Here is a 57,671-nt window from a genome sequence, read left to right on the forward strand (position 1 = left end):
TGACACCAAGCCCCGCAGCTTCAGTGATAAAGACGTCAACAATCTGAGCGACTTTGCCAAGCTGGTCGAGCAGTATTTCCACAGCCTGCAGGAAAGCACCTACACCAAAACCGTAGAGGATACGCTCAGCACGACGGAATCAATGTTCGAGCAAACCTTCAATCAGGCGGCCGTCGGCATGGCGAGCGTCGCGCTAAACGGAGAATGGCTGCGGGTCAATCCCAAGCTCTGCGCCCTGCTCGGATATCGCGAGAATGAGCTGTTGCATAAAACCTTCCAGGAAATCACCCATCCCGACGACCTGGAGTCCGACCTGCACATGATGCAAGAAATACTGGCCGGTAAAGTAGAAACCTATTCCATTGAAAAACGCTATATAAACAGTCAAGAGAGCGCATTCTGGATTTTGTTGACCGTCTCTTTGGTAAAAAACCGTCAGGGCGAACCCCACCACTTTATCGCCGTCATCGTTGATATCGACGAAAGGGTCGCGGCCCAAACCGAGCTTCGCAAGCTGACCAACGAATTAGAGGCCCGCGTTAAGCAACGCACCGTACAGTTGGAAAACACGCTGCACCTGATTCACGAAGAGGTGGAACAGCGCATTGAGGCAGAAACCCTGCTCAATATCGAAAAAGAACGACTGAAAGAAATTACCGACAACGTACCGGCGCTCATCAGCTGCGTCAGCCACAATCTTCACTACACTTTCAGCAACAAAACTTACGAAGATTGGTTCGGCTTTTCCGCCGTCGGTAAATACATGCCGGAGGTTATCGGTGAGGAGAGCTTTAAACGCTCCAAAGCCTATTTAAGTCGGGTGATTGACGGCCAGCGCGTCGCGTTTGAAAACAAGCTGATGACGCGCCAGGGGATCAAGCACGTCCAGACAACGCTCATACCTCATAACGATAGAGAACAGAGCGAGTTTTACATTCTTTCGCTAGACATCACCGAACTCAAACAGCTGCAGGAGACGCTGATTTTCGAAGCCTCCCACGATATTCTCACCGGCCTGCCCAACCGCCGCTCGTTTCTCAATACGCTCAACGCCTACCTCCAGGATGGCGATATGCATCCCTGGATTGGGCTGTTTTTCCTCGATCTGGACGGATTTAAGCAGTTTAACGACGTCTACGGCCACGACTTTGGCGATAGGGTATTAAAAAACGTCGCCACCATCGTCAGCGGCGCTGTGAGGCTGGAAGACATCCCCGCGCGGCTGGCGGGGGACGAATTTACTATCCTGCTAACACATCCGGACAATCCTATTGAGGTAGCAAAAACCATCAGCCAAAGGTTGCTTAAGAAGCTGGCCGAACAGAGGGAAATTAACGGCATCCCCGTCAGACTGAGCCTTAGCATCGGCATCGTTATCGCCCGCAATACGCAAAACCTTACGCCGGAAGCCTTGCTTTCCAGCGCAGATAAGGCCATGTACCGAGCTAAGCAGGAAGGTAAAGGCACCTACCACATCGAACTCGTTGACGATTAAACAGTCGTCTCGATAGGCATAGCGCGACGATTAATCAGCCTTATCTGCTTAAGCAGCAGGAAAAAGACCGGTACAGCCAGCACGACTGCCGATATCGGCATCGCAAGCCAGATGCCGTTAACGCCCCAAAAGTGCGGCAAAATGAACAGAAACGGCAGCTGAATCACCATATTACAGATAGTGATGACCAGCGCCTTATGCCCTTCGCCGATAGACTGGAAAAACGCTTCGGTGATAACGAAGAACCCCTGTGTAAACAGCATGAACAGAGACAGGCGGATAGCAACCGCCGTCACCTCAGACAACGCGCGATCGTCGCCTGCGAAGAAGTCGGAGAACGCCGTTGGAAACAGCAGCATGGCCAGCGTATAGACAATCCCTCCGCCCACGCTGTACATCAAAGCCAGCCTCAAAATCTTGCCGGTCGAGGCGACGTCCCGAGCGCCAAAAAAGCGGCTCACCAGCGGCTGCATGCCGTGCGCCAACCCTTCTGACAGCAGGTAGTAGAACGTCAGTAAATAGCCAACGATTGCATATGCAGCCACCTCTATCGCTCCACCGTGCTTAAGCAGCATAAAGTTATAGGCAACAATGATGACGCTGATATATACGTACATAAACAGGCTCGATGAGCCGTTTTTACAGATTTTCCAGCACAGATCGCCGCGAGTCGTGAAATCGCTCTTCGCGATGCGAACCGGGCTGCGTCGGCTAAAAACGTAGCACAGTGCCAGCACCATCGCGGTGGACTCGGCAATCAGCGTCGCCAGCGCCACGCCGAACAGCCCCATTTTTAAAATGACGATAAACAGGTAGTCCAGCGCAATGTTCATTAGCGCGCCGATGACCATAAACGTCGTCGCCAGACGCGGCGCGTTCAGGTTACGCATCAGGTAAGGCACGGCAATGCTGCCGAGCACCAGCGGCGCGCCAAAGGCAATAACGTTCAGAAAGTCATGGCCATAGTCAAGCACCCGCCCTTCTGCTCCCTGAAGCGCCAGCATCGCCCTTCCGCCGTAGAACAGCGCCGCGCTTAGCAGCAGGCCAGGGATAATAATCAACAAAGGAAGCTGGCCAATATAGGCGGCCGCCAGTTTCCCCTTGCCTGCGCCCCGGGAAAGGGACACGTGACTGCCGATGCCGATGCCTACCATCAGGCCCACGGCCAGCAGAACGCCAACCATCGGCCAGGCGAGGTTAATCGCCGCCAGCCCGTCGCTGCCGATATAGCGGCCAACGAAAAAGCCAGCAATGATTTGATAAGTGCCGCTCACAAGCATCGCGATCAGCGCCGGAACGGCATAACGGGCGAAAAGCGCCCCTATGCGCGTATCTGATAACATATTTCACCTACAGTGATATCTTGTTTGAGCCTTAAAACGACGCAGGATCGGCGCCAAGCTCGTTGATAATGCCGTTTTTCAGCAGGCTCGCTGCCGTCGCCGGCAGCAGGATGTCTGCACTGATGTCAAACATGGAAATAACGCCAAAACCTATGGCCATCAGGCGCCACGCTCTGGCCGAAACGTCGTCGATGCTCAGAGCGGGGCAGAACGCGCCGCTGCGGCATCCTTCTTCGATGATGCGAACCGTCTCTTCATGCAGCGCCTGCAGCGACTGCGCGTAGGCCTGCCCAAACGCCTTATCGCGTACCGCTTCCGTCCAGGCGTCGTTCCAGAGCCGGGAGTCGGGGTCGTCCGCCGAACTTCCCGAATAGTCCAACAGCGAAAGGAGCTGTCCTGCGGGCGTCAGGCCCTGAATTCGTTCGCAGGCGCGCCGGTGTTCCCGTTGGCAAAAGTGCTGAAACACCTCTCTTCTCAGCTCGGCCGTCGACGAAAAGTGGTGATGAATAATCCCCGTTGCGGCGCCCATTTCAGCGCTCACCTTTCGGGTGGTGATATTCATGAGTCCATCTCGAAGCGCCACGGTGGTCGCCGCTTCAACGATCGCCGCGCGACGTTCGTCTTTTGCCATATAGGACATCGGTACGCTCTCCCCTACCCCTTCAGTGTTGATCAATCGTTCAATTTGAACGGATGTTCATATTACTTGCGCATGAATGAAAGATCCAACGCTTTTTTCTAAGATTTAAACTATCACTCACGCCGAAAAACGTTGGGCATAAAAAACCCCGCGAGAGCGGGGTTTTATTTTTTGTCACAGAAAACCTAGAGTTTAATCCGTCAGGCCTCAGCCTCTACGCGGCCTTTGCCCAGCATCTCCTGCTCGTATTCGCGAGACTTCTTCTCATCGAACTGGCGCTCCCACTTGGCGATAACCAGCACCGCCAGCGCGTTGCCGACCACGTTCAGCGCCGTACGGGCCATGTCCATGATGCGGTCAACGCCGGCAATGAACATCAGGCCATCGAGAGGAATACCCACGCTGCCCAGCGTCGCCAGCAGCACCACGAAGGATACGCCCGGAACGCCGGCAATGCCCTTGGAGGTCACCATCAGCGTCAGCACCAGCGTGATTTCCTGCATTAGCGACAGCTCAATGCCGTACAGCTGGGCGATAAAGATTGCCGCAATGCTCTGATAAAGCGTAGAGCCGTCCAGATTAAACGAATAGCCGGTAGGCACCACGAAGCCGGTAATCGCCTTCGGCGCGCCGTAGGCTTCCATTTTTTCGATAATGCGCGGCAGCACCGTTTCGGAGCTGGCGGTAGAGTAGGCTAGGATCAGTTCGTCCTTCAGGATGCGGATAAGCGTCCAGATGCGCAGGCCGCAGAGGCGCGCAACGGCACCGAGCACCACTAGCCCAAAGAACACGATGGCCGCATAAACCAGCACGACCAGCTTTAGCAGCGGTATAAGCGATGAGAAACCGAAGGTAGCGACGGTCACGGAGATCAGCGCAAAAACGCCGACGGGCGCGTAGCGCATGATCATATGCGTCACGCGGAACATCGTCTCAGACATCGCTTTAAACACGTTCAGCAGCGGCGCGCGCGTCTCCTTGGGTAGCGAGGACAGCCCCAAACCAAACAGCACCGAGAAGAAGATGATAGGCAGCATCTCGCCAGACGCCAGAGCCTTAAAGATGTTGGTGGGAATGAGCGACATGATGGTGATCACCAGGCTATGGGCGCCGCTCTGCACCTCTTGGGTCGTCGCTTTATATTGAGAAATGTCCACCGCGCTCAGCTGAGACATATCAATACCGTGACCGGGTTGAAAAACATTAGCCGCCGTCAGGCCGATAATAATGGCGACGGTGGTGATAATTTCAAAGTAGATAATGGTTTTCAATCCGATGCGGCCAAGCTTTTTCGCGTCGCCTACGCCCGCAATGCCGACTACCAGCGTGGAGACCACGATAGGCACAACGATCATTTTAATAAGGCGGATAAAGATATCGCCCGCAGGCTTAAAGAAGTTGATGACCAGCCAGTCGACAGAGTCCGATCCATGCATAACGGAGCCAACAATAACTCCAAGAATCAGCGCAATGAGGATCTGCCAGGCTAGGGTAATTTTAAAACCATTCATATGACTTGATTTCCTTCACTTTCATTTAACGCCCACGACCGGGCGCCGCCTGTCAATCAGGCATTCTCTTTTTCGAGCGTCATGCTCTTTGAATATGTATTCCTCTTCCTAATTTCTTAATGGATAAAAATCTGCAGATAAAAAACCGCAGACGCTCTTTTTAGCATTTTATGAAGCAAAATTACATTTTTCTTTACGTAATGGATGCAATTCAGATGAAAACACTACTAAATAGGGAGGTTATCGGCCATCTTGCCTGTAAAAACAATAGATTAATATTTAATCAAATTGCCGTTTATGTTTTTTATGTTTCTTAGCGAAATTACGTTGGAATATATAGATTAACTATTTAATTTTTAAAATGAATATAAGATTTTTTCTGCCAAAATATTGATATACCTATTAAGTGTAGAATAGGGCTAAAAATGTCCCTTAATTAATAAATTCTATCTTAGATAAAGATTTTTGCCCCAACGGCCGAAAACCGGATATAAAAATTACGATATGGCGAAATTTTTCCCTATTCAACGTTTCGACTGCCTAATTTGCATACATCAAGGTCATTCTCTATACATTCAGACTAAACGCTTTTTTATTCATAATGTTAGGGCTCACCCTGACCTGCTGGACGCGTTGAAGCCTAAAATATCGATTCAGCATAAAAGTCCACCATTATTGGTGATACCAGTCCTTTAGTTCGAATAATCTGCGGCTTATCGCCCCTTTTGCCATTATCCTCTAAGACGAAGCGTGATCCTCCGCTCAAAAAAGAGATATAAAAAGTGCGCAATTTTTCCTCAACAACTACATTACATAATGTTAACAATTTTGAGGGGTCAATAATGAGCACTGTTCATAAACATCCCGTTCCTGCATCCATTGCGGACAATGCGCTGATAAACAGGCAGCAGTATGAGACGATGTATCGGCAGTCGGTAGAGACTCCCGATGAGTTCTGGCGCCAGCAGGGAAAAATAGTTGACTGGGTGAAGCCTTACCAGAAGGTAAAAAATACCTCCTTCGCGCCGGGAAACGTCTCCATCCGCTGGTTTGAAGACGGTACGCTAAACCTGTCCGCTAACTGTCTGGACAGGCATCTGGCCGAACGCGGCGAACAGACGGCGATTATATGGGAAAGCGATAGCGGTGAACAAACTCAAACTATCACTTACCGCCAGCTGCACCAGCGCGTATGCCGCTTCGCCAACGTGCTTAAGTCACTCGGCCTCAAACAGGGCGACGTTGTCGCTATCTATATGCCGATGGTGCCGGAAACCGCCGTCGCCATGCTGGCCTGCGCCAGATTGGGGCTTATCCATTCGGTTATCTTCGCGGGCTTCTCCCCTGAAGCCATCGCCGGGCGCATCATAGACTCAAGCGCCAGGCTGGTTATCACCGCAGATGAAGGCCTGCGCGCGGGTAAAACCATTGCGCTGAAAAAGAACGTAGACGACGCGCTGGCTAACCCAAGCGTAAAAAGCGTCGAACACACTATTGTATTCCAAAGAACCGGGGGCGCAATTGCCTGGCATCCGCATCGCGACCTGTGGTGGCACGAGCTGCTTGAGCGGGAAGAGGACGACTGCCCGCCGATCGAACTCCCAGCGGAAACGCCGCTGTTTATTCTCTACACCTCCGGCTCTACGGGGAAGCCCAAAGGCGTGCTGCACACCACCGGCGGCTATCTGGTTTACGCTGCCCTGACGTTCAAATACGTCTTCGACTACCACGACGGCGAGATCTACTGGTGTACCGCCGATATGGGCTGGGTAACCGGCCACAGCTATGCGCTCTATGGCCCGCTGTGCAACGGAGCGACCACCCTGCTGTTTGAAGGGCTGCTGACGTCGCCTGGCCCTAACCGCATGTCGCAAATCGTCGACAAGCACCGGGTCAACATTCTCTACACCGCACCGACCGCCATTCGCTCTCTGATGGCTCAGGGTGACCTTGCCATTGAGGGCACCCGCCGCGACTCCCTGCGTATTATGGGCTCCGTCGGCGAACCAATTAACCCCGAAGCCTGGGAGTGGTACTACTACACTATCGGCGACGGTAGATGTCCGATCGTCGACACCTGGTGGCAAACGGAGACCGGCGGATTCATGCTTACGCCGATGCCCGGCGTCACCGAGCTGAAGGCGGGCTCGGCCACCAAGCCGTTCTTCGGCGTTAAGCCGGCGCTGGTAGACAACGACGGCAAGATACTGAATGGCGCCTGCGAGGGCAACCTGGTGATAACCGATTCCTGGCCGGGGCAGGCGCGGACGCTGTTTGGCGACCATGAACGTTTTGAGCAAACCTACTTTTCGTCATTCAAAAACTATTACTTCAGCGGCGACGGCGCCAGGCGTGATGAAGACGGCGACTACTGGATCACCGGGCGCGTCGACGACGTATTAAACGTCTCCGGCCACCGGCTAGGCACCGCTGAAATCGAATCGGCGCTGGTCTCCCATCCTAAAATCGCCGAAGCGGCGGTGGTGGGCATAGCTCACTACATCAAAGGACAGGCTATCTACGCCTACATCACGCTAAACCACGGCGAACAGCCCAGCGATGAGCTTTATGACGAAGTCATCAAATGGGTGCGTAAAGAAATTGGTCCTATTGCTACACCAGACATTCTGCACTGGACGCAGACCCTGCCTAAAACGCGTTCAGGGAAGATCATGCGTCGAATACTCAGGAAAATCGCCGACGGAGACACCAGCAATTTGGGCGACACTTCTACGCTTGCCGATCCCGGCGTCGTAGAAAAGCTGCTACAGGAAAAAGCGGCAATGAAAGCGGCATCATAGTCTTCGCCGCCTCGCGCGGCGATATTCAACCGTTTAACTCTAAATAATTCGAGCTGTAGAACAAACGCCGTCGGCGTTTGAACGGCGCCAGACGCTGCCCTTGAAAAAGGGGCAAGTCCCACGGATAGGTCGAGTAACGTTTGCCGTCAACGCGTCTGCGGCTTGAAGTATGGCGAGTCTATCTCACAGGAGATACTCCTATGAACGAACAGATCTATCAACGGATTGAAAGTAACCCTCGCTTTAAAGAACTGGTGCGCCGACGCGACAACTTTGCCTGGACGCTGTCGGCCATTACGCTGGCGCTCTACGTCGGCTTTATCCTACTCATCGCCTTCGAGCCCCAGTGGCTCGGCACCCCGTTAACCGAAGGTTCCAGCATCACGCGGGGCATTCCTATCGGTATGGGCCTGATCGTTGCTTCTTTTGTCTTAACCGGCATTTACACTTATCGCGCTAACCGTGAGTTCGATGAGCTTAACGCCCAGATATTGAACGAGGCCCACCAATGAAAAGCCGCCTGCTCCTTGCGCTGCTTGCGCTCTCAAACGCCCCTTTAGCGCTGGCCGAAGCCGTTAACGGCGAAGTCAAACGTCAGCCGCTGAACATAGAAGCCATCGTGATGTTCGTGCTGTTCGTCGGCCTGACGCTCTACATTACCTACTGGGCTTCAAAGCGAACCCGCTCTCGCTCCGACTATTACACCGCCGGGGGTAAGATCACCGGCCTGCAAAATGGCCTGGCGATCGCGGGCGACTTTATGTCCGCCGCGTCGTTTTTAGGCATTTCCGCGCTGGTATACACTTCAGGCTACGACGGCCTTATTTACTCCATCGGCTTTCTCATCGGTTGGCCCATTATCCTGTTTCTCATCGCCGAGCGATTAAGAAACCTTGGGCGCTACACTTTTGCAGACGTCGCCTCTTATCGCCTGAAGCAAAAAGAGATCCGTACCCTCTCCGCCTGCGGTTCACTGGTGGTGGTAGCGCTGTATCTGATAGCGCAGATGGTTGGCGCAGGGAAGCTTATTCAACTGCTGTTCGGCCTTAACTACCACGTGGCGGTCATTCTGGTCGGCATCCTGATGGTGATGTACGTCCTGTTCGGCGGCATGCTGGCCACCACTTGGGTACAGATTATCAAAGCGGTGCTTTTGCTGTCGGGCGCAAGCTTTATGGCCATCATGGTGATGAAGTCGGTCAACTTCAACTTTAACGAGCTGTTCGTGCAGGCGATTAAGGTGAGTCCGAAAGGCGGCGCCATCATGAGTCCCGGCGGGCTGGTTTCCGATCCCATCTCGGCACTGTCGCTCGGGCTGGCGCTGATGTTTGGCACCGCAGGCCTGCCGCACATCATCATGCGCTTTTTTACCGTCAGCGATGCGAAGGAAGCGCGTAAAAGCGTGTTCTACGCCACCGGGTTTATCGGCTATTTCTACATATTGACCTTTATCATCGGCTTTGGCGCGATTTTCTTAGTCGGCGGCAACCCGGCCTTCAAAGACGCCGCCGGAGCGCTTATCGGCGGCACCAACATGGCGGCGGTTCACCTGGCTAACGCCGTCGGCGGCAGCTTCTTCTTAGGGTTTATCTCTGCGGTCGCCTTCGCCACCATACTGGCTGTCGTCGCGGGATTAACGCTGGCAGGAGCGTCGGCGGTATCTCACGACCTGTACGCTAACGTGATTAAGCAGGGTAGCGCCACCGAGCGAGACGAACTTAAGGTCTCTAAAATCACCACCGTGGTTCTCGGCTTCGTCGCCATTGGGCTGGGCATTTTGTTTGAAAAGCAAAACATCGCCTTCATGGTCGGACTCGCCTTCTCCATCGCCGCCAGCTGTAACTTCCCCATCATCATTCTTTCCATGTACTGGAAAAAGCTGACGACGCGGGGGGCAATGGTCGGCGGCTGGTTGGGGCTTGTGAGCGCCGTCACTATGATGATCCTAGGGCCGACTATCTGGGTGCAGATCCTCGGACACGCGAAGCCTATCTATCCCTATGAGTACCCGGCGCTGTTCTCAATGCTGATTGCGTTCGTCAGCACCTGGTTCTTCTCGATTACTGACACGTCGGAAAACGCCGTCCAGGAAAGGCTGCTGTTCGACCCGCAGTTCATCCGCTCACAGACCGGCTACGGTGCATCAGGGAGCGTTTCACACTAATTCGACCTTCAAGGCTAAATGACAAAAAGCGTCGCCCTTCACGGACGGCGCTTTTTTATCCACGATAACAAATAAAAAAAACGCCGATCGATAGTCTCGATCGGCGTTTGTCTGTCACAGCGTTAGCCTAAAGGCTGCGTCGATTATTCGTCGTCGCTGTTGCCCAAGCCTGCGTTCAGAAGCTCAGCCAGGTTAGCCGACGCTTCTTCCGCGCTAACCTGCGGCGCAGAGGTCACGTCTTCCGCATGACGGCGGCGGACTCTGTCCTGGTGGTAGGCATAGCCAGTACCCGCCGGGATCAGACGACCAACGATGACGTTCTCTTTCAGGCCGCGAAGTTCATCGCGCTTGCCGGCAACGGCGGCTTCCGTCAGCACGCGGGTCGTCTCCTGGAACGATGCCGCAGAGATGAAGGACTCGGTCGCCAGAGAGGCCTTGGTGATACCCAGCAGATCGCGAGCAAACGTTGCGCCCAGCTTGCCTTCGGCTTCCAGAGCGCGGTTGGCGATCTTGATGCGGGAGTATTCCACCTGCTCGCCTTCCAGGAACTCGGTGTTGCCTGCGTGCATGATGGTGCCCTTACGCAGCATCTGACGAACGATAACTTCAATGTGCTTATCGTTAATCTTAACGCCCTGTAAGCGATAAACTTCCTGCACTTCATTCACGATGTAACGAGTCACTTCGTGAACGCCGCGCAGGCGCAGGATATCGTGCGGCGCTTCCGGACCGTCGGAAATCACGTCGCCGCGTTCGACCAGTTCGCCTTCGAATACGTTAAGCTGACGCCACTTCGGAATCATCTCTTCGTACGGCTCGCTGCCGTCCATCGGCGTGATCACCAGACGACGCTTGCCCTTGGTCTCTTTACCGAAGGAAACCACGCCGCTGACTTCAGCCAGGATTGCGGGTTCTTTCGGACGACGCGCTTCGAACAGGTCGGCAACGCGCGGTAGACCACCGGTAATATCGCGAGTACCGCCGGATTCCTGCGGAATACGCGCCAGCGTGTCGCCCGGGTTGATTTCAACGCCGTCTTCCAGCTGGATAATCGCTTTACCCGGCAGGAAGTACTGAGCCGGCATGTCGGTACCAGGGATCAGCACGTCATCGCCCTTAGCGTCGACAACCTTCAGCGCCGGACGCAGGTCCTTGGTGCTGCCGGTACGCTCGGCGCCTTCCAGAACAACGATAGAGGACAGGCCGGTCAATTCGTCGGTTTGACGGGTGATGGTCTGGCCGTCAACCATATCGGTGAAGCGAATGAAGCCGCTGACTTCAGCCACAACCGGCATGGTGTGCGGATCCCAGTTGGCGACCATTTCACCGCCGGTGACGTTTGCGCCGTCGCCCTTGGCAAGCGTTGCGCCGTAAGGCACTTTATAGCTTTCCTTGGTGCGGCCGAACTCGTCAATAAGCGTCAGCTCGGTGTTACGAGAGGTGATAACCAGCTTGTTGGCTGCGTTAACCACGAACTTGGCGTTCTTCAGCTTCAGGCTACCTGAGTTCTTCACCTGAATGCTGGATTCAGCCGCAGCACGCGATGCCGCACCACCGATGTGGAACGTACGCATGGTTAACTGGGTACCCGGTTCACCGATGGACTGTGCCGCGATAACGCCGATGGCCTCACCCTTGTTGATGATGTGGCCACGCGCCAGGTCACGACCATAGCAGTTGGCGCACACGCCGAAATCGGTGTCACAGGTAACGACAGAACGCACCTTAATGATGTCGACAGAGTGCTCTTCCAGCAGGTCACACCACTTCTCGTTGAGCAGCGTATTGCGCGGAACCAGAATGTCGGCAGTGCCAGGCTTCAGCACGTCCTCGGCCGTAACGCGGCCCAGTACGCGCTCACGCAGCGGCTCTTTAACGTCGCCGCCCTCGATAACCGGCGTCATGATGATGCCGTCATAGGTGCCGCAGTCGTCTTCGATAACCACCAGATCCTGAGCCACGTCAACCAGACGGCGAGTCAGATAACCGGAGTTCGCGGTTTTCAACGCGGTATCCGCCAGACCTTTACGCGCACCGTGAGTTGAAATGAAGTACTGGAGTACGTTCAGACCTTCACGGAAGTTTGCGGTGATCGGCGTTTCGATGATGGAGCCGTCCGGCTTCGCCATCAGGCCACGCATACCGGCCAGCTGACGGATCTGAGCGGCAGAACCACGAGCACCGGAGTCAGCCATCATAAAGATGCTGTTAAAGGAAACCTGCTTCTCTTCTTCGCCGTCGCGGTTAATCACCGTTTCGGAAGAGAGGTTTTCCATCATCGCCTTGGCTACGCGCTCGTTGGCGGCAGCCCAGATGTCGATAACTTTGTTGTAGCGTTCGCCCGCGGTCACCAGACCGGACTGGAACTGCTCCTGAATTTCCGCAACTTCGGTTTCGGCTTCGTTGATGATTTCCGCTTTCTTAGCCGGGATCACCATGTCGTCGATACCAACGGAGGCGCCTGAACGCGCCGCGTAGGCAAAGCCGGTGTACATCGTCTGGTCAGCGAAAATAACGGTCGGCTTCAGCCCCAGGATGCGATAACAGGTGTTAATCATCTTGGAAATGGCTTTCTTGCCCAGCGCCTGGTTAATGATGGAATAAGGCAGCCCCTTCGGCACGATCATCCAGAAGATGGCGCGACCAACGGTGGTATCCACCAGGCCGGTTTTTTCCGTCATTACGCCTTCGGCGTTTTTCACGTATTCAGTGATGCGAACCTTAACGCGAGCGTGCAGCTCTGCGTGGCCGGCGCGATAAACGCGTTCGGCTTCTTTCGGCCCGTTCAGCACCATGCCTTCGCCTTTGGCGTTAACCTTGTCGCGGGTCATGTAGTACAGACCCAGAACAACGTCCTGAGACGGAACGATGATAGGCTCGCCGTTCGCCGGAGACAGAATGTTGTTGGTAGACATCATCAGCGCACGCGCTTCCAGCTGTGCTTCCAGCGTCAGCGGTACGTGAACGGCCATTTGGTCACCGTCGAAGTCGGCGTTGTACGCCGCACAAACCAGCGGGTGTAGCTGGATGGCTTTACCTTCGATAAGAACCGGTTCAAACGCCTGGATACCCAAACGGTGCAGGGTTGGCGCACGGTTCAACAGTACCGGGTGTTCGCGGATAACTTCGTCCAGGATGTCCCAAACGACGGCTTCTTCGCGCTCAACCATCTTCTTGGCGGCTTTGATGGTGGTGGCGAGGCCACGCAGCTCAAGCTTGCCGTAGATGAACGGTTTGAACAGCTCCAGCGCCATTTTCTTCGGCAGACCGCACTGGTGCAGACGCAGGTATGGACCTACGGTGATTACAGAACGACCGGAGTAGTCAACGCGCTTACCGAGCAGGTTCTGACGGAAACGACCCTGCTTACCTTTGATCATGTCGGCCAGAGACTTCAGCGGACGCTTGTTAGAGCCGGTGATCGCACGACCGCGACGGCCGTTGTCCAGCAGGGCGTCGACCGCTTCTTGCAGCATGCGCTTTTCGTTGCGCACGATGATGTCCGGCGCGGCCAGATCCAGCAGGCGCTTCAGGCGGTTGTTACGGTTAATGACGCGACGATACAGATCGTTTAAGTCAGAAGTCGCAAAGCGGCCGCCGTCCAGCGGAACCAGCGGACGCAGGTCCGGCGGAAGCACCGGCAGCACGGTCAGGATCATCCACTCAGGCTTGTTGCCGGACTGAATGAACGCTTCCAGCAGCTTGATGCGCTTGGTCAGCTTCTTACGCTTGGTCTCTGAATTGGTTTCGTTCAGCTCTTCGCGCAGCTGTTCGCACTCTTGCTCCAGATCCATGTTCTTGAGCAGAGCCTGAATAGCTTCGGCGCCCATCTTGGCGTCGAATTCGTCACCGAACTCTTCCAGCGCGTCCAGATACTGCTCTTCGGTCAGGATCTGGCGCTTTTCCAGGTTGGTCATGCCGCCTTCGACCACAACGTAAGATTCGAAGTACAGCACGCGTTCGATGTCGCGCAGAGGCATATCAAGCAGCAGGCCGATACGAGACGGCAGCGACTTGAGGAACCAAATGTGGGCGGTCGGAGACGCCAGCTCGATGTGGCCCATGCGCTCGCGGCGCACTTTAGTTTGGGTCACTTCAACGCCGCACTTCTCACAGATAACGCCGCGATGTTTTAAACGCTTGTACTTACCGCACAGGCATTCATAGTCTTTTACTGGCCCGAAAATACGGGCGCAGAACAAACCGTCACGCTCAGGCTTGAACGTACGGTAGTTAATGGTTTCCGGCTTTTTCACTTCGCCGAAAGACCAAGAACGGATCATGTCTGGCGAAGCCAGCGCGATTTTGATGGCGTCAAACTCTTCGGTCTTGGTTTGCGCTTTCAGAAACTTCAGTAAGTCTTTCACGGATCGGCTCCTGTCGGAGTTAAACCTGTTGGGCGCTTAAGCCTGTCTTAAACTATGAAACTGTCGTTTAAGGGGTTAAGCGCCCCTGTACCTGCAACCATCCCCGGCGAACCGGGGCTTACGGTATGAGGAACTTATTCCTCTTCCAACTCGATGTTGATACCCAGCGAACGGATTTCTTTCAGCAATACGTTGAAAGACTCGGGCATGCCCGGCTCCATCTGATGGTTGCCATCCACGATGTTTTTGTACATCTTGGTACGGCCGTTGACATCGTCGGACTTGACGGTCAGCATCTCCTGAAGCGTGTACGCTGCGCCATAGGCTTCCAGCGCCCACACTTCCATCTCACCGAAGCGCTGTCCACCGAACTGCGCCTTACCACCCAGCGGCTGCTGAGTAACCAGGCTATAAGAACCGGTAGAGCGTGCATGCATCTTGTCATCAACCAGGTGGTTAAGCTTCAGCATGTACATGTAGCCAACGGTAACCGGACGCTCAAACTTCTCACCGGTACGTCCATCAAACAGCGTGATCTGACCTGAGGTCGGCAAGCCGCCCAGCGTCAGCAGCTCTTTAATTTCTTTCTCTTTGGCGCCGTCAAACACCGGAGTCGCTATCGGCATACCCTTACGCAGGTTTTCAGCCAGCGTCAGCACTTCTTCATCGCTGAAGGTGTTGAGGTCTACGGTCTGACGGGTAGTATCGCCCAGATCGTATGCCTTCTGGATGAACTCGCGCAGCTTGGCTACTTCCTGCTGCTGCTTGAGCATGGCGTTGATCTTGTCGCCGATGCCTTTTGCAGCCATACCCAGGTGAGTTTCCAGGATCTGACCGATGTTCATACGAGACGGTACGCCCAGCGGGTTCAGTACGATGTCGACCGGCGTGCCGTTCTCGTCGTAAGGCATATCTTCGATCGGGTTGATCTTAGAGATAACGCCCTTGTTACCGTGACGGCCTGCCATCTTATCGCCCGGCTGAATCTGACGCTTAACGGCCAGATAGACCTTGACGATCTTCAGCACGCCCGGTGCGAGGTCGTCGCCCTGGGTGATCTTGCGGCGCTTGCCTTCCAGCTTCTTCTCAAACTCGGACTTCAGCTCGTCGTACTGCTCGGCCAGCTGCTCCAGCTGGTTTTGCTTCTCTTCGTCGCTTAAGCCGATTTCCAGCCACTTGTCGTGGGTTAGCTTGGAAAGCTTCTCTTCTTCGATACCGCCGGCGACCAGCACGTCGTGGATACGGGCAAACAGGCCAGCTTCGAGGATCTTCAGCTCTTCCGTCAGGTCTTTTCTTACCTGCTTAAGCTGCATGTCTTCGATTTCAAGCGCACGCTTGTCCTTCTCTACGCCGTCGCGGGTAAATACCTGCACGTCGATAATGGTGCCGGATACGCCGTTCGGTACGCGCAGCGAGGAGTCCTTAACGTCAGACGCCTTTTCACCGAAGATTGCGCGCAGCAGCTTCTCTTCCGGCGTCAGCTGGGTTTCACCTTTCGGCGTTACCTTACCGACCAGAATGTCGCCGCCGGTCACTTCCGCACCGATGTAAACGATACCGGATTCATCCAGCTTGGAGAGCGCTGCTTCACCGACGTTCGGGATGTCAGCGGTGATCTCTTCAGGCCCCAGCTTGGTGTCGCGAGACACGCAGGAGAGTTCCTGAATGTGGATGGTGGTAAATCTGTCTTCCTGAACCACGCGTTCGGACACCAAAATGGAGTCTTCGAAGTTGTAGCCGTTCCAGGGCATGAACGCTACGCGCATGTTCTGACCCAGAGCCAGTTCACCGAGGTCGGTAGACGGGCCGTCGGCCAGCACGTCGCCGCGCTCAACCTTCTCGTCCAACGCCACGCACGGCATCTGGTTGATACAGGTGTTCTGGTTGGAACGGGTGTACTTGGTCAGGTTATAAATATCAATGCCCGCTTCGCCCGGCATCATTTCGTCTTCGTTAACTTTGATAACGATACGAGATGCGTCGACGTACTGAACGGTACCGCCGCGCGTTGCGACAGAAGTAACGCCCGAGTCAACGGCAACGGCGCGCTCCATACCGGTACCTACCAGCGGCTTGTCGGCGCGCAGGGTCGGAACCGCCTGACGTTGCATGTTCGCCCCCATCAGGGCGCGGTTAGCATCGTCGTGCTCAAGGAACGGAATCAGCGAGGCGCCGACGGAAACTACCTGCTGGGTCGAAACGTCCATATAGTCAACCTGATCGCGGCTGAACAGGCTGGATTCGCCCTTGTTACGGCAGGTAACCAGGTCTTCAATGAAGTGGCCTTCGTCGTCCAGGTTGGAGTTCGCCTGAGCGATAACGAAGTTGCCTTCTTCAATGGCAGACAGGTAATGAATTTCGTCGGTCACAACGCCGTCAGTCACCTTACGGTAAGGCGTCTCGAGGAAGCCGTACTCGTTGGTCTGTGCGTACACGGACAGAGAGTTAATCAGACCGATGTTCGGACCTTCAGGCGTTTCGATAGGACACACGCGGCCGTAGTGGGTCGGGTGAACGTCTCGAACTTCAAAGCCCGCGCGTTCGCGCGTCAGGCCGCCTGGGCCGAGGGCAGAGATACGACGCTTGTGCGTAATCTCTGACAGCGGGTTGTTTTGGTCCATAAACTGGGACAGCTGGCTTGAGCCGAAGAACTCTTTCACCGCCGCCGAAATCGGCTTGGCGTTGATCATGTCCTGAGGCATCAGGGTATCCAGATCGCCTAAAGACAGGCGCTCTTTCACCGCGCGCTCAACGCGAACCAGGCCTACGCGGAACTGGTTTTCGGCCATTTCGCCGACGGAACGGATGCGGCGGTTGCCCAGGTGGTCGATGTCATCCACTTCACCGATACCGTTACGGATACCGATGAGCTTTTTCATGACGTCGATAATGTCTTCTTTGCTCAGAATGCCGGAACCTTCGATCTCGTCGCGGCCCAGAGAGCGGTTGAACTTCATGCGGCCTACTGCAGAAAGGTCATAGCGGTCTTCCGAGAAGAACAGGTTCTCAAACAGGTTTTCAGCCGCTTCGCGCGTCGGCGGTTCGCCTGGGCGCATCATGCGATAGATTTCGACCAGCGCGCTCAGGCGGTCGGTCGTGGTATCCACGCGCAGCGTTTCAGACATATAGGCGCCGTGGTCGAGATCGTTGGTAAACAGCGTCTCGATGCGCTTGTGGCCCGCCATGCTCAGCTTGGCCAGAAGATCCAGCGTCAGCTCCATGTTGGCCGGGCAAATGATTTCGCCGGTGGCTTCATCGATATAGTCTTTCGCGGCCACCTTGCTGATGATGTACTCGGTCGGCACTTCGATCTTGTCGATACCGTCCTTTTCCAGCATGCGGATATGGCGAGCGGTAATACGGCGGCCTTTTTCTACATAGACCTTGCCGTTGGCTTCGATATCAAAAGAAGCCGTTTCACCGCGCAGGCGCTCAGGAACGAGCTCCATCTGCAGCTTGTTGTCGCGAATTTCAAAGACGACTTTGTCGAAGAACAGGCCCAGAATTTCTTCTGAGGTAAAGTTCAAGGCGCGCAGAATGATCGTCGCTGGCAGCTTGCGGCGACGGTCAATACGGACAAACAGGTTGTCCTTCGGGTCGAACTCAAAGTCCAACCAGGAACCGCGATAAGGAATGATGCGTGCGTTATAAAGCACCTTGCCCGATGAGTGGGTCTTGCCCTTATCGCTGTCAAAGAACACGCCCGGGCTTCTGTGCAGCTGGGAAACGATAACGCGCTCAGTGCCGTTAATCACGAACGTTCCGTTATCGGTCATGAGCGGAATTTCGCCCATGTAGACTTCTTGCTCTTTGATGTCTTTTACGGTACCCGCCGGCGCGTCACGATCGTAAATGACCAGACGCAGCTTCACGCGCAGAGGCGCAGAGAAGGTGACACCGCGGATTTGACACTCTTTGACGTCGAATACAGGTTCACCGAGGCGATAGCTGACATACTGCAGCTCAGAGCTGCCGCTGTAGCTTTGGATAGGGAACACGGAGCGGAATGCTGCTTCCAGGCCGTGTTGGCCTTCCGAATCTTGCTCGATAAACTTCTGGAACGAGTCAAGCTGGATTGAAAGAAGGTATGGAACGTCCAAAACCTGCGGACGTTTGCCAAAATCCTTACGAATACGTTTTTTCTCGGTATAGGAGTAAACCATAGGGTTCCTCAGCTCGCTGACAAGTCGACCCATGCCGCCCGCCCGAACAGGGGCAGCTCTTCATCTTCATACGAACACTATTTACTTCGATCGGAGGCGGAGAAAACCTCCGCAATACTCATTTCTATTACTCTTAAATCATTTCATTGCGCTTGTACTTAGGCCGTTAGCTCAAAGCAGGGGACGCAGTATATTAAGTCGTCAATAGAAAGAAATATTGGGGTTGTTCAGTGGACAAACAGTGTGAAATCCCACTGACACCCTATAGCGCAAAAAGGCTGGTGACCAAAAAGTCACCAGCCATCAGCCTTTTAAGTCAGGCTGCAAACTGGAAAAAAGTCTTACTTGACCTCAACGGTCGCGCCTGCTTCTTCCAGAGACTTCTTAAGAGCTTCAGCTTCATCTTTGCTGATGCCTTCTTTAACGGCTGCAGGAGCTGCTTCAACCAGATCCTTCGCTTCTTTCAGACCCAGACCGGTCGCGCCGCGAACTGCTTTGATAGCAGCTACTTTGTTAGCGCCAGCGCTGGTCAGAATGACGTCGAATTCAGTCTTTTCTTCAACTTCAACGGCCGGGCCAGCAGCAACAGCTACGGCAGCGGCAGCAGAAACGCCGAATTTTTCTTCCATCATGGAGATCAGTTCAACAACGTCCATTACGGACATTTCTGCAACTGCGTCCAGAATTTGCTCTTTAGTGATAGACATAATCATTATTCCTGAATGTAGAAAGTAGTTTATACGTTAGCAAATACAACGTGGCGATTAAGCCGCTTGCTTGCTGTCGCGCAGTGCCGCAAGAGTACGGACCAGTTTGCCTGCAGAGGCTTCTTTCATGGCCGACATCAGGCGCGCGATAGCTTCTTCGTAAGTTGGCAGAGTTGCCAGGCGGTCGATTTGGGCCGCTGGGATAAACTCGCCTTCAAAGGCTGCGCCTTTAACCTCAAACTTTGCATTGTCCTTAGCGAACGCTTTGAACAGACGAGCGCCAGCGCCCGGATGCTCATGAGAAAATGCAATTAAGGTTGGACCGACGAACGTGTCTTTCAGGCACTCGAACTGAGTACCTTCAACGACGCGACGCATCAGCGTGTTGCGAACAACGCGCATGTAAACGCCAGCTTCACGGCCTGCTTTACGCAGTTCGGTCATTTTGTCTACGGTAACGCCACGGGAATCCGCAACGACGGCAGACAGCGCGCCCTTGGCTACTTCACTCACTTCAGCAACAATCGCTTGTTTGTCTTGAAGATTTAATGCCATTGGCTTTTTGCTCCTGGATTAAGCCGGGAAAATTCCCGGAACTCACTTTTCACCCGAACCTTAGTTCCCAAAGGCGTTTAGGAAGCGGGCGTTGAAACACGGTGAGTAGAATCCAGCAAAAATTTCTTTAAAAGACATTTTTAGGCTCTCTCACCGTCTACGCAGGCCGTTGTTCTTTTTAAAAAAGAACGCGTAATTAAGTATGTCGCCATACGCCTGCGGTCTTGGACGGAGGCCTGGATAAGGCCAGGCTCCAACCGGAAAATCTAAGGGGCTAAATTCTAGACGAATCCAGCCCCGTAGTAAAGCAGTGAATTAGTTCGCTGCTGCGCTCAGGCTGCCCTGATCGATAGCCACGCCCGCGCCCATAGTAGTGGACAGGCTGATCTTCTTAACGAAGATGCCTTTAGCGGTAGAAGGCTTAGCCTTCTTCAGCGCGGACAGCAGAGACTCTAAGTTCTCTTGCAGTTGAACGGCGTCAAAGTCAACCTTACCGATAGTGGTATGGATAATGCCGTTCTTGTCGTTGCGGTAACGAACCTGACCGGCCTTAGCGTTTTTAACCGCTTCAGCAACGTTCGGCGTTACGGTGCCGACTTTCGGGTTCGGCATCAGGCCGCGAGGACCTAAAACCTGACCCAGTTGGCCAACAACGCGCATTGCGTCCGGAGAGGCGATAACAACGTCAAAGTTCATTTCGCCTTTCTTGATCTGATCGGCCAGATCTTCCATACCTACCAGTTCAGCGCCGGCAGCCTTAGCTGCTTCAGCGTTAGCGCCCTGAGTAAATACGGCAACGCGAACGGAACGACCGGTGCCGTGCGGCAGTACGGTAGCACCACGTACGTTTTGATCTGATTTACGAGCATCGATGCCGAGGTTAACGGCTACGTCGACGCTTTCAACGAACTTGGCGGTAGCCAGTTCTTTCAGCAGCGCAACGGCTTCAGTAATCGGATACTGCTTAGTTGCATCAACTTTTTCACGAATAACGCGCATGCGCTTGGTTAGCTTAGCCATCGATTAACCCTCCACTACCAGGCCCATGGAACGCGCAGTACCTTCGATCGAACGCACCATGGCGTCGATGTCAGCACCCGTCATATCCGCTGCTTTAGTCTGAGCAATTTCGCGAACCTGAGCCGCGGTTACAGTGCCCACTTTGGTCTTGTTCGGTACACCAGAACCAGACTTGATGCCAGCAGCTTTCTTCAGCAGAACGGCTGCAGGAGGAGTCTTGGTTACGAAGGTGAAAGAACGGTCAGCGTAAACGGTGATAACAACAGGGATCGGCAGGCCTTTTTCAATGCTGTCAGTTTTAGCGTTGAATGCCTTACAGAATTCCATGATGTTAACGCCCTGTTGACCCAGAGCGGGACCAACCGGCGGACTTGGGTTAGCCATACCGGCTGCAACTTGCAGCTTAACGTAGGCTTGGACTTTCTTAGCCATTGAGATTTCCTCAGTTTGGGTTATAGCGCCTCATAGAGGCTCCCCGATTCAGTTTATAGAAAAACAAAAAAATAAAAGGCGCGAAATTATAAAATAACTTCGCACCTCTTTCAAGAGGTCAACGCTTGGCGCGTCGACTTTAAATTAACCGATTGCGGTTTAGCCTTTCTCTACCTGGCTGAAGTCCAGCTCGACCGGCGTTGAACGACCAAAGATAGAAACGGATACTTTCAGGCGGCTCTTCTCGTAGTCAACTTCTTCCACTACGCCGTTAAAGTCAGCAAACGGACCGTCGTTAACGCGAACCATTTCACCCGGTTCAAACAGCGTCTTCGGCCTTGGCTTATCGCCAACCTGCTGCAGGCGGTTCATAATAGCGTCGACTTCTTTGTCGCTGATAGGCGCAGGTCGGTCAGACGTGCCGCCGATAAAGCCCATCACGCGAGGAATGCTGCGCACCAAGTGCCAGGTCGCGTCGTTCATCGCCATCTGCACCAGCACGTAGCCAGGGAAGAACTTGCGCTCGCTCTTACGGCGCTGGCCGCCGCGAATCTCTACAACTTCTTCAGTCGGCACCATTACTTCGCCAAACTGATCTTCCATTTCGTGCAGCTTGATGTGCTCACGCAGGGACTGGGCGACGCGGCCTTCAAAACCGGAAAATGCTTGAACCACGTACCAACGCTTCTTAGGGGCTTCAGACATTTTAGAACCTCAGGCCAGTGATAAATGAGACCAAACGGACCAGAATACCATCCAGCCCCCACAGGATCAGCGACATAACGACGGTTACGGCGGCAACGATAAGCGTCGTATGCAGGGCTTCCTGACGCGTGGGCCAGATCACCTTGCGCATCTCAATGCGCGCGGCGCGAGCAAACTCGAGCGTCGCCTTGCCTTTTGCCGTAAGCATCGCAATGACGAAGGCTATCCCAATAACGACAACGACGGCCGTTGCGCGCAGAAGAACGCTGTATTCCCGATACAAAAAGTTACCGACGATCGCAGCAAGCACCAGCACGGCGACGATAATCCACTTAACGGTATCCAGTTTTCCACCGCTTCCTTGAGCTTCGGTATTCGCACTCATAAACCAACCTGTCATTATGACTTAAATAAACTTTACCCCGCATTATAGCAGAGCAACCAAGCCGAACGCCCTTATCTTCGGCATCTAATCGTAGCTATATCACAGCTATGCCGTAAGATATGAGCCTATCTCACCCTGATTCTCAGACCCGTTTCTAATAAGAATTTCGGTCAAAAAACCTGATGAGATAGGTTCTTTTTTTTTGCAACGTTGAAAAAGGGCATCAAATGATGCCCTTTTAAAGCCCGTTACGTCAATCTTATTTGACGATCTTGGCGACAACGCCCGCACCAACGGTACGGCCGCCTTCGCGGATTGCGAAGCGCAGACCTTCATCCATTGCGATCGGCGCAATCAGACTTACGGTCATCTGAATGTTGTCGCCTGGCATTACCATCTCTACGCCTTCCGGCAGTTCGATGGTGCCTGTCACGTCAGTCGTACGGAAGTAGAACTGAGGACGGTAGCCTTTGAAGAACGGAGTATGACGGCCGCCTTCATCCTTGCTCAGGATATACACTTCTGACACGAACTGAGTGTGAGGAGTGATGGTGCCCGGCTTGGCCAGAACTTGACCACGTTCGATTTCGTCACGCTTGGTACCGCGCAGCAGAACGCCCACGTTCTCGCCCGCACGGCCTTCGTCCAGCAGCTTACGGAACATTTCAACGCCGGTACAGGTGGTCTTGGTGGTATCTTTGATACCGACGATTTCCACTTCTTCACCGACTTTGATAATGCCGCGCTCTACGCGACCTGTTACTACGGTACCGCGACCGGAGATTGAGAATACGTCTTCGATAGGCAGCAGGAACGGCTTGTCAATCGCACGCTCTGGCTCTGGGATGTAGCTATCCAGCGCTTCCGCCAGCTCGATGATCTTCTTCTCCCACTCGGCGTCGCCTTCCAGCGCTTTCAGCGCAGAACCGCGGATTACCGGAGTGTCGTCGCCCGGGAAGTCGTACTGAGACAGAAGTTCACGAACTTCCATTTCAACCAGTTCCAGCAGCTCTTCGTCATCAACCATATCGCACTTGTTCAGGAATACGATGATGTACGGAACGCCTACCTGGCGACCCAGCAGGATGTGCTCGCGAGTCTGAGGCATCGGGCCGTCGGTCGCTGCTACTACCAGGATTGCACCGTCCATCTGAGCTGCGCCGGTGATCATGTTCTTAACGTAGTCGGCGTGCCCCGGGCAGTCAACGTGCGCGTAGTGGCGAGACGGGGTGTCATATTCAACGTGAGAGGTGTTGATGGTGATACCGCGAGCCTTTTCTTCCGGCGCGTTGTCGATTTGGTCGAATGCGCGAGCGTTACCGCCGTAGGTCTTAGCCAAAACGGTGGTGATTGCTGCCGTCAGCGTAGTTTTACCGTGGTCAACGTGGCCGATAGTACCGACGTTAACGTGCGGTTTTGTACGTTCAAATTTTTCTTTAGACATCGATAGTCCCTCTAAAACACGATAGATCGTGGTTAAACCACATTAACCAAGCAAAAGCTTGTACAACAACGGTATTGAGTTATAGAGGAAGTCAGGGGATAAAAACGGAGAAAGGAAAGTGGTGCTGATAGGCAGATTCGAACTGCCGACCTCACCCTTACCAAGGGTGCGCTCTACCAACTGAGCTATATCAGCACTTGGAGCGGGCAGTGGGAATCGAACCCACATCATCAGCTTGGAAGGCTGAGGTAATAGCCATTATACGATGCCCGCAGTTCCGAACTCAGCGACCTGGTGCTTCAACACTCTAAACTCGGTGGTGGGGGAAGAATAACTCGATACGCTGCGATAACGCTTTGGGTGGAACACCCTCCGGGTAACTACCTGAGTAGTCGTTCTCGCCTTGCTGAGTGCTGAACTCCAACAGAGCTCTTACTCATCCCCTTTCAGGTGTCTTTTCAGACACTGTATTAACGCCACTTCGCGTCAACACAATCAAGCTATATCGGTAAAGGACAATTTGTCGCTCTACCTTTCCAACAGGCGCTCCAGAATGAAGCTGCCTACCGGTTTTACCACATCGCTGTGGTGAATAATGGTGGTGGGGGAAGGATTCGAACCTTCGAAGTGAGTCACGGCAGATTTACAGTCTGCTCCCTTTGGCCGCTCGGGAACCCCACCTAATTTTCTTTTCTTGACGCTTGGCTGGTGCCGGCTGCCGGAATCGAACTGGCGACCTACTGATTACAAGTCAGTTGCTCTACCTACTGAGCTAAGCCGGCATCAAGTGCTGCGCATTCTAGGGAGACATGAAGCGCGATGCAACAAAAAAATTCAGTTTAATGCGCTATCGCTCAATTTTTGGTCAAAGCAATCTTTTTTTCACCAACGAAGTATACATTGTAGCCAATTCCCACACCAAATTTGAAGAACTTTTAAACAGTTCTCAGACGACGACATTTCTTCTTCGTTTTTCATCGACTTTCAATAATTCGATCTATATCAAAGCGCCGCTCTTTTGCCCCTGCTATAAATTCGCCCGAACCAAAGTATGAACTTTTCATTAAAAGTTATGAGTCACGCGCGATTATCACACCGCCCGGTTGACTAAAAGGAGCCGACTCCCTATGAAAATAAAGCTCTCCTCTATGGCCATTTGCCTTACCGCTGCCCTTTCGCTCATTCCTGTAGCCGCATCAGAGGCCCACACGCTCAAGCTAGCCATTGGCGCAGAGCCGTCTGAAGGGTTCGACCCTCTGCTAGGCTGGAGCCACGGCAGCTACGTTTTACTGCACGCTCCTCTTTTGCGGCAAAACGCCGATCTCACCTTTCGGCCTCTGTTGGCCGAAAGCTACTCGTTAAGCGATGACGGCACAACCTGGACGCTTCGCCTGAAGCCTGACCTTAAGTTTTCCGACGGCTCGCCATTGACGGCGAGAGACGTTGCGTTTTCCTACAATCAGGCCGCCGTCAGCGGCGGTAAGGCCGATATGGGCAGCTTCAGCCTGGCCAAAGCGCTTGATGAGCGCACGGTCGCAATTATGCTGAAACACCCTGAAAGCACTTTTATCAACGTACTCGGCGCGCTGGGCATCGTACCCGAAGCGAAATACGGAAAAAATTTCGCACAGTCCCCCATAGGTGCAGGCCCCTATCGGCTTAGCAGCATGCAGCCCGGCCAACAGCTAATAGTAGAAGCGAACCCTTACTACGCCGGGCAGAAGAACGATTTTGAAAAGCTGGTGTTCGTCTTTCTCGATCAGGACAGCGCCTACGCATCGGCAGCCAGCGGCAGTCTGGATTTAATAAGGATCCCGCAAACGATGGCCAATCAGGCCGTGCCTAATATGAAGCTGTTGGTACAAAAGAGCGTGGAAAACCGCGGGATTATGTTTCCGATGACGCCGCCGGGGAAAAAGGACGCTCAGGGTAATGACGTAGGCAACCGCGTCACCGCCGACCCGGCTATTCGCAAGGCGATTAACTACGCTGTCGACAGGGAACTGCTGGCCACGCAGCTGCTGGACGGCCAGGCCCGCCCGGCCTTTACCGCCGTAGACGGCCTACCGTGGGACAATCCAAACGCCAAATTTAAAGACGGCGATCTGAACAAAGCCAAACAAATACTGGATCAGGCCGGATGGACGACTAAAACGCCGGACGGCATCCGGGAGAAGAACGGCATTCAGGCCAAGGTCACGCTGTGGTACGCCAGCGGCGACAGCACGCGGCGAGATCTGGCTCAGGCGTTCAGCGCCATGATGAAGCCGCTGGGCATCGAGGTGTCGTTGAAATCGGGCAGTTGGGAAACCGTCGAACGCCATATGCATGCCAACCCCACGCTGTTTGGCTGGGGCAGCCTGGACCCAATGGAGCTCTATCATCACTACGCCAGCAGGCTGGGAGGAGAAGGCTACTTTAACCCGGGCTACTATGCCAACAGCGTGGTAGACGAACGCCTGAAGCAAGCCGTTGAAGCGCCAGACTGGCAGGCAGCCATCCCCCTTTGGCAAAAGGTGGACTGGGACGGCGCGACCGGCGCCGGCGTACGAGGAGATGCCGCCTGGGTTTGGCTGCTAAACCTCAACCATACCTATCTGGTAACCCCCTGCGTCAGCCTGGGCGAAGGCGCGCCGGAAGCGCACGGAGACTGGACGGTCTTAAACAACCTCGACGGCTGGCGCTGGACCTGCAAGTAATGACGTCGCGACCATCGGTTTCGCTTAGGCTCATTTGCCTGCTGTTCACGGTAACGGCAGGTATTTTCATATTGCTGAGCTTTTCACCGGTCGACCCTGTTCGCTCCTATATCGGCAACGATTTACTGCACGTTCCGCCAGAACAGTACGCGCAAATAGCCGCCCGCTGGGGGTTGGATCAGCCGCTTTGGCAACGCTTTCTGCTGTGGCTAAAGCAGGCCCTTCAGGGTGATTTGGGGTACTCCATGGTCTACAACGCGCCGGTGGTTGACGTCATCGCCCAGCGCTTCGCGACCTCTTTCGCCCTGCTGGCCGGCGCCTGGCTTCTTTCCGGCGTTTTCGGCATCGCGCTTGGCCTGACGGCCGGGCGCTACCTCAACCGCTGGCCGGATACGCTTATTCGCTCGCTCAGCTATCTTCTCTCGTCTTTACCTACGTTCTGGGTAGGCCTTTTGATGCTGGCATTTTTCTCCGTCAGGCTTGAGTGGGCGCCCATTTGCTGCGCCTGGCCGCCAGGGCTTACGCAGGAAGATGCGACGTTTGCCGAGCGGGTTCATCACCTGATATTGCCCACCCTCACCCTAAGCCTGCTCGGCGTCGGCAACATTGCGCTGCACACCCGCGCCCGCATTGAGCAGGCCAGCAGCAGCGAATTCATTCGCTATGCCTACGCTCAGGGTGACGGCGGGTGGCCTATGCTCCGCTTTCACCTGCTGCGCCATGCCCTCACGCCGGCCGTCTGTCTCCAGTTCGCCTCTTTGGGCGAGCTGTTAGGCGGCGCGCTGCTGGCGGAAAAGGTATTCGCCTATCCCGGGCTCGGACAGGCTACGATCGACGCAGGGCTGCGTGGCGATGTCCCTCTGCTACTAGGGATTAGCCTGTTCGCCGCGCTGCTGGTCTTTATTGGCAATACGCTTTCTTCGTTAATCCTTAAGCACCTCAACGCGCCGCTGAGGAGGGAGGAATGAGGTATTCCCTTAACGGCGCAGCGCTGCGGCTTGCGCTAGCGCTAGCGATACTCGTTACCCTGCTCGGAGCGGGCGCCTACGCCCTAAATCAGGACATAGCCTTAAACCTGCTCGCCCGCCGCGCCGCGCCCTCTTCCCAATTTTGGTTTGGAACCGATGGCCTGGGGCGCGACCTCTGGCTTCGCTGCCTTCAGGGCATGATGACCAGCGTTCAGATTGGCGCTACGTCCGCCCTGCTGAGCGGGCTGATTGCGCTGGCCGTCGCCGCTACCGGCCAGTTCGGCAAAGTGCTGGAGCAGCTGGTTCAAATCTTAACCGATACCTTTATCGCCCTGCCTCACCTTCTGCTGCTGATCCTTATCTGCTTTACCTTCGGCGGCGGCAAGTGGGGCGTGATTCTGGCCGTTTCACTCACCCACTGGCCCAAGCTTGCGCTGATCCTGCGGGCCGAACTGATGCGCATTCGAACGGCGGACTACGTGCTGTTGGCGCGTCGAACGGGATCGACGTACTGGCAGTGCTGCTACCGGCATTTTCTTCCCCTGCTGCTGCCCCAGCTCGTCGTCGGCATGCTGCTTATTTTCCCCCACGCGGTGTTGCACAGCGCGGGCCTGAGCTTCCTTGGATTCGGCCTGGAGCCTCACGAAGCCTCTCTGGGGCTACTGCTTTCGGACGCGCTGCGCTATCTGGCTAGCGGCGACTGGTGGCTGGCGTTTTACCCCGGCCTAACGCTGGTCGCGCTGGTGCTCACTATCGACCTGCTGGCACGCAGCCTGCAAAAGGTCTGGTTGAGGAGAACCTCATGTTAGAACTAAAAAACATCACCCTGCTTCAGGGCAAACATCGCTGGCTGAGAAAAACGACGTTTGAACCGATGCTGAGCGATATCAACCTTACGCTTCAACGTGGGGAGCTGGTCGCGCTGGTCGGCGGCAGCGGCGAAGGAAAAAGCCTGCTGTTGCAAAGCCTGCTTGGCCTGCTGCCTGACGCCATCAGCGCCCAAGGCCGCATCTTGCTCGATGGCCACGACGTTCCCCACGAGCGGCTGCAAGAACTAAGGGGGCGCGTTTTGGGCTATATTCCCCAGAGCGTCAGCGCCCTTAACCCACTGATTAAAACCGGCAGGCAGATCCAGAGAGCCGCAGGCCTGAGCGGCGATATGCCCTGCAATGACGAGATAGTGGAGAGGCTGAAGCGCTATCGCCTGTCGCCCGACCTGCTCAATCGCTATCCCCTTTCGCTGTCGGGCGGTATGGCCAAGCGGGTGCTTGTAAGCTGCGCCACGTTGAGCCAGTCGCGCTTTATTTTGGCCGACGAGATAACGGCCTGGCTTGACGAACGACATGCGGAAGTCCTGATGGGGCATCTAAAAACGCTTTGTGAGGAGGGCCGCGGGGTACTGTGGGTTACGCACGACCTGCATCTGGCTTCCCGCTATGCCGATAGAATCGCGGTTCTCCACCAGGGCGAACTTAAAGAGACGCTCTGCGCCCGCCAGCTTCGCAGCGGCGGCGGCAGCCCATGGATACAGTCGCTGTGGCGCTCGCTGCCGGAGTTTGATTTTTTCAACGAGCCTGAGGATAACGCGGTTCATGCTGCAAACGCATAATTTGAGCGTCCATCAGGGCGGCGCTGAGCTGTGGCGTTCGCTGAATTTGTCCATTGGGCCAGCGGAGCGGCTTGGCATTTTTGCGCCCAGCGGATATGGGAAAACGACGTTAGGGCGAGTCCTGGCCGGCTGGCAGCGGCCGAGCGCAGGCGAAGTTATGTTGGACGGCGAGCCGCTCCCAGCCAGCGGCTACTGCCCGGTTCAACTGGTTCCTCAGCACCCTGAACGCACGTTTAACCCCGCGCGCACCGTCGGTGCTGCGCTGCGCGACGTTTGGCAGCCGGAGGAGGAATGGCTTGAAGCGCTGTCGCTCCATCCACGGTTGCTAACGCGTTACCCTGATGAGGTTTCCGGCGGAGAGTTGGCGCGCATTGCCCTGCTGCGCGCCCTGGCCCCCCAAACGCGCTACCTGATCGCCGACGAAATCACCGCCCAATTGGACCCTTTCATTCAGGCTAAAGTGTGGCGCTTTCTCTTAGAGATAAGCGACCGCCGCCCCTTGGCGATGATCGTCATCAGCCACAGCCGCGCGCTGTTGAGCAACGTTTGCAGCCGCGTCTGGGAACCCGACTCGCGGGCAGCGGCCCGATAATCCTTTAGAGCTTCTTCACATTTTGCCCTGTTGCTTCTTGTTCCAAAAGAATAAGATCCTATAGTCGTGGGCCAACGCTCTGGCGACACTTTAGTTACCTTATCTCGAAGCACCAAGGACCCGGTTACCATGCCTGCTTTTTTATCCACGGCCAAACGCGCTCTGTCGACATGTCTCCCACACACGCTGCGCAATAAAATGATGATGCTGGCCATCCTGATGGTCACCGTGCCCACGCTGGTTATCGGCTATTTTGTTGAAACCGAGGGCAGAGACGCGCTGCTGGAAGAGAAAAGAATCAAGCTTTTCGCCGTCACTCACCTGTTGGACGAAGCGCTGGGAGACGATTTTCAGCGCTATGCCAACCTGTCGCGCGAAGACAGGATCCAGGCACTAAACCGCCTGCTGGCGCAGAGAACCGATCGGATCACCAAAGCATTTTCCGGCGTGGGGGCGGGCTACTATCACCGCGAACTCGACGCCATCGTGACCTACGGGCCGCAGGCGCAATACGGCTACGCCGTCGGCGTTTCCATCAAGCCGGACCACCCCGGCCGCGAGGTCATGGCCAGCGGAGAACCTCTGGTTAAGTGGGGTTCACAGGTGCGCGGCAACATCATGAACTCCATGATCCCGATTAAGCGGGAGGGTCAGGTCATCGGCTACATCTGGGCCAACGAGCTGTCAAACGACATTGACCGCCAAGCCTTGGCAATGGATATCAAAATCATGACGGTCATCGCCGTCGGCATGCTGCTCAGCGTTTGGCTTATCGCCGCATTTTCTCGCCGGTTCGCTTCCGATATAGACACAATTAAGGCAGGGCTCAACGAACTTCCGTTAGATCTCAATACAGTCATTCCGCCGATGAAAGGAGAAATGGGGGAGATAGCAGGCAGCGTCAACGCCCTTTCTCGGGCGCTTCGAGAAGCCAAGACGCTCAATGAGCTTATCGTAGAAAGCGCAGCGGATGGGGTTATCTCTGTCGATATCAACGGCTGCGTCACCATGATAAACCCGGCGGGTGAAACCATCACCGGCTACAAAAAGAAAGAGCTTATCGGTCGCCCCTATGCCGAAATCTTCGTGCATACCGACTTCGACAGTCCGGTGCTCGATACGCTGGAGCGCGGCATCGACCACGTCGCGCAGGAGGTCAACTTCCCGGGCAAGGGGCGTACTATTCAAATCAGCGTCAGCACCAGCCAGCTGCACAACGCTCAGGGCGAAACCGTCGGCGCGCTGGTTATCTTCACTGACCTGACAGCGGCCAAAGAGGTTCAGCGGCGCATCGAACAGGCCGAGCGCCTCGCCACGCTGGGCGAACTGATGGCGGGCGTGGCCCACGAAGTGCGAAATCCGCTGACGGCCATCAGCGGCTTTGTTCAGCTGCTTAAAGAAGGGGAGCAGGACCCGCAGCGTCTTGAGTACACGCATATCGTACTCAAAGAGGTTCGCTCTATTAACCGCGTTATTCAGCAGCTGCTGGACTTTGCCCGCCCTCGCCCAAGCCTTCACCAGAAAATCATGCTTAATCAGATTATTAACGAAAGCCTGATTTTAGTGAAAACCCGCGGGCTTGAGGCCAGAATCGACTTCCACGTCAATTTGGATGCAGAGCTGCCGGAGATCCACGCCGACGCAGAGCTGCTTAAGCAGGTCATCCTTAACCTTCTGATTAACGCCGTCCAATCCATCAACGCCAAAGGGGAAATCGACATATCTACGCGCACGCTCTCCGATGACAGGCAGGAAATCCGGATAAAGGACAACGGCTGCGGCATCCCTGACGCCATCAAGGCGAAAATTTTCGATCCGTTCTACACCACCAAGTCATCCGGAACCGGGCTTGGGCTTTCTATCAGCCAGCGCATCATTGCGTCCCACGGAGGTGATATCATGGTGGAAAGCGAACTCAACCGAGGCTCAACCTTTATTATTATTCTGCCGGTGACGCACAGCGAAGGAATCTTGCCATGAAAAAATCGTACCGCATTCTGCTCGTTGACGACGAAGAGAGCGTTTTACGCATGCTGATGGCCTTCTTTTCACACAACGGCCACCAGCCCATCTGCGCGCAGGACGGCCATCAGGCCGTTGAACTGTTCAAACAGCAGTCGCCGGACGTTGTGCTGATGGATATCCGCATGCCCAGGCTCAGCGGCATCGACGCGCTGCAGATGATGCGTAAGACCAATAAGGATACCCCCGTTATCCTGATGACTGCCTACGCCGCCGTTGAAACGGCGGTCGAGGCCCTGAGGCTCGGCGCTTTCGATTACGTCATCAAGCCCTTTGAGCTTGACGAGCTGAAGCTGATGGTGGACCGCGCCATGCAGCTGTGCGAAATGAAGCAGGAGATCAACCTGCTGCACCGCGCGCTGTCGGACAGCTATCAGTGGGATCGCATTTTAACCAACAGTCCAAAAATGATGGAGCTGTGCCGCGATACCGCTAAAATCGCCCAAAGCAGCGCCAGCGTGCTTATCACGGGTGAAAGCGGGACGGGAAAGGAGCTTATCGCCAAGGCTATCCACTACAACAGCCCCCGCGCCAAAGGGCCGTTTATTAAAATAAACTGCGGCGCGCTGCCCGAATCGCTGCTGGAAAGCGAGCTGTTCGGCCACGAGAAGGGGGCGTTCACCGGCGCGCAAACCCAGCGACAGGGCCTGTTTGAGCGGGCGAATCAGGGTACGCTGCTGCTGGATGAAGTCGGCGAAATGCCCCATAACCTACAGGTTAAACTGCTGCGCGTTCTGCAAGAGCGTGAATTTGAAAGGCTCGGCGGCAGCCAGACCATCAAAACCGATATTCGCCTTATTGCGGCCACCAACCGCAACCTGGCGCAGATGGTTGAACAGGGAACGTTTCGCCAGGACCTCTTCTATCGCCTGAACGTGATCCACCTGTCCCCGATTCCCCTGCGGGAGCGCCCTGAAGATATATCTCTGTTAGCGCAGCACTTTTTACAAAAGTTCAGCGCGGAAAACGGCAAAGAAATCGTCGAACTTGATCCCAGCACGCTGGCGATTCTAGAAGCCTACCCATGGCCGGGAAACGTCAGGGAGCTCTCCAACGCCATTGAACGGGCAGTGATCATGAGCAACGGCTTTATTATCTTCCCCGACGAACTGCCCGAACACCTGCAGCGGCAGCAAAACGTCCCCCACATCAGCGAAACCGTGCATACGCTGACGGGGCATACGCTAAAAGAGAACCTGAAGGCCTACGAGCGTGAGCTTATCTGTAACGCACTCAACGGCAATCAGGGCAATCGAGTTCAAACCGCAAGAGCGCTGGGCATCAGCCGCCGAGCGCTGATGTATAAGCTGCAGGAATACGAAATAGAATAGTTATACCTGTGTCATATCGACTCAAAGGGCCCGACGCTTCAGGCCCTTTCCCATCTTAATGGTGAAACAAAAAATGCACACCTGTGCAAAAAATTGCACTCTCTGACCGCCTGTTTCATCCCTGCTCTCGATTCAGCTACCGCTGCAAAGCCTGTTTAACTCTTTAATTATTAAAATGTTACCTGGACTTACGGTGAAAATCGCCCCGTAGGCATGCGGCTGGCACACCCCTTGCAATTCCTTATGCGAGCTCGTCCTCGGGCATCAACTATAAGGAATAATTATGAAAAACAAACAGATTGACATACAGCAAGCTGCTGAACACTTTCGTGATGGCATGACCATCATGGTTGGCGGTTTTATGGGTGTGGGAACACCGCCGCGTTTAGTCAAGGCTCTGCTCGACTCTGGCGTCAAAGACTTAACCCTTATTGCTAACGATACCGCATTTGTAGATACCGGCATCGGCCCTCTGGTCGTTAACGGCAGAGTAAAGAAAGTTATCGCCTCTCACATCGGCACCAACCCTGAAACCGGCAGACGCATGATCGCCGGCGAAATGGACGTCGAACTGGTTCCTCAAGGTACGCTGATTGAGCGCATCCGCTGCGGCGGCGCAGGTCTGGGCGGCTTCCTGACGCCGACCGGCGTGGGCACCGTCGTTGAAGAAGGCAAACAAAAGATTACTCAAAACGGCGTTGAATACCTGCTAGAACTTCCGCTGCGCGCCGACCTTGCGCTGGTTCAGTCTCACATTGCCGACAAGCAGGGCAACCTGGTTTATCAGCTGACCGCCCGCAACTTTAACCCGCTTATCGCTCTGGCGGCAGACGTCGTTATCGCTGAACCGGACGTTCAGGTCGAAGTTGGCGACATCGCCCCCGACGCCGTGATGACCCCCGGCGCCCTGATTGACTATATCGTTGCCCCCCAGGAGTGCTAATCATGAATGCTAAAGAACTTATCGCTCGCCGCGTAGCCCTTGAGCTACATGATGGAGACATCGTAAACCTGGGCATCGGCCTGCCGACGCAGGTGGTGAACTATCTGCCTCAGGACATCCACATCACGCTTCAGTCTGAAAACGGTTTTCTGGGCCTGGGCCCGGTCACCGAAGCGCATCCAAACCTGGTTAACGCCGGCGGCCAGCCCTGCGGCCTGCTTCCTGGCGCAGCCATGTTCGACAGCGCCTTCTCCTTTGCGCTGATCCGCGGCGGCCACGTTGACGCAAGCGTACTGGGCGGCCTGCAGGTCGACCAAAACGCAAACCTGGCCAACTGGATGGTACCGGGGAAAATGGTTCCGGGAATGGGCGGCGCAATGGACCTGGTTACCGGCGCCAAGCGCGTTATTATTGCGATGGAACACTGCGCTAAAGACGGTTCCTCCAAGATTTTAAAGCAGTGCACCCTGCCGCTGACGGCCAAAAACAAGGTCAGCATGATAGTGACCGAACTGGCCGTATTCGCCTTTGAAGGCGACAAGCTGGTGCTGAAAGAACGCGCGCCGGGCGTTTCTCTGGAAACTATCCGTGAGAAGACCGACGCAGATTACATTGTTGCAGCCAACGTGAAGGAAATGCCGATCGTTGTTGAGGAAGGTGTCGCATGATCGGTCGTATTTCCCGCTTCTTAACCGGATTTGTAAGCCGTTATCTGCCGGATCCGCTAATTTTCGCCATGCTGTTGACCATGCTGACGTTTGTCATCGCGCTGGCGCTGACGCCGCATACGCCTGTCGACATGGTGCAAATGTGGGGTAACGGCTTCTGGAACCTGCTCGGCTTCGGCATGCAGATGGCGCTGATTATCGTTACCGGCCACGCGCTGGCAAGCTCTGCGCCCGTCAAGCGCGTACTGCGCCTGACGGCCTCTGCGGCCAAAACGCCCGCTCAGGGCGTTATGCTGGTCACCTTCTTTGGTTCAGTTGCCTGCGTTATCAACTGGGGGTTTGGCCTGGTGGTTGGCGCCATGTTCGCTCGCGAAGTGGCTCGCCGCGTTAAGGGTTCAGACTATCCGCTGCTTATCGCCTGCGCCTACATCGGCTTTTTGACCTGGGGCGGCGGTCTTTCCGGCTCTATGCCCCTGCTGGCGGCGACGCCCGGCAACCCGGTTGAGCACATTGCCGGCCTGATCCCGGTTAGCCAGACTATCTTCACCGGCTACAACATCTTTATCACTCTGGCGCTTATCGTCATTATGCCTTTTGTCACCCGCATGATGATGCCAAAGCCCGGCGATGTTATTACCGTCGACCCTGCGCTGCTGCAAGAAGAAGCGGACTACCAGAAGAAGCTGCCTGCCGATGCGCCTGTCGCGGAGAAAATGGAAGAAAGCCGCATTATCGCCTTTATTATCGGCGCGCTCGGCATTGCCTATCTGGGCATGTACTTCTATGAGAAGGGCTTCAATATCACCATCAACACCGTCAACATGATGTTTATGATTGCCGGTATCTTGCTGCACAAGACGCCGATGGCCTATATGCGCGCCATTTCCGCTGCGGCAAGAAGCACTGCGGGCATTCTGGTGCAGTTCCCGTTCTATGCCGGTATCCAACTGATGATGGAACACTCCGGTCTGGGTGGGCTTATCACCGAGTTCTTCATCAACGTAGCCAACAAAGACACTTTCCCACTGATGACGTTCTTTAGCTCGGCGCTTATCAACTTTGCCGTTCCGTCAGGCGGCGGCCACTGGGTTATCCAGGGTCCGTTCGTTATGCCTGCCGCACAGGCGCTGGGCGCTGACCTGGGTAAATCCGCCATGGCTATCGCCTACGGTGAACAGTGGATGAACATGGCTCAGCCGTTCTGGGCTCTGCCGGCTCTGGCCATTGCGGGCCTGGGCGTTCGCGACATCATGGGCTACTGCGTTACCGCCCTGCTGTTCTCTGGTCTGATATTCGTTATCGGCCTTACGGTATTCTGATAACTACAACTTTGCTCTAAATAATTCGAGTTGCGGGACAAAACGCCTAAGGCGTTTTGAACAGCGCTAGCGCTGGCCCTGAAAGGGTGAACCCGTAGGGGTGAATCACGCGGCAAGAGAGTGAATCCCCAGGAGCTTACATAAGTAAGTGACTGGGGTGAACGACAAATCTGTCTGGAACAGATTTGAACGCCGTTTGCGGCGGCCCGCAAGGGCGAGGCCCATGGATGGGCCGAGTATTTACAGCCAACGCACTCGCAGCTTGAAGTATGACGAGCATATAAGGAATTTAAGTGATGAATAATATAGTCATCGTCAGCGCCGCTCGTACCGCCATCGGCAGCTTTAACGGCGCACTGTCCTCTGTCGCGGCCGTCGATCTGGGCGCTTTAACCATTCGCGAAGCCATTGCCCGTGCGGGGATTGGCGCTGAGCTGATTGAAGAAGTCGTCTTCGGCAACGTGCTGCAAGCGGGCCTGGGCCAAAACCCGGCACGTCAGGCGCTGCTGAAAAGCGGCATTGCCGAATCCGTCTGCGCTTACACCGTCAACAAGGTTTGCGGATCCGGCCTTAAGAGCGTAGCGCTGGCAGCTCAGTCCATCGCCGCAGGCGACGCGGAGATCGTGGTCGCTGGCGGGATGGAAAACATGAGTCAGGCGCCTTACCTGCTCGACAGCAAGGCCCGCTGGGGCTATCGCATGGGCGACGACAAGCTTGTGGACGTCATTTTGAAAGACGGTCTGATGTGCGCAACGCACGACTACCACATGGGTATCACCGCTGAGAACGTCGCTAAAGAATACGGCATCAGTCGCGAAGAGCAGGACGCTCTGGCGCTCTTCTCTCAGCAAAAGGCCGTTGCCGCCATCAATAGCGGTGCGTTTAAAGAAGAAATCGTGCCGGTAACGGTCAAAACCCGTAAAGGCGAGACCGTAGTTGATACCGACGAATTCCCTAAGGCGGACACCACGGCAGAAGGGCTGGCGAAGCTGCGTACGGCCTTCACCAAAGAGGGTACCGTTACCGCCGGTAACGCTTCAGGTATTAACGATGGCGCCGCGGCGCTGGTCGTGATGACGGAAAGCCGCGCCAAGGCGCTCGGCCTCAAGCCTTTGGCTCGTATCAAGAGCTATGCCAGCGGCGGCGTTGCGCCATCGCTGATGGGCATGGGTCCGGTGCCGGCAACGCAGAACGCGCTTAAAAAGGCGGGAATGCAGCTTTCGGACATTGACCTTATCGAAGCCAACGAAGCCTTCGCCGCCCAGTTCCTGGCCGTCGGCAAAGTGCTCGGGTTCGACCCGGCCAAAGTCAACGTCAACGGCGGCGCTATCGCGCTAGGCCATCCGATCGGCGCCAGCGGCGCGCGCATCCTCGTTACTCTGCTGCATGCGCTTAAAGCACACGATAAGACCTACGGGTTGGCGACGCTGTGCATCGGCGGCGGTCAGGGAACGGCGATGATCGTTGAACGTCTGAACTGATAGCCCCTTGTTGAGCCGCCGCACTGCGGCGGCTCTTTTATATTTCCTTTCGCAGCAGTTTACTGAATAAAGCACGCTCATCATAAACGGCAAACAGACGCCGCCTTTCACACTGGTTTATTCTCTCTTCGCGCTTCTCTGCTCTTTTTAATCGTAAAACCATGGTGTTATCGTCAATAAATACTACATCTCGGGCGCTATCGCGAAGGATCGGACAATTATCTAAAAATGTGATACACCTCCAATGCGCCACAAACATCCATATATTTGATGATGTAAACTAATAGTAACAAATGTTAGTTATTACAATAATTATCAGGCGCCTTACTTAACGATATCCAACTCGGCTTGGCGTCAATCGTTCAGGCTAAGCCGCCACCGTCAGGCTCGCTATTCATACAATAATACCGTTAACCCTTCAGGAGGCTGCATGCCGTTGTCCCCCCGTCGTTTTATTCTATCCGCACTGTTCCTTGCGTTGGCTAGCCCGATATCATCCGTTTACGCCAAGTTCGATCCCACAAAAGAGTTTCAGGAACCGCCAGCGGTAGCCGAGCGCTTCACAGAGCCCAAGGGCGTTCAGTTTGATACGCCCGCATTTAAAAAAGGGAAAGTCGACTTTACTTCGCAGAAGGAAATGGAGAATTTTATTGAGCGGCTGGCGCAGTCCTCTCCCCATCTGCGTGTTAAAACGCTCGGGCGTTCACAGCAGGGTCGAGCGATCCCTATGCTGGTTTTCTCCGCCGAACGGGCGGCCTCCGCGCAGACGCTGATGAAAAACGGCAAGCCGACGGTACTCATCGTTGCCCTACAGCACGGCAATGAGCCCGCTGCCGGTGAAGCGGCTCTGGCATACGCTAAAAGCCTGGCGGAAAATAAAGAAGGGGACGTTCTGTCTCGGATTAACGTGCTGATCATCCCGCGCGCGAATCCAGACGGCGCCGAGCACTTTACGCGCGACCTCGCCAACGGCGTCAACCTCAACCGCGATCACCTGCTTTTAGCCTCGCCGGAAAGCCGGGCAATAAATCAGCTAATGACTCAATATCAGCCTGACGTCGTTCTGGACGCCCATGAGTTCAGCGTCGCCGGGCGCTGGGTAAAGAAGTTTGACGCGGTGCAAGGGTACGATGCGCTAGTGCAGTACGCCACGACGACCAACCTCCCGGCTTCGCTCAGTGAAGCGATGAAGTCCACCTACAACGAAACCATCTTCGCCGCTTTCAAAGAAAACTCGCTGAACGCCTTCGTTTACTACACGACCAACCAGATTAACCTTGAGGATAAAACGCTCTCTATGGGCGGCGTCGGCGCTGACGCCATGCGCAACGTCGCCGGCCTGCGCAATTCAGTTTCCTTCCTGTTGGAAACGCGCGGCGTCGGCATAGGAAAGGCACACTTCGAGCGCAGGGTCTGGACGCAGTTCGTTGCCATGCGGGCCATGGTCAACGCGGCTGCCAAGCAGCCGGAACAGCTGCTGGCTCTGGGACGCGCCGTGCGCAATGAAGTCATTGAGGCCAGCGGTAAAGGCGAGCTCACCGTAAAGGGCAAGGCGGCTAAAGGTACGCAAGAAGTCACGCTGCTAGACGCCAAAACCGGCGAGCCCAAAACCTTTGACGCAGACTGGCGCTCCTCTTTAACGATTGAACCCGTACTGACCCGCCCTCGCCCCTATGGCTATCTTCTGCCGGTCAGCCAGAAAGCCGCAGCAAAAAAGCTGCGCGAACTGGGCATCGAGGTTTACGTCGTCAAGTCCGAACAGCGCGCGCCGGTTGAACGCTACGACATCGTTGAGCGCAAGGCAAACCGCAAGACCGACGTGACCGGCAAAATTGGAAAGACGGGCAACGAAATGGTGCAGGTCACGGCCAAACTGAGCGGCGAAGTGCTCACCGACATCGCAGGCTATTACTACGTGCCGATGAATCAGCCGCTGGCAAACCTGGCGGTCGCCGCGCTGGAACCGGAAACGCAGAGCAGCTTTGTCGCAAACGGCATCATCACGTTGCCAAAAGAGGGAACAAAAGGAGCTGACATAGTACCGCTATACCGCTTGACGCAGGATGCGCCAATGGTGGTTGAGCTGTTTTAAACCATTTAGGCCCGTCAGAACGACGGGCCTATCATTCCTGGGCTATTCAAACTTCTCTTCAACGTTAAAGAGAACTTCACAGTCGCAGTAGCCGCCGTTGTCATTAAGCCACGCGATGACGGCTTCTGCATTTTCTACACCGCGCTCTGCAAGAAGCCTCTTCGTCAGGGTAAGCGAGTGGTCGCATCCCTTTGTATCAACCTCGCGGTCCAAATAGTCAAACAGGAGCTGAAACAAGGGCCGAGTCATCGGTAAATCGGCTTCAAAAGCCTCCTGCTGTTGCTGCTTCCATGCGTTTTTCAACGCCCGCTGGTGGGCCTTCTCGTTATTCTTTGCCATGCGCTAATCATCCATTGATAAGAACGAAGTCCGATTCTGTACAGGTTATATACAGTTTAAATATTCACGCTCAACCAACGCCGGACGCTCTTGCCAACGCTTATAAAATCCATTTTATTCCTCTCACAGACGGCATGAACCGCTTCGTCTAAAAACAAAGGCTGAACGGGAGGTTTATCCGGTTCAGCCTTGGTAAAGGTCGTTTTTACAACGCTCTTAACGACCGTCTATTTAACAAATCCTCGGCAGCGGCTCGCTGTGTGGGAGGTCAAGCAGGCGGGTTGCGCCAAATATTCCGGTCAGCTGAACGCGCTTACTCTCGGTTACGGTGCCGATGGCGGCGGCGTCCTGCCCCAGAGGATGCGCTCTGAGCCGGGTCAGCGTTTCCTGTTCGGCCTCCGGCGAAACGACAATGACCAGCTTGCCTTCGTTAGCAAAGTTAAGCGGCTCCAGCCCCAGCAGTTCACACACGCCGCGCACGGCGTTTTTCACCGGCAGCGCGCCTTCGCTAATCGACATGCCGCAGCCGCTGGCGGCGGCGAACTCGTGCAGAATAGCGGTAACGCCGCCGCGCGTTGCGTCACGCAGGGCGCGAACGCCCGGTATATCGCGCAGCGGCGCAATCAGCGGCGTCAGCACCGCGCAGTCGCTCTTGAGTTCGGCCTCAAGCCCCAGCCCTTCGCGCAGGTTGAGGATCGTCGCGCCGTGGTCGCCCAGCGTACCGCTGACCAAAATGCGGTCACCGGGTTGGATATGCTGTGCGCCCCACTGAATGGCGGAAGAAATGGTGCCGATACCGGCCGTGTTGATAAACACCTTATCCGCCGCGCCGCGCTGCACGACTTTGGTATCGCCGGTGACAATCTCAACGCCCGCGTCGGCGGCCGTCTTCGCCATGGCGGTAACAATCTGCTCCAAATCTTTAAGCGGCAGCCCTTCTTCAAGAATAAACCCGCAGGAGAGATACTGCGGCACCGCGCCGCTCACCGCTACGTCGTTTACCGTACCGCACACCGCCAGCTTGCCGATGTTGCCGCCGGGAAAAAACAGCGGGTCGATGACGTAGCTGTCGGTGCTGAACGCCAGACGATCGCCCAGCGTGGTCAGCTTGGAAAGCGGAATGCGGGCCTGGTCTTCACGCTCATTGAGAGCCGCATTAGAAAACGCCTGCAAAAACAGGCTTTCAATCAGCTGCTGCATAGCCTGACCGCCGCTGCCGTGCGCCATAGTCACGACGTCTTTTTCACTAAATGACATGCTTAAACCCGTTACCGACGATATTGATAATAAGCCGCGCAGGCTCCTTCGGAAGAGACCATCAGCGCGCCAAACGCGTTTTGCGGCGTACAGCGAGTGCCGAACAGCGGGCAGTCGTTGGGCTTACAGCGCCCGGTCAGCACGTCGCCGCAGCGCGCCTGAGGATCGTCCGCCACCTTATGTTCCTGAGTATTAAAACGCAGCTCGGCGTCAAATTCGCGATAGGCCGACGTCAAACGCACGCCTGAACCGGCGATTTCGCCCAACCCGCGCCATTCGCTGCTTTCTTTCAGTTCGAAAACTTCGTCCAGCGCCTTTTGAGCAAGGGTATTACCCTGAGCGGGAACGATCCGCTTGTACTGGTTTTCAACTTCGCAGCGTCCGTCTTTGAGCTGTTCCACCAGCATCGCCAGCGCCTGCAGGATGTCGAGCGGCTCAAAACCGGTCACCACCAGCGGCTTGTGGAAATCCTCAGTGATAAAGCCGTAGGGCGTGGTTCCTATCACCATGCTGACGTGGCCCGGCGCCAAAAAGCCGTCAATGCGTACGTCAGGCTGCTCAAGCAGGCTTCTCAGCGTAGGGATAATGGTGATGTGCTGGCAGAAAATGGAAAAGTTGTTCAACCCGCGTCGCTTCGCCTGCTGTAGCGTGATCGCCGTGCTCGGCATGGTGGTTTCAAACCCGAGGCCGAAAAACACCACCTGCTTGCCAGGGTTCTGCTCAGCAAAGGTTAAGGCGTCCAGAGGCGAATAGACGATGCGCACGTCGGCGCCTCTTCGCTTGGCATCGAGCAGCGAACCCTTGCGCCCCGGCACGCGCATGGCGTCGCCGTAAGTACAGAAAATAACGTCAGGCCGTTCGGCAATCTCGATACAGCCGTCGATCCGCCCCATCGGCAGCACGCACACCGGGCAGCCGGGACCGTGAACAAACTCGATTTCCGGCGGCAGAAGTTGGTCGATGCCAAACTTATAAATCGCGTGCGTATGGCCGCCGCAGACTTCCATTAATTGCAGCGGGCGCTGCTTCGCCCACTCAATCTGTGAAACGGTGCGTGCTATGCGCGCCAGCAGCGCCTTAGCCAGCTCCGGGTCGCGAAACTCATCGACGTACTGCATCATCCGCTCCGGCATTGATGCCAAGGAAGTCGCCGACCTCGTGCTCCAACGCGCTCATCGCCGTCAGGGCTTCAATCGTCGCCTGGGCCTCTTCTTCGTCGATGATGCTCATCGCAAAGCCGACGTGAACCAAAACCCACTGACCGAGAAGATCGGCGGGTTCCCCTTCACAGATAAGGCCAATGTTGACGTCGCGCTTTACGCCGCAAACGTCAACCTGCGCCAGTTGATGGATATCGTTTCCTACGGCAACGATTTGGCCGGGTACGCCTAAGCACATTGTTGACTCTCCAACCACGACAGCCAGGCGTCCATACCCTCACCGCTGGTCGCGGATACTTTAATAACCAAAATTTCAGGATTAACCCTGCGTGCGTTGGCGATACAGGCGTCAACGTCAAAGCTCAGGTAAGGCAGCAGGTCAATCTTATTAAGCAGCATCACCTTCGACGCTGCGAACATGTGAGGATACTTCAGCGGCTTATCTTCTCCTTCCGTCACGGAAAGCACCGCAACCTTGGCGCGCTCGCCCAGATCGAAGCTGGCCGGGCAAACCAGATTACCCACGTTTTCAATAAACAGCACGCTGTCCTTCTGTAAAGACAGGCGAGCCGCGGCGTCCTGCACCATTTGCGCATCCAGATGACAGCCTTTACCGGTATTCACCTGAATCGCCGGTACGCCGGTGGCGCGAATGCGCTCGGCGTCATTCGTAGTCTGCTGGTCGCCTTCAATCACCGCGCAGGGGACTTTTTCACGCAGGCGCAGCAGCGTTTCGGTCAACAGCGTCGTCTTGCCGGAACCGGGGCTTGAAACCAGATTCAGCGCCAAAACGTGCAGCTCGGTAAAGTAGGCGCGGTTGTGCTCGGCCAAATGGTTATTTTTGCTCAACACGTCCATTTCGATTTGCAGCATGCGCTTCTGGTTCATACCCGGCGCGTGAGTTCCCGCTTCGCCGTGACCATAGTCCAAATCGTTGTTCACTTCGCGCGGCGCAAAGTCTTCTTCAGGCTGCTCTGAGGATTCGTTTTCCATCTCGAGCTCAAACTCAACGTCGCCCATCTTGTTGGCGATCGCGGTATGCACGTGATGATGCACGTCACCCTGATGGTGATAGTGGTGATGAATAATCACCGTGCGCGACAGAGGACCGTCATGGTCATGGGAATGGCGATGGCCGTGCCCATGGGTATGATGGTGACCGTGGCCGTGAGAATGGTGATGATCATGACCGTGCTCGTGGTGGTGATCGTGCTCATGAGCATGATGGTGGTCATGGCCGTGCTCGTGGTGGTGATCGTGCTCATGAGCATGATGGTGGCCATGGCCGTGCTCGTGGTGGTGATCGTGTCCGTGAGCGTGATGGTCTCCGTGCTCATGGTGATGGGCGCGATCGTCGCCTTCAATTCGCCGCTCGCCGGCGGCGCATCCGCAGGTAGTACACATAAAGTCTCCCTCGGGAAATATCCCGTCACGGTTTTGGAGGCCAGGCCGCACACGCCCCTGAATCGATAGGCGGGAATGACGGTCAAAGCCTAAGTGTAGAGCCTATTTCATTAGGCGCTATCGTTGCCGCTAGTTTGAGCTCGGCCGACGTGCAAAACCGAAACGTACGTGCAGTACGCGAGGATGAGTGAGCGCTGCCGGGGTCAAAATAGCAAATAAAATAGCCTAATGAGGTAGGCTCTTATTCAACTTCGATTTCTTTAATCTGTAGTGTATCACCGTTATCGACGCGGAGTCGAAAGCCTTGGCAGTGAGGACACTGCGCTTCGTGGCTGGTGATTTCCACTTCTCGGCTACAGTCCCAGCACCAGGCCTGCGCCGCTTTATGAATGATGTGCAGCTGACTGCCTTCCGCTACCGTACCGCGACAGGCAACGTCGAAACCGAAGCGCAGCGCGCCTTCTTCAACGCAGGAAAGCGCGCCGACTTCCAGCCAGACGCCGGTGACGCGCTTAACGCCGTGTTGAAGAGCCTGTTGCGAAATGATGTCAACGGTGCTCTGGCAGAGGGACAGCTCATGCATCGCCGCTGTTCCTGCGGCCCAGCAGCAGAGCTCGGCGGGCTAACTGGGTCGGCGCATCGGGATCGCTGACCGGCAGAGACAGCAGCATCCGCACGCAGTCGTTCGCCAGCTGAACGCCCTGCTCTGGCTGGAGCGTTCTATCCAGCGGAGACATCAGTGAGCAGGTCAGATATTGGGAAACGCCTTCCAGCTCGCCGACAGTAAACGTCATGGTGCCATAGGGCATCGTCAGCCCAATTTTTTCGCTGATCTTACGCTTTGGCCAAACCTGATTGGGGCCGGGAAAAATTAGTGCGCTGAGCATCCAGGGCGTGACGACGCTGCCAACCCACTGTCCTTCAAACAGGGTAAAGTCGGAAACATGGACCGGCATGTTGGGATGAAGGAAAGAAAGATCGTGCATCGACCGTTCGGCAATCGCCTCAAAGGCGGCCTGAACCAGCGGCGTAGGGCTTTTTTCGTAACCTAAAATCTCGTCGGACATTCTTACTGCTCCTTGGGAATCGCTTCCACGCCGGACTCACGTAAAGCGGCGAGCACTTCCTGCAGGGCAGGTTCAACCATCGCTTCAATCGTCGCCGTCATGCCAATATGCGGCTCAAGAGACTCCGGGATCACGCCGACAAGCGTCAGCTTACGGGGGAATTCCCCCGTAAAGCGGAGGGCCGACAGAACGTCGGCCAGGCCTAACTGATGCGGTGAGATCTTATTAGTAAAAAGCGTCGGAACTTCTTCGTCGCGTAGGATCATAATCGTTCCCGGCGTACGCTTCTTGGAAACCACGGCATCGGCAATGATCAGGTGATCCCGGTCAGCCATCACTTCCAACAGCTCCATTCCGGCGGTACCGCCGTCAAGAACTTCCACGTATTCCGGCAGGTCGTAGCGCTGCTCAAGCGCCTCAACGATACGAACCCCAATCGCTTCGTCGGTCAACAGCACGTTGCCGACGCCTAATACTAATATCCGCATTAAAGAACCTTAACTGTAACTACATCGTTGCCATCAGCATCAACTACGTGCACCGCACAAGCCATGCAAGGGTCGAAGGAGTGAATGGTACGAACCACTTCCAGCGGCTTCGCCGGATCGGCGATCGGCGTTCCGATCAGCGACTGCTCGTACGGCCCGATTTCACCGTTCGCGTTACGCGGAGCGGAGTTCCAGGTCGTCGGTACAACCGCCTGATAGTTGGCAATCTTGCCGCCCTTAATGACCATCCAGTGAGACAGCATACCGCGCGGAGCCTCCAGGAAGCCAACGCCTTTGTACTCAACGTTAGGATCGATGTTCGGCTTAACAAAGGTCACGTGGTCGCCGGTACCGATGTTGGTGATAAGCGCATTGAACTGATCCTGCAGCACTTGCTGCAGCTCACAGGCGTGAACGGTACGGCCAACGACGCGGCCCAGCGTAGAGTGAAGGTCGTCAATGCCGATAGTCTTACCGGTTAGTTTAGTATACAGCGCGCCGATTTCCTCAAGCTTGGTCTTGGTCGCTTCGTGACCCGCGGCCAGCTTACACAGCATGTTGGCCAAAGGACCCACTTCAACGGCCTTGCCGTAGAACGTCGGAGACTTAACCCAGGAGTATTTGCCGTCAGCGTCCCAACCGGTGTAGTTAGGAATCGTGGTGCCTTCCCACGGCGCCTGCGGCTCTTCGTCCTTATACCATGCGTGCTTAGCGCTCTCTTCGATGCCCTTGATCAGGTACTCATCGGACTGAGAGTCGATGCGGCGGAACGTAGACAGATCGCTGTTGGTGATATAACCGCCCGGGAACAGGAAGCTGCCGTTTTTGCGATCGGTCGGGAATTCCGGCGTGCTCAGGTAGTTTACCGAGCCCTTGCCCAGCGCCAGCCACTCTGGATAGAAGGCGGCGATAACGGCGGTATCCACTTTGTACACCTGTTCAACGAAGTCGCTTAAGCGATCGATGAAGGACTTGATGTACATCAGGCGCTCAAGGTTCAGCGTGCCCAGGCCGTCCAGGTTAATCGGGTTGGCAACGCCGCCAACGGCCAGGTTCTGGATGTGCGGAGTTTTGCCGCCCAGCAGAGCTACAACGCGGTTAGCGTCACGCTGGCATTCCAACGCCTGCAGGTAGTGCGCTACTGCTATCAGGTTCACTTCAGGCGGCAGCTTCATCGCCGGGTGACCCCAGTAGCCGTTGGCGAAAATGCCAAGCTGACCGCTGGCGACCAGGCTCTTAATCTTGTTCTGCACCTTGGTGAACTCTTCGGCGCTGTTTTGGTGCCAGCTAGACACGCCCTTCAGCAGCGCTTCCGCTTTGGCCGGATCGGCCTTCAGCGCAGAAGTGATGTCCACCCAGTCCAGCGCGGACAGCTGATAGAAGTGAACGATGTGGTCGTGCGTAGTGTGCGCGGCCAGAATGATGTTACGGATGTACTGCGCGTTAAGCGGCACGTCGATTTTCAGTGCGCTTTCAGCGGCGCGAACGGAAGCCAGCGCGTGGGTAGTCGTACATACGCCGCAAATGCGCTGCACGATCATCCAGGCGTCGCGAGGATCCTTATCCTTCACGATCTCTTCCATACCGCGCCACATGGTTGCTGACGCCCAGGCTTTGGAGACAACTCCATTCTCAATTTCGCAGTCAATGCGTAAGTGACCTTCGATACGAGTTACCGGGTCAATAGTGATTCGTTGGCTCATGCTTTACTCGCCTCTTGATGCTTATTAACTTGTTTTTTTAACGGTGGAAGAATCGGCAGTAGACGAATGAGTAAGATATAGGCACATATCTCAATAGCCACAAAGCCAATTGTAATTAACAGCTCTTCCCATCTCGGGAAATAGTGATAACCGCCACCCGGATTGAAGGCAACCAGCGAGTAGGACATACGCCACATCGCACAGCCCAACAGCATACTCAACGCGCCGATAAACAGCATACGAGAGTCGTTGCGCATTTTAGGAATGCGGAACACTACCAGAGGGAACGCCAACAGCAGGATTTCTATCCAGAACATCACAGAGTAGAAATCACCCGCGAACGCGTAGGAAAGCTTATCGTGATAGATAATCTCACCGAAGCGAGCTACCAGGAACAGCAACAGGAAGACGCTGAGCGTTCCAATAAGCTTGTTAAACAGGTGCTTCTCTTCAGGCCCGTTGCCTTTCAGCCCGGCCTGTACCAAGGAACCTTCGAAAATGACGATCGAGAAGCCCATGATAAACGCCGTAAACAGAGAGAACAGCGGCAGCATTTCGTAGCTTTGCCACAGCGGATGCACTTTGTTACCGGCTGCGATCATCAGTGAACCCATTGATGACTGGTGCATGGTCGGCAGCAGCGCGCCCAGCGCGATGATAAAGAACATCACCTTGTTGATACGCTTAAGCGAAACCTTCCACCCCAGGCGCTCAAACAGCGCAGGGGCAAACTCCAGCGCCATCACGCCGATGTAGATGGTCATACACACCGCCGTTTCAAACAGCACCGAGTTCACGTTAAAGTGCCCCGGAATGTAGAAGTACGGCAGGTTCCAGTAACGGCCTACGTCAATGGTGATGGACAGACCGCCCAGCGAGTAGCCGAACAGGCTGGCCAACAGCGCAGGACGAACCAGCGGGTGATATTCGCCTTTATTAAAGACATAGACCGCCCAGGCCAGCGCCCAGCCACCGCAGGCAAAGCCGGTGCCGATCAAAAGGTCAAAGGCAATCCAGATACCCCAGGGATAGCCGCCGTTCAGGTCGGATACCGAGCCCAGGCCCAAAACCAAACGCTTGACGATGAAGATCAGGCACAGGATAACCAGCGGCCCGAAAATCAAGACAGGTTTGCTGATGAGTTTCCCGCCCAGCGGTTTAGGATCATGACTCATGATCGTCTCCTCCTTCGTGATGGTCGTTCTTGGTGTTGCGACGAACCAGCACGGTCAAGCCCGCTAAAACGGCCAACGGCAACATCATGCCCTTATACACCGTATGTTGGATGTGTTCAGAACGCGCCCCGGTAGAGAGGTCAGCCAGCTCCGGCAAATCCAGGTTCTTGTAAGGAACGCCGGTCAATACCAGAACCTGCGTACCGCCACCTTCATGCTCACCGTACAGGTGCGGATAGTACTTCGGCACCGTATGCAGATAGGGGTCATTTGAATGCACGGTTTGACGCGGATAGTGGTACTCCGAGCCTGGCTTGAGCTCAAGGCGCTTTTTGGCTTCAGCCAGCAGATCTTCGCGAGTGCCGAAAATCACCGCACCGGCAGGGCAGACTTCAACGCAGCCCGGTAGACCGCCTTTGTCCAGGCGCTCAACGCCCTTCTGGTTGCACAGCTCGCACTTGTGCAGTTTGCCAAACGGGTTGTTATAGTCGTACTTCGGCACGTTGTAAGGACAGCCGACCATGCAGTAACGGCAGCCGGTACAGACGTCTGCGTCATAGTGAACTATGCCGGTTTTCGGATCCTTTTTCAGCGCGGAAACCGGACATACGGAAACGCAGTTCGGATCGACGCAGTGCATACACTGCTTCTTGATGTAGGCGTAGCCGTCGACTTCCTGATCCTTATGTTCACCGTTACCACTGCTCCATACCTGAATAATGTTGTTGGTATAAGGAGAGAGCTTGTCGTTATTCGACCACGTTTGCGGCCCTTCCGGATTGCGCGCGGGGAAGTTGATGTCCTGACACTTGGTAACGCAGGCCTGACAGCCTACGCACAGCGTTGAGTCATAGAGCATTCCCAGCGAACCCGGAATCGGCGGGCGGTTTTCCGCTGCGGCAAAGCTGGTAGAAGTACTTCCCGCCAGCAGCGCACCGCCTGATGCGATTTTTAAAAAGTTGCGTCTATTCACGGTTATTCTCCCCGTGAGCCAGCATCATCTTTCTTTTGCTGACGTCCAAGTTCACGAACCGTCATTACGCTCACGCCGGCAACTACCCCGACAACGCCGCCGAGAAGACCGATGGCCGTAGGCGAAATGCTGCCGCCTTCTTTGCTGTTCACGTCTGGCTTGGCATAGCGCGGCGTTGGGTTTTCAACGTTAGCCAACTGGTGGATCCCTTTATGGAAACCGACGCCCTCTTCGTTACAGCCGTAGCACGGATGGCCGATAGCCACTGGCCAAACGCCGCCCACGTCGCAAAACTGCAGCGTTGAACAGTTACCGTAAGTTTCCGGCCCCTTACAGCCTAAGTGATACAGGCACCAGCCTTCGCGATGACCATCATCGCCGAACTCTTTGGCAAAGCGGCCCGCGTCAAAGTGGGGACGACGCTCACAGTGTTCGTGGATCAGGCGACCATAGGCAAAGGTCGGACGGTTTTTCGCATCAAGCTTGGGCGCTTTACCGAACGTAATGACGTGGGCAACGGTCGCCAGGAAGTTATGCGGGTTAGGCGGACAACCTGGAATATTGATAACGGTTTTGCCCGGCAGAACTTCCTGCAGGCCAACGGCGCCAGTCGGGTTGCTGCCCGCCGCGGCCACGCCGCCCCATGCGGAGCAGGAGCCGATGGCAATGATTGCCGCAGCGCCTTCAGCCGCCTTGCGGATGTGATCGATGATAGGCTCACCGGCAACCATGCAGTAAATACCGTTGTCTTTTAACGGAATAGAACCATCCACAACTAAAACGTACTGGCCTTTGTATTTCTCAATGGCATTGTGCTTATTCTCTTCCACTTGATGACCGAACGCAGCGGACAACACCTCATGGTACTCAAGAGAAATGGTTTCCAGCACCAGGTTCTCAACGGTAGGGTGAGTCGCGCGCAGCAGTGATTCTGTACATCCAGTACACTCCTGCGCCCCGATCCAGATGACCGGCGGGCGTTGCGGGTTACTAACCGATTCCGCAATTTCTGCGGCTGCGTTCGCGCTCAGTCCCATGGTGGCGGCCAACGCGGTACACAGCTTCATAAAATCACGGCGATTAATACCGTGGGAAGGAAGAAGAGCGTTATCTTCTATCATTATAGTTATTCCTTTACGGTGACTAACGACATTGTTCATTCATGAATGAGGATATGGTGGGCAGATGTTAAGTCCGTGTAGCCGACGACTCTTGATAAAGATCAAGAGCTATGGAATAACAGTCTAGTTTTTCATTGATATGTGACTAAAAACGATTCAGCCGCAGAATATTTCAAACAAATACTTAACAACATATCAATAAAAAATAACAACAACCCACAATATATAACCACGGAAATATTATACCGTAGGCCAACATCCCTGATTCTTGATATCGATCAGGAAGCGTCAGAGCGGGAAAAAATAATAAGTAACAAAATATAAATGGATTATAAAATAAGCGGAATATCGTTATTCTATTAAAGAAAAATGTAAGTAAAAAAAACTTATTTTATTTTTGACGAGTCCCTGACGATTAAAGAAACAGGAAGCGTTGTAATAATTTCCATCTCGCTATCGGCGCTTTCCCCTTTTGAGTAAAATTCCATTTGTGACAATAGCTTATTAGCCGCACAAGCTCCCATCTTCTGTCTGGGAATCGAAATACTAGATAAGGATACATTTAAACTTTCAAGTAAATCAATATCCGAAAAACCGACAACAGAAATATCTTCCGGTACTCTTAAATTATGGTGATAGCAATAGTTTAGAACGCCCAATGCGGTTTCATCATTAACAACAAATAACGATACAGGTAATTTATAGTTCTTTAGAATTTCCGGCATCATGGCATAGCCGTCCTCTGCCCGAAGCTTTTCTACAAAAAAAACGCTGTGCTGTGGATTAAAGTTCTTATCCGCCTTTTTCATCGCATCGCAGTACCCCTGATAGCGATGCTCAATGCCCGACTTCGCCGCGATCGGGCCTGCGATGTGCAGCACTGGGCGATGAGGGATCGATAGTAAATGCTCCGTCGCCATCCTTGCTCCCACGGCGTTATCTGCAACCACGGCGGGAAACAGTTCATCCATCGCATGGCTTATCAGCACCAGAGGGATATTGTAGCGAGACGTGAGCTCCGTCAGGTGGGAGGTCTCCTTAGAGCACGGCAAAATGATAATACCGTCAACGCCCAACTGCGCCAGCTTTCTTACCTGCTCTTGCTCCTTTTCCAAATCATCCCGGGTTTGAGATACCCAGTAGGAGAAGTCGATCCTGTTAGTTACCTCTTCCATGCCGGTAAAAAAGTCGCGGAAAAAGGGGTTGTTAAAGTAGTTAATCACCACGCCAAACGCCCGCGTGTGGCTCCCTCGCAGCGAGCGAGCCCCTGCGTTAGGCACGTAGCCCAGCTCGGCGGCGACGCGCTTTATCTCTTCCCTGCGGGCAGGCGTTAAAGAACCCCGATTGTTCAGCGCCATAGAAACCGCCGTAGCGGAAACGCCCACGATTTTGGCAATGTCTTTTACCGTAATGCGACGGCTGCGTTTCTCACTCATGGCTGGCTCTGGGTCGTCATAAAAAATGGCAGGCGGCTAGTATACGGTAATCTGCGTATTGCTTCATCCACCGATAGCTACTGCAAAACAAAATATATTGAATTGATTTATATAGATAAAAATGAATAGTTTGTTAAGGGGATCACAAACCCTAATTTTTGTATGGCTTTCTGTTTTTAACAAGTTTAACGTTAAAGTCAACGTAATCAGGAAGAGGTAGAAAAGCCGCTGTCATCACCCTGCGACTTCCTTCCCCACCGCTTCCTGATTATTTTTCCCTCTCAACTTTAACGTTAAACTTAGCGATAACACGGAGAAATATAATGAACTCAACGGTAATCGACAGTCAGGTTTTTGGCCCCCTTTTCAGCACAAAAGAGATGCGCGACATCTTCAGCGATCGCAACCTGGTACAAAAGTGGCTGGATACCGAAGCCGCACTGGCTAAGGCTGAAGGCGAGCTGGGCATTATCCCCAAAGACGCCATGACTGAAATTTGCAGCAAGGCCAACGCCGACCTGCTGGACATCCCCTCCATCGGCGAATTTTATAAAAGTTCTATTACCATCGTTCCCCTGCTTAAGGCGTTTAAAGCCGAGCTTAACAACAACGCCGGCGAATTCGTTCACTGGGGAGCAACCAGTCAGGACATCGTAGACACCGGTCTGGTGCTGCAAATTCGCGAAGCTCACGCCGTACTGCTGAAAAAAGTGCGCCAGTGTGAAGAGGCCTGCTACGGGCTGGCGGAAAAATACCGCGACGTGGTGATGGCCGGACGCACACATGTTCAGCACGCACTCCCCATCACCATGGGATTCAAGGCCGCCGGCTGGGCCGCCGAGTTTGCCCGCCATACCGCTCGCCTGAATGAAATCACGCCGCGCCTGTTCGTCGGTCAGTTCTCCGGCGCCGTTGGCACTCTCGCCTCTCTGGAAACCGAGGGGCTCAAGGTTCAAGAACGCATGATGAAAGAGCTTGGCCTTGCCGCGCCGGACATCGCCTGGCACTCCTCTCGCGACAATATTGCCGAATTTATCAGCGTACTGGCGCTGGTTGCCGGAACGATCGGCAAAGTGACCCGTGAAGTTCTGACGCTGCAGCGCACCGAAATCGGCGAACTGGAAGAGCCGTTCTTCATGGGTAAGGTAGGAAGCAGCACCATGCCGCACAAGCGCAACCCTCAGGTGTGTGAAAACGTCATCGCCTTAACCCGCAGCGTTCGCGCGTTAGCGCCGCTGGCCGTCGAAGCCATGAACTGTGAAAACGAGCGCGACTGGAGCTGTGAAATCGCCGAATGGGACTTCGTACAGCGCGCCTGTCATCTGCTGGACGCAGCGCTGGAAAAGAGCGTCGACATTCTGGAGAACCTTATTGTCTATCCGGAAAAAATGGAGAAAAACCTGAGCTGTCTGAAAGGCCTGATGCTGTCCGAGTCCGTTATGATGCACCTTGGCGCCAAGATGGGCCGCCTGACCGCCCATGAAATCGTCTACACCATCTGCATGGACGCTTTCGAAAAAGGCATAGCAATGGAAGACGCGCTGATGGGCCACCCTGAAGTTATGCAGTTCTTCACCAGGGAAGAGATCAAAGACATGCTCAACCCGCATAACTATATCGGGCTTGCGACCACCTTCGTCGATCGCGTGTTAGCCAAACGCCCAAGCGTGAAATAACCCACCGGGGCCTCGTTCTCACGCACGACGGAGCGGGGTATCTATATCACTCGCGGGTTGTCGTTACCCGAACCGCCGCAGCGGGAGAAAGGCCTGACGCCTTTCCCCCGGAGATTTGTACATCTTCGCTGTGGCAATAGGCCGGGTCGCGCCCCGCACTGCGGAGGTCTCCGTCATATGTCTAACAATATAATAAAAGGTGCGATCACCGTCCTCATTGGCCTTATCCTCTGGTTTATTCCCGTACCCGAGGGGCTAACGCCTCAGGCGTGGCATCTGTTCGCTCTGATGGTCGCCATTATCATCGGATTTATTCTTCAGCCCGTTCCCGTCGGCGCCGTCGCATTTATCGGCATCACCGCCATTGTCTTAACCGATACGTTAAAGCTCTCTGAAGCGCTGTCAGGCTTCAGTTCCAGCGCCATTTGGCTTATCGTCGCTGCCTTTCTGTTTGCCCGCGGCTTCATTAAAACGGGGCTGGGCCGTCGTATTGCCTATATCATCCTGCGGGCCATCGGCGACAGTACGCTAAAGGTCGGCTACGCGTTGGCGCTCAGCGATCTAATCCTGGCGCCGGCCACTCCCTCCAGCGCAGCCAGAGCGGGAGGCATCATATTCCCCATTGCCCGCAGCCTCTCTTCGGCGCTGGATTCCGAACCGGGTCCGACCAGCCGTAAAGCGGGCGCTTACTTTTTACAGGTGATTTACCAGACGGAAGCCGTCGTCTGCGCCATGTTCCTGACCGCCATGGCGGGTAACCCAATGATCGTGGAACTGGCAGCTAAAACCATCGGCGTTGAAATCACCTGGGGCACCTGGGCGCTGGCCGCCTGCGTGCCGGGGCTTATCGCCTTCATTGTTATCCCTTGGTTGATGTACGTCGTCTATCCACCCGAACTGAAAAAGATCCCGCAGGCCAAAGTCATCGCAAGGGAAGAGCTGGAAAAAATGGGCGCAGTGACGCTGCACGAAAAGATCCTGGCGGTCGTTTTTCTGGTTTCGCTGCTTTTGTGGTGCACGTCGGGATGGAACGGGCTTAACGCGACGACTGTCGCTATGCTCGCCGTTTCTTGCCTGCTGGTGACTCAGGTGCTGACGTGGGAAAACGTCGTTAAGGAAACCGGCGCATGGGATACGCTGATTTGGATGGGCAGCCTGGTTGGGCTCGCAGCACAGCTGTCCACTAAGGGCTTCATTCCCTGGTTTGCCGACGTCGCCAGCCATTCGATGAGCGGCTACTCGTGGATTACGACGCTGTTTTTACTGGTCGTCATCTACATGTATTCCCACTATGCGTTCGCCAGCCTGACTGCGCATATTTCCGCGATGTACGCCGCATTTATCGCCGTAGCCGTCGCGGCGGGAGCGCCTCCTTACCTGGTAGCTTTGGCGCTGGCCTTTACGGCGAACATCTGTTTACCCATCACCCATTACAGCGGCGCACCGGGCCCAATTTACTACGGCGCGGGCTACATCGATCTGCGAACCTGGTGGAAAATAGGCTTTCTGTTTTCCGTTGTTAACCTCGCCATTTGGGTCGGCGTAGGCTCCATCTGGTGGAAAGCGTTGGGACTATGGTAAAAAAATAGCGCCAGTAGAAATCAATAAAATAAATTAAAATAATTAACCTTATGCTTAATATGGTAAATTACACGATATTTTACAGTTTATACGCCAAAAGAGTGACCTGAATGCCATATTAAGCACTTTACCTCGGCTATAATATTCCAGTTCATTATGGTCATTTACATACAAAAATAATTCTTTTATTTAACACTTAAACCGGAACAATTGGAGGAATGCAGTGCAAACCTTTAACGCCGACATCGCTATTATCGGGGCCGGGGGCGGAGGCCTGCGCGCAGCCATCGCCGCCGCCGAAGCCAACCCCAACGCTACCATTGCGCTGATTTCTAAAGTCTATCCCATGCGCAGCCACACCGTCGCTGCCGAAGGCGGCTCCGCCGCCGTCATCCGCGACGACGACAGCTTCGAACTTCACTTCCACGACACCGTCGCCGGCGGTGACTGGCTTTGCGAGCAGGACGTCGTCCAGTACTTCGTCGAGAACAGCCCCCGTGAAATGGTTCAGCTCGAGCAGTGGGGATGCCCCTGGAGCCGCAAGCCCGACGGCGCCGTCAACGTCCGCCGCTTCGGCGGAATGAAGGTCGAGCGCACCTGGTTCGCCGCCGACAAGACCGGCTTCCACATGCTCCATACCCTGTTCCAGACCTCGCTCAAGTACCCCAACATCAAGCGCTTCGACGAGCACTTCGTCCTCGACCTGCTCTCCGATGAAGGCCACGTCCGCGGCCTCGTCGCCATGAACATGATGGAAGGCACCCTGGTGCAAATCCGCGCCAACGCCGTCGTTATGGCGACCGGCGGCGCCGGTCGCGTCTATCGCTACAACACCAACGGCGGTATCGTCACCGGCGACGGCATGGGCATGGCCTTCCGTCACGGCGTCCCGCTACGCGACATGGAGTTCGTTCAGTATCACCCTACCGGCCTGCCCGGCTCCGGTATCCTGATGACCGAAGGCTGCCGCGGCGAAGGCGGCATCATGGTCAACAAGGACGGCTACCGCTACCTGCAGGACTACGGTCTCGGACCTGAAACCCCGCTCGGCCAGCCCCAGAACAAGTACATGGAACTCGGCCCCCGCGACAAGGTCTCTCAGGCCTTCTGGCACGAATGGCGCGCCGGTCGCACCATCCCGACCCCGCGCGGCGACGTCGTTTACCTTGACCTGCGCCATCTGGGCGAGAAGAAGCTGCTCGAGCGCCTGCCGTTCATCTGCGAACTGGCCAAGGCCTACGTCGGCGTCGACCCGGTGAAAGAGCCTATCCCGGTGCGTCCGACCGCGCACTACACCATGGGCGGCATCGAGACTAACCAGCAGTGTGAGACCCGTCTGGCCGGCCTGTTCGCCGTCGGCGAATGTTCTTCCGTCGGCATGCACGGCGCCAACCGCCTGGGCTCCAACTCGCTGGCCGAGCTGGTGGTCTTTGGTCGCGTCGCCGGCGAGCACGCCCTTGAGCGCGCCAAGACCGCCAACGCCGCCAACGGCTCCGCGCTGGACGCACAGGCGTCCGACATCGAAGCCCGCCTGCACGCCCTGCTCAAGCAGGAAGGCACCGAGAACTGGGCCGATATCCGCGACGAGATGGGCACCAGTATGGAAGAAGGCTGCGGTATCTACCGTACCGAAGAGCTGATGCAAAAGACCGTCGACAAGCTCACCGAGCTGAAAGACCGCTACAAGCGCGTTCGCATCACCGACCGCACCAGCGTCTTCAATACCGACCTGCTTTACACCATCGAGCTGGGCCACAGCCTTGACGTGGCCGAATGTATGGCTCACTCCGCCCTGCTGCGTCGCGAATCCCGCGGAGCGCACCAGCGTCTGGACGAAGGCTGCACCGAGCGTGACGACGTCAACTTCCTCAAGCACTCGCTGGCCTTCTACAACCCTGAAGGCGGCGCGCCGCGCATTGACTACAGCGACGTGAAGATTACCACCCTGCCGCCGGCCAAGCGCGTCTATGGCGCTGAAGCCGAAGCCCAGGCGAAAGAAGAAGCACTGAAGAAGGAGCAGGCGAATGTCTGAGATGAACACCCTCAAAGTAGAAGTCATGCGCTATAACCCCGAGCATGACGCCGAGCCGCGCTTCGAGGCCTACGATGTGCCTTACGATGCGTCCACCTCGCTGCTGGATGCGCTGGGCTACATCAAGGACCATCTGGCGCCCGACCTCTCCTACCGCTGGTCCTGCCGGATGGCTATCTGCGGCTCCTGCGGCATGATGGTCAACAAGGTGCCCAAGCTTGCCTGTAAAACCTTCCTGCGCGACTACCCGCAGGGCATGAAGGTCGAAGCCCTGGGCAACTTCCCCATCGAGCGCGACCTGGTGGTCGACATGACCCACTTCATTGAGAGCCTGGAGGCCATCAAGCCTTACATCATCAATGACGCGCTCAAGCCCGAGAACGGCCCGACCCTGCAGACCCCGGCGCAGATGGAGAAATACCATCAGTTCTCCGGCTGCATCAACTGCGGCCTGTGCTACGCCGCCTGCCCGCAGTTCGGTCTGAACCCCGAATTTATCGGGCCGGCCGTGATTACGCTGGGCCACCGCTATAACCTCGACACCCGCGACAAGGGCAAGAAGGCGCGGATGAAGCAGCTTAACGGCAAGAACGGCGTGTGGAGCTGTACTTTTGTGGGCTATTGCTCTGAAGTCTGTCCGAAGCACGTGGACCCGGCGTCGGCTATCCAACAGGGTAAGGCCGAGAGCGCCAAAGACTTTATGATTGCCATGCTGAAGCCCCAGTAAGGGAGTAGGAGACGATGATGATGACCAAACGTAAACCCTATGTCCGTGAGATGAAGGCTTCCTGGTGGAAGAACCT

46 protein-coding genes and 4 tRNA genes (2 of these 50 running past the window's edge) are annotated in these 57,671 nt (G+C 55.2%); 21 read left to right on the forward strand and 29 right to left on the reverse strand.

Annotated features, from left to right (window positions below; genetic code table 11):
- On the forward strand, positions 1–1,495 hold the 3' portion of the coding sequence (locus V8L73_RS17425; protein WP_347253598.1) for a diguanylate cyclase domain-containing protein. It extends 395 nt beyond the left edge of the window; only the last 1,495 of its 1,890 coding nucleotides appear in the window; the start codon falls outside the window, past its left edge; it ends in the stop codon at positions 1,493–1,495.
- On the opposite strand, the gene V8L73_RS17430 is transcribed toward V8L73_RS17425, so the two are convergent.
- From V8L73_RS17430 to gltP, 3 genes are all read right to left on the reverse strand, one after another.
- Positions 1,492–2,838 (reverse strand): MATE family efflux transporter, encoded by a 1,347-nt coding sequence (locus V8L73_RS17430; RefSeq protein WP_347253599.1) that lies wholly within the window; start codon positions 2,836–2,838, stop codon positions 1,492–1,494. The genes V8L73_RS17425 and V8L73_RS17430 overlap by 4 nt on opposite strands.
- 31 nt (positions 2,839–2,869) lie before the next feature.
- On the reverse strand, positions 2,870–3,478 hold the full coding sequence (locus tag V8L73_RS17435; RefSeq protein WP_347253600.1) for a TetR family transcriptional regulator: 609 nt from the start codon (positions 3,476–3,478) through the stop codon (positions 2,870–2,872).
- 200 nt (positions 3,479–3,678) lie between these two features.
- On the reverse strand, positions 3,679–4,989 hold the full coding sequence (gene gltP / locus V8L73_RS17440) for a glutamate/aspartate:proton symporter GltP (protein WP_027275346.1): 1,311 nt from the start codon (positions 4,987–4,989) through the stop codon (positions 3,679–3,681).
- An 842-nt stretch (positions 4,990–5,831) separates the two neighbouring features.
- Here gltP and acs point away from each other — a divergent pair.
- The 3 genes from acs (at position 5,832) to V8L73_RS17455 (ending at position 9,954) form a co-directional block, all read left to right on the forward strand.
- Complete coding sequence (gene acs / locus V8L73_RS17445) at positions 5,832–7,790, forward strand: acetate--CoA ligase (RefSeq protein WP_347253601.1); 1,959 nt, start codon at positions 5,832–5,834, stop codon at positions 7,788–7,790.
- Between the two features lie 200 nt (positions 7,791–7,990).
- On the forward strand, positions 7,991–8,302 hold the full coding sequence (locus tag V8L73_RS17450) for a DUF485 domain-containing protein (protein WP_027275344.1): 312 nt from the start codon (positions 7,991–7,993) through the stop codon (positions 8,300–8,302).
- Positions 8,299–9,954: a cation acetate symporter gene (locus V8L73_RS17455; RefSeq protein ID WP_347253602.1), complete on the forward strand. Its 1,656-nt coding sequence runs from the start codon at positions 8,299–8,301 to the stop codon at positions 9,952–9,954. Before V8L73_RS17450 ends, V8L73_RS17455 begins: the two co-directional genes overlap by 4 nt.
- A 143-nt stretch (positions 9,955–10,097) precedes the next feature.
- Here the strand turns inward: V8L73_RS17455 and rpoC are convergent, their stop codons facing one another.
- From rpoC to V8L73_RS17520, 13 genes are all read right to left on the reverse strand, one after another.
- Positions 10,098–14,321, reverse strand: coding sequence for a DNA-directed RNA polymerase subunit beta' (rpoC, locus tag V8L73_RS17460; protein ID WP_027275342.1), 4,224 nt, complete (start codon positions 14,319–14,321; stop codon positions 10,098–10,100).
- 134 nt (positions 14,322–14,455) lie between these two features.
- The gene (rpoB, locus tag V8L73_RS17465) at positions 14,456–18,484 is read right to left on the reverse strand and encodes a DNA-directed RNA polymerase subunit beta (RefSeq protein ID WP_261832531.1); all 4,029 of its coding nucleotides are present in this window, start codon (positions 18,482–18,484) and stop codon (positions 14,456–14,458) included.
- 341 nt (positions 18,485–18,825) lie between these two features.
- The gene (rplL, locus tag V8L73_RS17470; RefSeq protein WP_027275340.1) at positions 18,826–19,191 is read right to left on the reverse strand and encodes a 50S ribosomal protein L7/L12; all 366 of its coding nucleotides are present in this window, start codon (positions 19,189–19,191) and stop codon (positions 18,826–18,828) included.
- A gap of 57 nt (positions 19,192–19,248) precedes the next feature.
- Positions 19,249–19,746, reverse strand: a complete 498-nt coding sequence (rplJ, locus tag V8L73_RS17475; protein WP_027275339.1) for a 50S ribosomal protein L10 — start codon at positions 19,744–19,746, stop codon at positions 19,249–19,251.
- 315 nt (positions 19,747–20,061) lie between these two features.
- A complete protein-coding gene (gene rplA, locus V8L73_RS17480; protein ID WP_027275338.1) occupies positions 20,062–20,766 on the reverse strand; it encodes a 50S ribosomal protein L1 in 705 nt (234 codons plus the stop codon).
- Positions 20,767–20,769: 3 nt separating this feature from the next.
- On the reverse strand, positions 20,770–21,198 hold the full coding sequence (gene rplK / locus V8L73_RS17485) for a 50S ribosomal protein L11 (protein ID WP_027275337.1): 429 nt from the start codon (positions 21,196–21,198) through the stop codon (positions 20,770–20,772).
- A 159-nt stretch (positions 21,199–21,357) separates the two neighbouring features.
- Entirely contained in the window at positions 21,358–21,903 is a 546-nt protein-coding gene (gene nusG, locus V8L73_RS17490) for a transcription termination/antitermination protein NusG (protein WP_027275336.1), read from the reverse strand.
- A gap of 1 nt (position 21,904) precedes the next feature.
- Positions 21,905–22,288, reverse strand: a complete 384-nt coding sequence (gene secE / locus V8L73_RS17495; RefSeq protein WP_027275335.1) for a preprotein translocase subunit SecE — start codon at positions 22,286–22,288, stop codon at positions 21,905–21,907.
- 259 nt (positions 22,289–22,547) lie between these two features.
- A complete protein-coding gene (tuf, locus tag V8L73_RS17500) occupies positions 22,548–23,732 on the reverse strand; it encodes an elongation factor Tu (protein WP_036038195.1) in 1,185 nt (394 codons plus the stop codon).
- Positions 23,733–23,851: 119 nt separating this feature from the next.
- Positions 23,852–23,927: transfer RNA gene (locus V8L73_RS17505), tRNA-Thr, on the reverse strand.
- A gap of 3 nt (positions 23,928–23,930) precedes the next feature.
- Positions 23,931–24,005 (reverse strand) — tRNA-Gly (locus V8L73_RS17510).
- 323 nt (positions 24,006–24,328) lie between these two features.
- Positions 24,329–24,413 (reverse strand) — tRNA-Tyr (locus tag V8L73_RS17515).
- Between the two features lie 25 nt (positions 24,414–24,438).
- Positions 24,439–24,514, reverse strand: a tRNA-Thr gene (locus V8L73_RS17520).
- A gap of 345 nt (positions 24,515–24,859) precedes the next feature.
- Here V8L73_RS17520 and V8L73_RS17525 point away from each other — a divergent pair.
- From V8L73_RS17525 to V8L73_RS17580, 12 genes are all read left to right on the forward strand, one after another.
- Complete coding sequence (locus tag V8L73_RS17525; RefSeq protein ID WP_347253603.1) at positions 24,860–26,431, forward strand: ABC transporter substrate-binding protein; 1,572 nt, start codon at positions 24,860–24,862, stop codon at positions 26,429–26,431.
- Positions 26,431–27,399 carry an ABC transporter permease gene (locus V8L73_RS17530; protein ID WP_347253604.1) on the forward strand — a complete coding sequence of 323 codons (969 nt, stop codon included), beginning with the start codon at positions 26,431–26,433 and terminating at the stop codon, positions 27,397–27,399. Before V8L73_RS17525 ends, V8L73_RS17530 begins: the two co-directional genes overlap by 1 nt.
- Positions 27,396–28,208 carry an ABC transporter permease gene (locus V8L73_RS17535; RefSeq protein ID WP_347253605.1) on the forward strand — a complete coding sequence of 271 codons (813 nt, stop codon included), beginning with the start codon at positions 27,396–27,398 and terminating at the stop codon, positions 28,206–28,208. Before V8L73_RS17530 ends, V8L73_RS17535 begins: the two co-directional genes overlap by 4 nt.
- Positions 28,202–29,008, forward strand: coding sequence for an ATP-binding cassette domain-containing protein (locus V8L73_RS17540; protein WP_347253606.1), 807 nt, complete (start codon positions 28,202–28,204; stop codon positions 29,006–29,008). Before V8L73_RS17535 ends, V8L73_RS17540 begins: the two co-directional genes overlap by 7 nt.
- Positions 28,992–29,600, forward strand: a complete 609-nt coding sequence (locus V8L73_RS17545) for an ATP-binding cassette domain-containing protein (RefSeq protein WP_347253607.1) — start codon at positions 28,992–28,994, stop codon at positions 29,598–29,600. Before V8L73_RS17540 ends, V8L73_RS17545 begins: the two co-directional genes overlap by 17 nt.
- A gap of 129 nt (positions 29,601–29,729) precedes the next feature.
- Positions 29,730–31,580: a two-component system sensor histidine kinase AtoS gene (gene atoS / locus V8L73_RS17550; protein ID WP_071783414.1), complete on the forward strand. Its 1,851-nt coding sequence runs from the start codon at positions 29,730–29,732 to the stop codon at positions 31,578–31,580.
- On the forward strand, positions 31,577–32,953 hold the full coding sequence (gene atoC / locus V8L73_RS17555) for an acetoacetate metabolism transcriptional regulator AtoC (RefSeq protein ID WP_027275741.1): 1,377 nt from the start codon (positions 31,577–31,579) through the stop codon (positions 32,951–32,953). The genes atoS and atoC overlap by 4 nt, the downstream gene beginning before the upstream one ends.
- 283 nt (positions 32,954–33,236) lie before the next feature.
- Positions 33,237–33,896: an acetate CoA-transferase subunit alpha gene (gene atoD / locus V8L73_RS17560; RefSeq protein WP_027275742.1), complete on the forward strand. Its 660-nt coding sequence runs from the start codon at positions 33,237–33,239 to the stop codon at positions 33,894–33,896.
- A 2-nt stretch (positions 33,897–33,898) separates the two neighbouring features.
- The gene (locus V8L73_RS17565) at positions 33,899–34,564 is read left to right on the forward strand and encodes a CoA transferase subunit B (protein ID WP_027275743.1); all 666 of its coding nucleotides are present in this window, start codon (positions 33,899–33,901) and stop codon (positions 34,562–34,564) included.
- Positions 34,561–35,883, forward strand: a complete 1,323-nt coding sequence (locus tag V8L73_RS17570) for a TIGR00366 family protein (protein ID WP_347253608.1) — start codon at positions 34,561–34,563, stop codon at positions 35,881–35,883. The genes V8L73_RS17565 and V8L73_RS17570 overlap by 4 nt, the downstream gene beginning before the upstream one ends.
- 296 nt (positions 35,884–36,179) lie before the next feature.
- Positions 36,180–37,364 carry an acetyl-CoA C-acetyltransferase gene (locus V8L73_RS17575; RefSeq protein ID WP_347253609.1) on the forward strand — a complete coding sequence of 395 codons (1,185 nt, stop codon included), beginning with the start codon at positions 36,180–36,182 and terminating at the stop codon, positions 37,362–37,364.
- A gap of 430 nt (positions 37,365–37,794) precedes the next feature.
- Positions 37,795–39,456 carry a M14 family metallocarboxypeptidase gene (locus V8L73_RS17580; RefSeq protein WP_347253610.1) on the forward strand — a complete coding sequence of 554 codons (1,662 nt, stop codon included), beginning with the start codon at positions 37,795–37,797 and terminating at the stop codon, positions 39,454–39,456.
- Positions 39,457–39,498: 42 nt separating this feature from the next.
- Here V8L73_RS17580 and V8L73_RS17585 read toward each other — a convergent pair whose 3' ends face one another.
- From V8L73_RS17585 to V8L73_RS17645, 13 genes are all read right to left on the reverse strand, one after another.
- The gene (locus V8L73_RS17585) at positions 39,499–39,795 is read right to left on the reverse strand and encodes a DUF2695 domain-containing protein (RefSeq protein WP_347253611.1); all 297 of its coding nucleotides are present in this window, start codon (positions 39,793–39,795) and stop codon (positions 39,499–39,501) included.
- Positions 39,796–40,026: 231 nt separating this feature from the next.
- Positions 40,027–41,052 carry a hydrogenase expression/formation protein HypE gene (gene hypE / locus V8L73_RS17590; RefSeq protein WP_347253612.1) on the reverse strand — a complete coding sequence of 342 codons (1,026 nt, stop codon included), beginning with the start codon at positions 41,050–41,052 and terminating at the stop codon, positions 40,027–40,029.
- Between the two features lie 11 nt (positions 41,053–41,063).
- Entirely contained in the window at positions 41,064–42,170 is a 1,107-nt protein-coding gene (hypD, locus tag V8L73_RS17595) for a hydrogenase formation protein HypD (RefSeq protein WP_027275748.1), read from the reverse strand.
- Positions 42,154–42,450, reverse strand: a complete 297-nt coding sequence (hybG, locus tag V8L73_RS17600) for a hydrogenase maturation factor HybG (protein ID WP_027275749.1) — start codon at positions 42,448–42,450, stop codon at positions 42,154–42,156. Before hybG ends, hypD begins: the two co-directional genes overlap by 17 nt.
- A complete protein-coding gene (gene hypB / locus V8L73_RS17605) occupies positions 42,441–43,616 on the reverse strand; it encodes a hydrogenase nickel incorporation protein HypB (protein ID WP_347253613.1) in 1,176 nt (391 codons plus the stop codon). Before hypB ends, hybG begins: the two co-directional genes overlap by 10 nt.
- Positions 43,617–43,857: 241 nt before the next feature.
- Positions 43,858–44,199 (reverse strand): hydrogenase maturation nickel metallochaperone HypA, encoded by a 342-nt coding sequence (gene hypA / locus V8L73_RS17610; RefSeq protein WP_027275751.1) that lies wholly within the window; start codon positions 44,197–44,199, stop codon positions 43,858–43,860.
- Positions 44,192–44,683 carry a hydrogenase-2 assembly chaperone gene (gene hybE, locus V8L73_RS17615; RefSeq protein ID WP_261832474.1) on the reverse strand — a complete coding sequence of 164 codons (492 nt, stop codon included), beginning with the start codon at positions 44,681–44,683 and terminating at the stop codon, positions 44,192–44,194. Before hybE ends, hypA begins: the two co-directional genes overlap by 8 nt.
- 2 nt (positions 44,684–44,685) lie before the next feature.
- A complete protein-coding gene (locus V8L73_RS17620; RefSeq protein WP_027275753.1) occupies positions 44,686–45,171 on the reverse strand; it encodes a HyaD/HybD family hydrogenase maturation endopeptidase in 486 nt (161 codons plus the stop codon).
- Positions 45,171–46,874, reverse strand: a complete 1,704-nt coding sequence (gene hybC / locus V8L73_RS17625) for a hydrogenase 2 large subunit (RefSeq protein WP_027275754.1) — start codon at positions 46,872–46,874, stop codon at positions 45,171–45,173. Before hybC ends, V8L73_RS17620 begins: the two co-directional genes overlap by 1 nt.
- On the reverse strand, positions 46,871–48,049 hold the full coding sequence (hybB, locus tag V8L73_RS17630; protein ID WP_027275755.1) for a Ni/Fe-hydrogenase cytochrome b subunit: 1,179 nt from the start codon (positions 48,047–48,049) through the stop codon (positions 46,871–46,873). The genes hybC and hybB overlap by 4 nt, the downstream gene beginning before the upstream one ends.
- On the reverse strand, positions 48,039–49,022 hold the full coding sequence (hybA, locus tag V8L73_RS17635; RefSeq protein ID WP_027275756.1) for a hydrogenase 2 operon protein HybA: 984 nt from the start codon (positions 49,020–49,022) through the stop codon (positions 48,039–48,041). The genes hybB and hybA overlap by 11 nt, the downstream gene beginning before the upstream one ends.
- A gap of 2 nt (positions 49,023–49,024) precedes the next feature.
- Entirely contained in the window at positions 49,025–50,143 is a 1,119-nt protein-coding gene (gene hybO, locus V8L73_RS17640; RefSeq protein ID WP_347253614.1) for a hydrogenase 2 small subunit, read from the reverse strand.
- A 386-nt stretch (positions 50,144–50,529) separates the two neighbouring features.
- A complete protein-coding gene (locus V8L73_RS17645) occupies positions 50,530–51,501 on the reverse strand; it encodes a LacI family DNA-binding transcriptional regulator (RefSeq protein ID WP_347253615.1) in 972 nt (323 codons plus the stop codon).
- Between the two features lie 401 nt (positions 51,502–51,902).
- Here V8L73_RS17645 and purB point away from each other — a divergent pair, with 401 nt between their 5' ends.
- The 5 genes from purB to frdC all read left to right on the forward strand — a co-directional run.
- A complete protein-coding gene (gene purB, locus V8L73_RS17650) occupies positions 51,903–53,255 on the forward strand; it encodes an adenylosuccinate lyase (RefSeq protein ID WP_347253616.1) in 1,353 nt (450 codons plus the stop codon).
- Positions 53,256–53,432: 177 nt separating this feature from the next.
- Positions 53,433–54,836: an anion permease gene (locus tag V8L73_RS17655; protein WP_027275760.1), complete on the forward strand. Its 1,404-nt coding sequence runs from the start codon at positions 53,433–53,435 to the stop codon at positions 54,834–54,836.
- 223 nt (positions 54,837–55,059) lie between these two features.
- The gene (gene frdA / locus V8L73_RS17660; RefSeq protein WP_347253523.1) at positions 55,060–56,868 is read left to right on the forward strand and encodes a fumarate reductase (quinol) flavoprotein subunit; all 1,809 of its coding nucleotides are present in this window, start codon (positions 55,060–55,062) and stop codon (positions 56,866–56,868) included.
- A complete protein-coding gene (locus V8L73_RS17665; protein ID WP_027275858.1) occupies positions 56,861–57,595 on the forward strand; it encodes a succinate dehydrogenase/fumarate reductase iron-sulfur subunit in 735 nt (244 codons plus the stop codon). Before frdA ends, V8L73_RS17665 begins: the two co-directional genes overlap by 8 nt.
- Before the next feature lie 17 nt (positions 57,596–57,612).
- Positions 57,613–57,671 carry the beginning of a fumarate reductase subunit FrdC gene (gene frdC / locus V8L73_RS17670; RefSeq protein WP_036038274.1) on the forward strand. Its footprint extends 331 nt past the window's final position, so only the first 59 of its 390 coding nucleotides appear in the window; its start codon is at positions 57,613–57,615; the stop codon falls past the right edge of the window.

Origin of the sequence: Leminorella grimontii (genome assembly GCF_039789245.1) — a bacterium.
Classification (GTDB): domain Bacteria; phylum Pseudomonadota; class Gammaproteobacteria; order Enterobacterales; family Enterobacteriaceae; genus Leminorella; species Leminorella grimontii.

Coding starts and splice junctions, on each gene's coding strand:
- hybO (WP_347253614.1), bottom strand. CDS start 50,143: ATGATAGAAGATAACGCTCTTCTTCCTTCCCACGGTATTAATCGCCGT.
- V8L73_RS17575 (WP_347253609.1), top strand. CDS start 36,180: ATGAATAATATAGTCATCGTCAGCGCCGCTCGTACCGCCATCGGCAGC.
- V8L73_RS17570 (WP_347253608.1), top strand. CDS start 34,561: ATGATCGGTCGTATTTCCCGCTTCTTAACCGGATTTGTAAGCCGTTAT.
- V8L73_RS17525 (WP_347253603.1), top strand. CDS start 24,860: ATGAAAATAAAGCTCTCCTCTATGGCCATTTGCCTTACCGCTGCCCTT.
- hypA (WP_027275751.1), bottom strand. CDS start 44,199: ATGCATGAGCTGTCCCTCTGCCAGAGCACCGTTGACATCATTTCGCAA.
- hypB (WP_347253613.1), bottom strand. CDS start 43,616: ATGTGTACTACCTGCGGATGCGCCGCCGGCGAGCGGCGAATTGAAGGC.
- acs (WP_347253601.1), top strand. CDS start 5,832: ATGAGCACTGTTCATAAACATCCCGTTCCTGCATCCATTGCGGACAAT.
- atoD (WP_027275742.1), top strand. CDS start 33,237: ATGAAAAACAAACAGATTGACATACAGCAAGCTGCTGAACACTTTCGT.
- gltP (WP_027275346.1), bottom strand. CDS start 4,989: ATGAATGGTTTTAAAATTACCCTAGCCTGGCAGATCCTCATTGCGCTG.
- V8L73_RS17565 (WP_027275743.1), top strand. CDS start 33,899: ATGAATGCTAAAGAACTTATCGCTCGCCGCGTAGCCCTTGAGCTACAT.
- V8L73_RS17545 (WP_347253607.1), top strand. CDS start 28,992: ATGCTGCAAACGCATAATTTGAGCGTCCATCAGGGCGGCGCTGAGCTG.
- hybE (WP_261832474.1), bottom strand. CDS start 44,683: ATGTCCGACGAGATTTTAGGTTACGAAAAAAGCCCTACGCCGCTGGTT.
- V8L73_RS17645 (WP_347253615.1), bottom strand. CDS start 51,501: ATGGCGCTGAACAATCGGGGTTCTTTAACGCCTGCCCGCAGGGAAGAG.
- V8L73_RS17535 (WP_347253605.1), top strand. CDS start 27,396: ATGAGGTATTCCCTTAACGGCGCAGCGCTGCGGCTTGCGCTAGCGCTA.
- V8L73_RS17540 (WP_347253606.1), top strand. CDS start 28,202: ATGTTAGAACTAAAAAACATCACCCTGCTTCAGGGCAAACATCGCTGG.
- hypD (WP_027275748.1), bottom strand. CDS start 42,170: ATGCAGTACGTCGATGAGTTTCGCGACCCGGAGCTGGCTAAGGCGCTG.
- V8L73_RS17585 (WP_347253611.1), bottom strand. CDS start 39,795: ATGGCAAAGAATAACGAGAAGGCCCACCAGCGGGCGTTGAAAAACGCA.
- hybB (WP_027275755.1), bottom strand. CDS start 48,049: ATGAGTCATGATCCTAAACCGCTGGGCGGGAAACTCATCAGCAAACCT.
- rplJ (WP_027275339.1), bottom strand. CDS start 19,746: ATGGCATTAAATCTTCAAGACAAACAAGCGATTGTTGCTGAAGTGAGT.
- V8L73_RS17665 (WP_027275858.1), top strand. CDS start 56,861: ATGTCTGAGATGAACACCCTCAAAGTAGAAGTCATGCGCTATAACCCC.
- rpoB (WP_261832531.1), bottom strand. CDS start 18,484: ATGGTTTACTCCTATACCGAGAAAAAACGTATTCGTAAGGATTTTGGC.
- rplL (WP_027275340.1), bottom strand. CDS start 19,191: ATGTCTATCACTAAAGAGCAAATTCTGGACGCAGTTGCAGAAATGTCC.
- purB (WP_347253616.1), top strand. CDS start 51,903: ATGAACTCAACGGTAATCGACAGTCAGGTTTTTGGCCCCCTTTTCAGC.
- hypE (WP_347253612.1), bottom strand. CDS start 41,052: ATGTCATTTAGTGAAAAAGACGTCGTGACTATGGCGCACGGCAGCGGC.
- V8L73_RS17655 (WP_027275760.1), top strand. CDS start 53,433: ATGTCTAACAATATAATAAAAGGTGCGATCACCGTCCTCATTGGCCTT.
- hybC (WP_027275754.1), bottom strand. CDS start 46,874: ATGAGCCAACGAATCACTATTGACCCGGTAACTCGTATCGAAGGTCAC.
- V8L73_RS17620 (WP_027275753.1), bottom strand. CDS start 45,171: ATGCGGATATTAGTATTAGGCGTCGGCAACGTGCTGTTGACCGACGAA.
- V8L73_RS17455 (WP_347253602.1), top strand. CDS start 8,299: ATGAAAAGCCGCCTGCTCCTTGCGCTGCTTGCGCTCTCAAACGCCCCT.
- atoS (WP_071783414.1), top strand. CDS start 29,730: ATGCCTGCTTTTTTATCCACGGCCAAACGCGCTCTGTCGACATGTCTC.
- hybG (WP_027275749.1), bottom strand. CDS start 42,450: ATGTGCTTAGGCGTACCCGGCCAAATCGTTGCCGTAGGAAACGATATC.
- V8L73_RS17450 (WP_027275344.1), top strand. CDS start 7,991: ATGAACGAACAGATCTATCAACGGATTGAAAGTAACCCTCGCTTTAAA.
- rplK (WP_027275337.1), bottom strand. CDS start 21,198: ATGGCTAAGAAAGTCCAAGCCTACGTTAAGCTGCAAGTTGCAGCCGGT.
- V8L73_RS17430 (WP_347253599.1), bottom strand. CDS start 2,838: ATGTTATCAGATACGCGCATAGGGGCGCTTTTCGCCCGTTATGCCGTT.
- rplA (WP_027275338.1), bottom strand. CDS start 20,766: ATGGCTAAGCTAACCAAGCGCATGCGCGTTATTCGTGAAAAAGTTGAT.
- nusG (WP_027275336.1), bottom strand. CDS start 21,903: ATGTCTGAAGCCCCTAAGAAGCGTTGGTACGTGGTTCAAGCATTTTCC.
- V8L73_RS17435 (WP_347253600.1), bottom strand. CDS start 3,478: ATGTCCTATATGGCAAAAGACGAACGTCGCGCGGCGATCGTTGAAGCG.
- secE (WP_027275335.1), bottom strand. CDS start 22,288: ATGAGTGCGAATACCGAAGCTCAAGGAAGCGGTGGAAAACTGGATACC.
- atoC (WP_027275741.1), top strand. CDS start 31,577: ATGAAAAAATCGTACCGCATTCTGCTCGTTGACGACGAAGAGAGCGTT.
- V8L73_RS17530 (WP_347253604.1), top strand. CDS start 26,431: ATGACGTCGCGACCATCGGTTTCGCTTAGGCTCATTTGCCTGCTGTTC.
- tuf (WP_036038195.1), bottom strand. CDS start 23,732: ATGTCTAAAGAAAAATTTGAACGTACAAAACCGCACGTTAACGTCGGT.
- V8L73_RS17580 (WP_347253610.1), top strand. CDS start 37,795: ATGCCGTTGTCCCCCCGTCGTTTTATTCTATCCGCACTGTTCCTTGCG.